The sequence below is a fragment of the Sphaerisporangium rhizosphaerae genome (assembly GCF_042665155.1).
Classification (GTDB): Bacteria; Actinomycetota; Actinomycetes; order Streptosporangiales; family Streptosporangiaceae; genus Sphaerisporangium; species Sphaerisporangium rhizosphaerae.
Genome location: NZ_JBHTCG010000023.1, coordinates 1 through 56,583, shown reverse-complemented (window position 1 = coordinate 56,583; position 56,583 = coordinate 1). Strand labels below are relative to the sequence as shown.

The window sequence follows — 56,583 nt, the reverse complement described above, 5'->3', positions numbered from 1 at the left end:
CGTCGAGCCCGGCGTCGCCTGGGCCGGCGTGGCGCAGTTCATCGGCGTAGAAGCGCTGGCGCGGCTCGCGCACCGAGTAGACCAGGCGGAAGGGCGTCCGGCTCCCCGCCTGCCGGCGCGCGCGGATCATCGCCATCAGCGGCACGATGCCCGACCCGCCCGCGACCAGCAGCACCGGCTCCACGCCGGTGGGGCGCCACACGAACCAGCCGCCCACCGGTCCGCGTATCTCCACCTCGTCGCCCACCTCCAGGACCTCGGCGAGGTAGGGCGAGACCTCACCGCCGGGGACGTTCTGCACGGTCAGCTCGACGAGGTCGCCGTCGGAGGCGGAGGCCACCGAGTAGCTGCGCTGGGTGCTGTAGCCGTCATCGGCGGTCAGCCGCACGTCCACGTGCTGGCCGGGCAGATGGCCGGGCCAGCCGGGGATCTTGAAGACCAGCGTGCGCGCGGCGTCGGTCTCGGCGCGGGAGCCGACCAGCCGCGCGGCCCGCCACGTCAGCCGGCGGGTGTTCAATCGCCCTGGTAGCGCTGCTCGCGCCACGGGTCGCCGTAGTTGTGGTAGCCGGCGGTCTCCCAGAAGCCGGGCCAGTCGTCGTTGAGCAGCCGGATGCCGCGCACCCACTTGGCCGACTTCCACAGGTACAGGTGCGGGACCAGCAGCCGGGCGGGGCCGCCGTGCGCGGGCGCGAGCTCCTCCCCGTCGTATTGGTAGGTGATCCATGCCTGGCCGTCGAGCAGGTCCTCCACCGGCAGGTTGGTGGTGTAGCCGCCGTAGGAGTGGACCAGCGCGTACTCGGCGGTGGTCTCGACGTCCTCCATCAGCACGTCGAGCGACACGCCCTTCCACGCGGTGCCGAGCTTGGACCACTTGGTGACGCAGTGCAGGTCGACGGTGGGCGTCTCGGCCGGCAGGCCGAGCAGTTGCTCCCAGCTCCAGCGGTGGGAGTGCCCCGCCTCGGTGTCGATCGTGAACTCCCAGCGGTCCAGTGGGATGCGCGGGGTGGGCCCGGCCGACAGCACCGGGAAGTCGTGCGTGAGGTACTGGCCGGGCGGGAGCTTGACGCCCTCGTCCCTGGGCCGGCCGCGGAAGCCGCGCGAGATGATGCCCATCGGTCTCTTTCCTTCGTGCCGCCGACGGTCGTTGCGGAGATCGTGCCAGAGAAGGTGGTTCGACCCGATTACGCGATGATTGAAGTCGAGTGAACCGATTCGTACGGCTCTAACTCACAATAGCGGTCTTCCCTCGGCGGGCCGGAGCGGACTCGCGGGCGAAATCGGCGTCGGCCCGCGCCCACACGCCACCCCTGGTCGCGGGCCAGGACGGCGCCCTCGCGCACCGGCCGGGGCGGCGACGGGCGTCCAGCGGCGTCGGCATCAGTCGTGTGCGGTGATGAGAGGTCGGTTTGTGAGTTGATGCCCCTTCCGGCGTTGGGTTTGGAAGAGGCGGGCTGGTCAGCGGGGTGGCTGCTGGGCTAGGGGCGGGGCTGGGCGAACAAGCCGGGCTCGGTCTCGATGAGGATGCCGCGGCTGACCAGGCGTTTGAGCTTGGAGCGGATGTTCTCGGTGTTCTTGGACACGATGGGCAGGTCCAGGGCCTGCGGCCCCGGCGGTCATGGAGAACCTCTTCGCGAGCAGCACCCTGGCCACCTGAGGTTGGCCTGGGTGACCACTGCGCGCGGCTCTCACCGGGGCTGTTCGGCTGCGTGGATCTCCTGGAAGACCTGCCGGGCGATCTGATAGCTGTCGAAGGCCCGGGCGGCGCCGGCGTACGCCTCGATGTGGATGAACGCCTCGACGATCTCTTGTGGAGTGACTCCGTTGCCGAGTGCGATGCGGAGCTGTCCGCGCAGCGGTTCGAGCGTGCCCAGGGTGGCGGCGATCGTCACGGAGATGAGGGCGCGGGTGCGGGTGTCGAGAACGTCGGTACGTGGCCATGCGTCCCCGAAGGTGTGCAGTGTGGCCAGGCGTGTGAAGTCCGCCGCGTTGGCCGGCTCGCCTGGGCCGGGTTCCAGGAACGGCTCCAGCCGCCTGCCGAGCAGCCGCGCGGCCGTGTCGAGTGCGGCCGCGTAGCCGGGTTCCTGCTGGTCGTCGGTCATGGTGGTTCCTCGATCGCTTGTCGTTTGTGAGGGTCGGAATGCGCAAATCAGTGCTGGGGGCGGACGTTGAGCTCGCCGTACTGCCCGCCACGCACCCGCGCGGGGTCGAACAGGGCCGTAAGGAAGGCGAGGTCGTCCGCGCTCAGCGGCACGGCCGTCGCGGCGGCGTTCTGGCGTGCGTACGCCGCCCGCTTCGTGCCGGGTATGGGCGCGATGTCGTACGGCTGGGCAAGCAGCCAGGCCAGGGCGATCTGCCCAGGGGCGTGTCCCTGCTCGTCGGCGAACGCCTTCAGCCCCTCGACGAGGCGGAGGTTCTCCGCGAAGTTCTCTTCCTGGAACTTGGGCAGAGTGGAGCGGAAGTCATCGCCGGAAAACGAGGTGCCGCTGGTGAAGCGGCCGGCGAGCGCGGCTCGCCCCAGGGGGCTGTACGGGACGAAGGTGATGCCCAGCTCACGGCAGGTGGGAAGCACCTCCCGCTCCACCTCGCGGGCCCAGAGCGAGTACTCACTCTGGAGAGCCGAGATCGGCGCCACCGCGGCCGCCCGGTGAAGTATGTCCGGCCCGACCGCGCTGAGCCCGATGGCGCGCACCTTGCCCGCGGTCACCAGGTCGGCCATGGCGCCGACCGTGTCCTCGATCGGCACGGTGGGGTCGAGGCGGTGGATGTAGTAGAGGTCGATGTGGTCGACGCCGAGGCGGCGCAGGCTGGCGTCGCAGGCGGCGGCCACATACTCGGGGCGTCCGTCCAAGGCCACCCCGCCCTCCGGGGCGAGCCGGGCGCCGAACTTCGTCGCCAGGACGACCTCGTCGCGCACACCGCGTACGGCGCGGCCCAGCAGCTCCTCGTTGTGCCCGAAGCCCTTCTGGGGCTGGCCGGTGGCCGCACTGGCCGCGCCGTAGATGTCGGAGGTGTCGAAGAAGTCGATGCCGGCGTCGATGGCGGCGTGGATCGTGGCGACGGACTCCTCCTCGTCGGCGTCGCCGTAGAACTGGGACATTCCCATGCAGCCCAGGCCGATCGGCCGGATGGAGATGTCGGTGTGTCCGAGGGTGATGCGGGCTTCCTGCACGACGGTCCTCCTAGACGGCGATGGTCTTGTACTCGATGTATTGGGCGAGGCCCGCGGCGCCGAACTCGCGGCCGATGCCGCTGCTCTTGTAGCCGCCGAAGGCGCCGTCGAAGGTCGGGGTGGCTCCGTTGACGGTCATCCATCCGGTTCGGATCCTGCGGGCGACCTCGACGCCGTGGTCCCGGTCGGCGGTCCACACGCCGCCGCCGAGGCCGTACTCGGAGTCGTTGGCGATGCGGACGGCGTCGTCCTCATCGTCGAACGGGATGACGACCAGGACGGGACCGAAGATCTCCTCGCGGGCGATCCGCATGCTGCTGTCGACGTCGGCGAACAACGTCGGACGGACGTAGTACCCGCCCTCCAGGCCCTCGGGCGTCTCCGGGCCGCCGGTGACCATCCGGGCGCCTTCGGCGACGCCGAGTTCGATGTAGGAGCGCACCCGCTGCAGTTGGTCAGCGCGGACCATGGGCCCGATGAAGGTCTCCGGGTCCGCGGGATCGCCGACGCGGATCCCCTCCACCATGGCGGTGAGCGCGCCGACGACCTCCTCATAGCGGCTGCGCGGGGCGAGGATCCGGGTGTGGGCCACGCAGTTCTCGGCGTTGTTGCCCAGCGACAGGGCCCTAAGGCCTGCCACGACCGCCGTCAGGTCGGCGTCCTCAAGGATGATCGAGGCGGACTTGCCGCCCAGCTCCAGGCTGACCCTCTTGAGCTGCTCCCCGGCGACGGAGGCGATGCGCCGGCCGGCCGCGGTGGAGCCGGTGAAGGCGATCTTGTCGACGCCGGGGTGGGCGACCAGGTACTCGCTCGTCTCGCGACCCGCGGGCAGGATGCTCACCACACCCTCGGGGAGGCCTGCCTCGTCGAAGACCTCGGCGAGGGCCAGGGCGTCCAACGCCGTCTCGGGCGAGGCCTTCAGAATCACCGTGCAGCCGGCGAGCAGCGCGGGCACTAGCTTGACCAGGGCCGACTGGTGGGGCGCGTTCCACGGGATCACCGCGGCCACCACGCCCACGGGTTCGCGGCGCAGCCGTGTCGTGGCCTCGCCCACGGCGCCCACCTGCTCCTCCCAGCCGAGGGCCGCGGCGGCGCGCAGATACGCGTCCGTCTGCTCGGGAACAGCTGACTGGTGCGTCCAGCGGGTGAACCACAGCGGCGAGCCGTTCTCGGAGGTGACCAGGGCCGCGAACTCCTCGGCGCGTGCGGCGTACAGCTTGGAGAACCGCTCCACGACGGCGCTCCGCTCCTGCGGGCTCATCCGAGGCCAGGGCCCCTCCTCGAACGCCCGCCGCGCGGCGGCGACCGCCCTGTCGACGTCGGCGGAGACGGCGTGCGGCGCGGTCCCGACCAGCGACCGGTCGTGTGGCGAGCGCACCTCCAGAGCGTCGCCTCCGGCCGGGGCGACCCACTGTCCCCCGATGTACAGCCTGTCATAAGTGATCACGAGACTTCCCTCCCAGATAGGTGTCCAATGGACCCTTAAGACTGTAGCGGTCCACTGGACACCTAATCAAGTGTCCGGTGGACCGCTACTCTGGAGCTGCCATGATCCGCGGCGCGAGGAGGTTCGATGGACGACGTGGAGGTGCCGGCCTTCCAGCGGGCCAGACGGCCCGAGCACCGAGAACTGCGCCGGCAGGAGATCCTGGACGCCGCGGAGGCGCTGCTGGCCGAGATGCCGGCGGAGGAGATCAGCCTCCGGGAACTCGGACGCCGGCTGGGCGTGTCCAAGACGCATGTGGTGCGTTATTTCGAGAGCCGCGAGGGCGTCTTCCTCGGGCTGCTCAACAGGCTGCTGCTGTCCTGGCTCGACGCACTGGCGGACGAGTGGCCGGAGCCGCCCTGCGAGCCCGACCGGGTGATGCGGGCCTGGGCCGACTCCCTCGCCGCCCGGCCGGTCCTGTGCCAACTGTGGAGCCTGCTGCCGAGCGTCCTGGAGCGGAACGTCTCCGCCGACACCGTACGCATCTACAAACTCGTCGACCTGGAACGCCGCACCAGGCTGGCGCAGCTGGTCAGGGACCGGGTGCCGGCCCTCACCGCGGACGACGCGCTCACGTTGACGCGATACGCCGTCGTCTCACTGGTGGGCCTGTGGCCGTTCAGCAACCCGACCCCGACCGTCGTCGAGGCCACGGCCGACCCCCGGCTCGCGGGCTCCCGGGTGGACTTCGCCACCATGTACGGAGAGATCCTTCAGACCACGCTCGCCGGCCTGCTCACCCGTGCATGAAGCGGGTGCCGGAGTGGTCCTTGGGGCCCGTGGCCATCTGCTTCAGGCACCCTTGGGGAAGGCGTGCTTCTTACCGCCGATCACGGCTACGCAGGCGGCGACCAGGAGCGCCAACGACGCCCAAGTGATCGAAGCGGTGCCCAGATCCGCAATCAGAGAGCACATTCATGGTGAAAGTTTCACCGGCCGCTTCGTGTGCGGTCCGGCTTGTCGGCCTGCACTATCGGAACGGTTGACCACCTGTATGGGGCTCGTTAACATCCGGTTGTTTTTGGGGATTACCGAAACTTTCGTAATACGGGAGCAAATTTCCGTCATCCGCGCCGTTCCGCCCCCTCAGGGAGATCCCAGAATGAGAAGGCACGCCGCAGCTCCCCCTCATACGAAAAGGCGCGGACCATGGAGGCCGCTCCGGATTCTGCTGTCGCTGGCCGTCATCGCCACCGGGGCCGCCGTGTCGGCGCCCGCGGCCGCGACGGCGACGGCCGCGACGGCCCGGCACGAGCCCGCCGACCCCGGCTCCTACATCGCCTTCACCGGCGGAGCCGGGCGCTTCCCCCTCGTCGCGTCGGGCAAGGCGGCGCCCATCGTCGTCAGCGGGAGCGATCACGCCGGCGTGACCCGCGTCGTCGGCGACCTGCGGGCCGACATCGAGCGGGTCACCGGCGTCAGGCCCGCCGTCTCCACGGACCAGGCGCCCCGGGGCGACGTGGTGCTCGTCGGCACCATCGGCAGGAGTCCGCTCATCGACGGGCTGGTCTCCAAGGGCAAGCTCGACGTGAGCGGCATCGCCGGCAAGTGGGAGACCTCCCTGGAGCAGGTCGTCGCCGACCCGCTGCCGGGCGTGCGCCGCGCCTTCGTCATCGCCGGCAGCGACCAGCGCGGCACCATCTACGGCGCCTACGACGTCTCCAGGCGCATCGGCGTCTCCCCGTGGTACTGGTGGGACGACGTGCCGGCCCGCCACCACGACGCGCTGTACGTCCTGCCCGGCCGGCACAGCCAGGGCACGCCGAAGGTCAAGTACCGCGGCTTCTTCATCAACGACGAGAACCCCGCGCTCGGCACCTGGGCGCCCCGCCACTTCGGCCCCGGCCTGGCCGCGGGCTACCCGGGCGGCTTCAACAGCAAGTTCTTCGCCAAGGTCTTCGAGGTCATGCTGCGGCTGAAGGCCAACTACCTGTGGCCGGCGGTCTGGGGACGGGCCTTCGCCGAGGACGACCCGGACAACCACAAGACGGCCACCGCCTACGGCGTCGTGATGGGTACCTCGCACGAGGCGCCGATGATGCGCGGCATCGAGGAGTGGAACCGGCACGCCGTCGCCGCCCAGCGCGACAGCGCGGGCAACATCACCGTGCCCGGCCACGACCCCTACGGCGGCACCGGCGAGTGGAGTTTCCGCCGCAACGGCGAGGCCATCAAGAAGTACTGGGCCGACGGCATCCGCCGCATGAAGGAGCAGGACTTCGAGGGCGTCGTCACCCTCGGCATGCGCGGCAACGGCGACGTCGGCCTGCCCGACGGCGACGGCATCGAGCTGATGCAGAGCATTCTGGCCGCCCAGCGCGAGATCCTGGCCAAGGAGAGCGGTGAGCCCGTGACGTCCATCCCGCAGGTGCAGACCCTCTACAAGGAGGTCCAGCGCTACTGGGACCAGGGGCTTCGCCCGCCGGACGACGTCACCGTCGTCTTCTGCGACGACAACTGGGGCAACATGCGCAAGCTGCCCGACCAGGCGCTCCCCAGGCGCAGCGGCGGCTACGGCATGTACTACCACTTCGACTACGTCGGCGGCGGCCGCAACTACAAGTGGGCCGACACCGTCAACCTTGCCAACACCTGGGAGCAGCTCAACCTCGCCTACACCTACGGCGTGGACCGGCTGTGGGTGGTCAACGTCGGCGACATGAAGAACGAGGAGCAGCCGCTGCAGCTCTTCCTCGACTACGCCTGGGACCCCTCCGGCCTGACGCTGGACCGGCTGGACGACTGGGAGCGGGGGTACGCCGCGCAGAACTTCGGGCCCGAGCAGGCGCGGGCCATCGCCGAGGTGCTGAGCGCGTACGGCCGCCTGCAGTCACGGCGCAAGCCCGAGCTGCTGAACCGCCGCATCGGCCTCGACCCCGCCAAGGACCCGGCCACCGACTCCTCGGCCATCGTCTACGACGACAAGGACACCCCCTTCAGCCTGACGGCCTACCAGGAGATGGACCGGGTCACCGCCGAGTGGCAGGCCCTGGCCGCCAAGGCGGAGAAGATACGCGAGGCCCTGCCCGCCGGGTACGACGACGCCTACTACCAGCTCGTCTACTACCAGGTGAGGGCGACGGCCAATCTGTACGCGCTGCGCAGGGCGCAGTTCACCGGCATCCTGTACGCCAGGCAGGGGCGCGCCGCCACCAACGACCTCGCCGACCTGGCCCAGGCCAGGTTCGACGAGGACCAGGCGATGTCGCAGTACTACAACAAGACCCTGGCCGGTGGGAAGTGGGACGGCTTCCAGCTCCAGCCGAAGATCGGCTACGGCGACATCGAGAGGTACGGACCGAACGCTCCCTGGCAGCAGCCCGAGAAGGACAACGTCGCCCTGCCGGACGCCTTCTACCCGCACCTGCAGCGCATCGAGGTGCCGGCGGCGGCCGACCTCGGCGTCGCGGTCGACGGCTCGGACAAGTGGTGGCCGGCCGAGCGGGCCCCGGCCGTCCTGCCGGCGTTCAGCCCGTACCAGTCCTCGCCGCAGCAGTACATCGAGGTGTTCAACCGCGGCACGACCCCCTTCGGCTACACCGTCAAGCCGTCGGTGCCGTGGGTGAGCGTCACGCCGAGGTCGGGAGAGGTCGGCGAGCAGGTGCGCGTGACCGTGCGCGTCGACTGGTCACGGGCGCCCAAGGGCAGGACCGAGGTGCCCATCACCGTCACGGGCGCGGGCGAGAGCGTGGTGGTCACGGCGGTCGTGGACAACCCCGCGACGCCGCCCTCGCGGGTCAGGGGCTTCGTCGAGGCCGGCGGGTACGTCGCGGCCGAGGCGGCCGACCACACCAGGGCGGTCGGCGCGCCCGGCGTCACCTGGAAGCGCATCCCGGGCATCGGCAAGACCGGAGACGGTGTGACGCCCTGGCCGGTCACCGCGGCGAGCCGCACGCCAGGGGGGGACGGCCCGCGTCTGGAGTACACGATGACCGTGTTCACCACCGGCCCGGTCACGGTCTCGGCGTACCTGTCGCCGAGGAACAACGTCCTGCCGACCGACGGGCTGAAGTACGCCGTGTCGTTCGACGACCAGGCGCCGCAGACCGTGAACGTCACCAAGGCGACCGGCGCGAACGACACGACGATGAACCGGCAGTGGGAGCGCAACACCTCCGACAACGCCAACGTGACCGCGACCACCCACACGATCAGCACGCCAGGAGTGCATGTCCTGAAGTTCTGGATGGTCGACCCGACCGTGGTGGTGCAGCGGCTGGTGGTGAACACCGGCGGCGTCCTGCCCAGCTACCTCGGCCCGCCTGAGAGCAAGGTGGTCCAGGCACGAACGGCACACTGAAGTCAGGGCCGCCGGCACGCCGGCGGCCCGGTCAGGCCGCCACCGCGCGCACCGGCAAGCCGATGTGCCTCGCAGGCCCGCTCGGCGTCACTCGCCGCCCCTCGCCGCCCCTGACCGGCCTCGCACCCGGCGAGACCGTCACCGTGTCGGCCCGCGACCGAAGAACGGAGACCGGCAACATGACGGAGATCACGGGCAACTCCCCGGACGGCGCGCACCTGCCTTGCACGGCGCGCGCACCGCGGCACCCGCCCCCGGCCTCCGCGGCGCAAGCCCACAGGCAGGGCGCCGGAGGTGAGGCCGCGGCCGTGCCGGTCGAGGAAGAGCGGGACGGTGCGAGCGTGGCCCTGGCCCGTGCGGCCCGCGGGCGGGGCGGGTTCGGGCGTCTGGCCCGTGCAGTGCCGGTCACCGCGCTCGCACCGGTCGTCGCGGCGGCCCTCGCGGTCTCCGCCGTCGTCGCCCCTGGCACCGCCGTAGCCGTCGCAGGCCCGGGGCTGCGGTGGGAGGCGTGCGCCGGAGTGAGCGCGCCGGACCTGCGGTGCGCCCGGGTCACCGTCCCCCTCGACCACCGCCGCCCGTCCGGCCCCAAAATCTCCATCGTGATCTCCCGGCTGCCCGCCACCGACCCGGAGCGGCGCCGGGGGGTGCTGCTCACCACCGGCGGCGGGCCGGGAGGGCCGGGCGTTCCGCTGCCCGCGAGCCTCGCCCCCGCGTTGCCCGCCGACGTCCGCGCCCGCTACGACCTGGTCGGATTCGACATGAGGTTCGTCGAGCGCAGCACACCCATCGGCTGCGGGCGGCCCGAGGAGGAGCCGGGCGGGTTCTGGGTGCGGCCCGCGACACCCGGACGCTTCCTCGCCGAGGCGGCCGAGGCCCGGCGGTACGCCGAGGACTGCGTGCGCGTCTCCGGCTGGGCCCTGCCGCACGCCACCACCGCGAACGCCGCCCGCGACATGGACCTCATCCGTGCGGCCCTCGGCGAGGAGAAGATCTCCTACCTGGGCGGCTCCTACGCGGGGCTGCTCGGCGCCGTCTACGGCACGCTGTTCCCGCACCGCGTTGACCGGTTCGTCCTGGACAGCCCGGTGAACGCCGACACGATCTGGCGGCCGTTCGAGCTGAGCCGCACCCCGGCGTTCGAGGAGGGCACGGTGGCCTTCGCCGCCTGGGTCGCCGCGCGGCACGCCGAATACGGCCTGGGGGAGACCACCGCGAAGGCGCACGCCACGCTCACCGGCATCCTCGACCGGGCCACCCGGGCGCCCATCGTCATCGCCGGCCACGCCTGGACCGGCGGCGAGCTGGGCGCCCTGCTGGTGGCCGGGATCTACGACGAGCGGGCCTTCGGCATGGTCGCCGCGGCCTTCGCCGCCGTCGCCGCCGGACGGGAGCCGTTCGTCCCGTTCCCCATCCGTCCCGCGCCACCGGAGGGCGTGCGCGGTGTGCCCGCCGACCACCACACGGCCACCAACACCGCCTACCGCTGCGCCGACGCCCCCTGGCCGCGCGACCCGCGCGTTTACCTGCGCGACATCGCCGCTTATCGGGCGCGTCACCCGCTGTTCGGGCCGGGCAACGCCGATATCAACCCCTGCGCGTTCTGGCCGCCCGCCAAGGACGAGCCGGTGCGACTCGACCGCGACCGCGCGCCGGCCGCCCTGGTCGTGGCGGCCCTGCGGGACGTGGCGGTGCCGGCGTCGGTGAGCAGGGCCGTCGCCGCGCGCATCCGCGGATCACGCCTGGTCACGATCGACGCCCAGACCCACGCCCCGTTCCCCCATTACGGCGACCAGTGCCTCAACGCCACGGTCGCCCGTTACCTCGTCACCGGTGAGCTGCCGGCCGCCGACACCGCCTGCTGATGCCGGCGCCCCGCCTCAACGACACCCACCTGTACCGTCGCGCGGTCCGACCGGCGCACGTTCCGATGGACCGGCCGCTACCGGCGGGCGGTTCCGGAGGGGACACCTCGAAGGGTGAGGCGGGCGACGCGGCCCTGCTCGCCTGACGCCCAGCAGGCCAGGTCGGGGGCGCAGGCCACGGTGTCGTAGGAGCCGCCGTCGAAGTTCTGCCAGCGGTCGCCGGCGGAGAAGGTGACGTCGCTGCCGGTGGGCCCGACCGCGATGGCGGCCCAGGGAAGGTGCGGCAGCCAGGCGACGCCCGAGCGGTAGCCCTGCGGCGGAGCGGACGCCTCGCGCCACGTCGCTCCTCCGTCGCCGGTCATGGCGGCGGCGTCGGGGGAGGGCAGTCCCGGCTGGAAGTCGCCGCCGACCGCGATGCCGTGCCGGGGGTCGCGGAAGGCGAGCGCGAACACTCCGCGCGCCGGGTCGCCCGCAGGGATGGGGGTGTCGGCCACCGTCCAGGTGAGGCCGCGGTCGCGGGAGTGGAACACGCGCGAGCGTGCGCCTCCGCCGGTGGCGAGCCACACGTCGCGGCCTCCGGCGGTCACCAGGCACTGTCCGCTCGCCGCGAAGCCGGCCTCGCCGGGCAGCGCCTCGGGCATGCCGGCGGAGGGCAGAACGCGCCAGCTGCGGCCGCCGTCGTCGGTGGACAGGATGCGGAACCTGCCGTCGACCGGGTCGCTCATCGCCAGGCCGTGCCTGTGGTCGAAGAAGGCCATGCAGTCGTAGAAGGCGCGCGGCTCGTCGTTGCGGAAGGTCTCGGCCCAGGTGCGCCCGCCGTCCTCGGTGCGGTAGACGCGCGAGGCGTCGCCCTCGCCGATCGACAGCACCACGGCGGTGCGCGCGTCGAACGCTTCGATGTCGCGGAACTGCAGGTCGGCGGTGCCGGGCGGGGCGACCGGGCTCCATTCGCGCCCGCCGTCGGTGGTGCGCAGCACGGTGCCGAGGCTGCCGGACACCCACGCGACGCGGCCGCTGACCGGCGACAACCCGCGCAGGCGCCCCTCGGTTCCGGTGGGCCGCGGGTCCCAGGCGAGGCTCACCCGTCCCGCCGCCGCGTCGCCCGTCCCGGGAACCCCCGCGGTGGCGGGCGCGCGCGAGGCGGACACCGCTCCGCCGGCGGCGGGAGCGGCGGAGGGCGCGGAGGCCGAGGGCACGGCGCCGTCGTCCGAAGGGGCGCCGGACACCGCCTGCGCGGAGGCGGGCATCGCCATGACGACCGCCGACACGGCTGTGATCATCCCGAGCACGGATCGAAGCATCATGCCCGGCAAAGTAGCCCAGAATGATCTATTTCGTCCATGTTCGCAGGACGGCGCGACCGCCCCCGCGCACCGCGCCGGCTTGCTGAGCCCGGACCGAGGCTTTGGGCTATACGGGATGACCGCCCAGATTCGCTTCATCTAGCGTGGGTCTCAGGTAAGACGTCGTCTCGACATCTTCCCGGGAACCGACACGGCGCTCCGTCAGCCCGAGCAACCCGCCGGGCGCAAACGCAGGACACGGAGTGATCTCTCATGCTCAAGCATGCTCTGGCCGCCGGCGCCGTGGTGGCCACCACCCTCATCGGCCCGGCCGCGATGCCCGTCCAGCAGGCGAGCGCGGCCACCACCACGCAGGTCTGGCAGGCCACCGTCACGCCGGGAGCGGCGTCCGGCTTAACCGACGACTGCCGGCGCCGGTGGTGCCGCGGCGACTCGCACAGGCGCGGCTCCAGCTCCAGCAGTTCGAGCAGCTCCAGCTCCAGTTCCAGCGGTTCCAGCGGTGGCAGGGGCGGCGGTTCGAGCGGGTCCAGCAGCTCCAGTTCCAGCAGCTCGAGCTCCAGCAGCGGCTCGGGCGGCGGCAGAGGCGGCGGGTCCGGCTCCAGCAGTTCGAGCAGTTCGAGCTCGAGCAGCTCCAGCGGCTCCGGCGGCGGCTGGGACGACGACGGCCGCTGGGGCGGCGGCGGGTCCAGCAGCAGCTCCAGCAGCAGTAGCAGCAGTTCGAGCAGCGGCTGACGGCGTGCCGCGAACCGGGTAGGGCCGTGCCGCGAGGCGCCCGAGGGCGCGCGGCACGGCCCGCTCCGGTGAACGGGTGCGTGGCATGGCCTGGGGTGGGCCGGACGTGACATCGGGCGTGCCACCTGTGACCTGAGGACCGCGGCCGCCGCGGCGGCGTGACGCCGCAGGGCGCCGGCGTGGGGTCAGGCGGGATCCCAGGTGACCGGCAGGCGGTGCACGCCGTAGATGAGCATGTCGGTGCGCAGCGGCACCTCCTCGGGAGGGACGGCCAGGCGCAGCCCGGGGAACCGGTCGAACAGCGCGCGCAGGCCGACCCGCATCTCCACGCGGGCGAGCTGCTGTCCGAGGCACTGGTGGACGCCGTGGCCGAACGCCACATGCCCCGCCGTCACCCGGCGCAGGTCCAGGGTGTCCGGGTCGGGGAAGTGCGCGGGGTCGCGGTTGGCCGCCGGCACCGAGACGGTGACCGACTGGCCGGCCTTGACCAGCCGTCCCCCCAGCTCGACGTCCTCCAGCGCGGTCCGCACCGTGACCGGGATGATGCTCAGATAGCGCAGCAGCTCCTCCACGGCCTGGTCGCCCAGGCCCGGGTCGGCGCGCAGGGCCGCGAGCCGGTCGGGGTGGCTCATCAGCGCCCAGGCGCCGAGCGCGATCATGTTGGCGGTCGTCTCGAACCCGGCGCCCATCAGGGTGCCGCCGATGTTCGCCAGCTCCTCGTCGGTCAGGTCGCCGCTCGCGGCCAGGCCGCCCAGCAGGTCGTCGGTCGGATCGGCGCGCTTGGCCCGCACCAGGTCGCCCATGAACTCCTGGATCGCCGTGTAGGCGGCCGCCTTTCGCTCGGGCGTGGCGTCCAGGCTGAGCAGCAGGGTCATGTCGCGCTGGAAGCGGCCTCGCTCGGCGACCGGGACGCCGAGCAGCTCGCAGATGACCAGGCCGGGGATGGGCAGCGCGAACGCCTCCACCAGGTCGACCGGGGGGCCGTGGCGTTCCATCGCCTCCAGGTGCTCGGCGGTGATCGCCTCGATGCGCCCGGTGAGGCCGCGCATCCGCCGCACGGTGAACTGGCCGGTGAGCAGGTGGCGGTAGCGGGTGTGCTCGGGCGGGTCCATCGCGGTGAACTGTCCCGGGGGCGCCGACGGGGGCCTTTGGCCGACACCGGCCCCCGGCAGCGGGATGTGCGTCAGCTCGGAGCGATGGCTGAAGCGCGGGTCGGCCAGGACGGCGCGCACCAGGGCGTGGCCGGTCACCAGCCAGCCGACGTGGCCGTCGGGATAGGCCATCGGGCTGATGGGGTGCTCGGCGCGCAGCCGGGCGAGCTCTTCGGGCGGGTCGAACGGGCGACCGGCGCGCCGGGCCATCGGGAGCGGGGCCGGGGGAGGGGTCGGGGACATCGCGATCCTTTCGCGGGCGCTTGCCGGCCTTCGGGACGGAGGCCGGACCTCCTGCCGGTTTCCATGTAACACCATCAAATATAAAGATACAACTGATGTAAAAATAGTAGAGATGTAAGAGTCACGTGTAGGCTGATCCGCATGGAGGAGACGCGGCGCGAGCGCAAGAAGCGCATGACCCGGCAGCTGATCGCCGAGACGGCGCTCAGGCTCTTCGCCGAACAGGGCTACGAGCAGACCACCGTCGCGCAGATCACCTCCGCGGCGGACGTGGCCACCAAGACGTTCTTCAACTACTTCCCGAGCAAGGAGGACGTGCTGTTCGCCCACACCGAGCGGCACTCCCGCGTCCTGCTCGACACCCTGGCGGCCCGGCGGGAGGGCGAGAGCATCCCCGACCTGCTGGCGCGCGTCTACGAGGAGACCATCGCCCGGTACGTGGCCGAGGACCCCCCGATGGAGCGCGAGCGCGAGCTGTCGCAGGCGTACGCCCACATGATCATGACGGTGCCCGCACTCCAGGCCAAGGCGCTGCATCTGATGCTCGACCTGCAGCGCCGCATTGCCGAGGAGCTGCTGAAGGCCTTCCCCGGCGAGCTCGACCCGGTGAGCGCCGGGGCGGTGGTCGGCGCCATGATGGGCGCCGTCCAGGGCGCCGGCCTCGCGGGCGCCGCGATCGGCCGTTCACAGGCGGAGGTGCTGGACGCGCTACGGCGCGGCATCGAGGTCGCCATGGCCGGCGTGCGCTCGTTCGGCTGAGCGCACTCGCCGCGTCCCCGCACCCGCCGCGTCCCCGCGACGCCGCGGGGCGTTCGTCGCGTGTCCGGGCGTTCCGCGTCGGCGAAATGCTCACCACGTGCCGCGACGGGCGGTGAGCATAAGGTAACGGCGGCGTCGATTGACCGGGCGGTCAATCAGGACGATGGTCGAGGTCCACGACACCTTTGAGGACGAAAGGCACCGAGATGGATCTGTCCAGAGCATGGCCGGACCTCGTGGCGTTCCTCGCTGGCGCGGCCGCGGTCCTGGCGCCCTTCTTCTGGGCGGGCGGCGCCTCCAACGCCGCCCAGCCCCTGCTCGTGCTCGGCGCGCTGCTGCTGGTCTCGGCGCTGTGGGCGCTGCTCGGAGCCGGCGGCGCGAGCTCCTGGGTGACCGCCGCGTTCGGCGCCCTGCTCGTGGTGTCCCCGTGGGCGTTCGGCTTCGACGGCTCGGCCGCCGCGGCCTGGACGGCATGGATCGCGGGCGCCGCGACGGTTATCGTCACACTGTGGACGGCCAGCCAGATCCGCGGCCGCGCCCGGGTGAACGCGTGATCATACCCTCCGTGTGGTCCCGCACCGCCCGCCGGCGGTCCGGGGCCCCCGGAGGGGAGCCCGACGCGCGCACGCGCATCCTCGACGCGGCCGAGGGGCTGTTCGCCGCCGGCGGCTACGAGGCCACCGCCACCGCCGAGATCGCCAAGCGGGCCGCCGTGCCCAAGGGTCTGGTCTTCCACTACTTCCCGCGCAAGATCGACGTGCTGGTGGCGCTGGTCGACGAGCGCACCGGCATCGAAGAGCTCGGCGACCGGCCCGCCGAGGACGTCCCCGGCGACCCGGCCCGCGCGCTGGCCGGGTTGGCCCGCCGGGTGCCGCTGCGCGCCTCGCCGGCGATGCGGCGCATCCTGTTCCGCGAGGCCGACACCCACACCTCGGTGCGCGAGCGGCTCAGGCACCTCAACGCCGAGATCATCCGCCGCGCCGGCTTCGCGCTGGAGCTGACCCTGCCGGGCGGCCGCGGCGACGCCGCCCGGCTGGAGGCCGCGGCGGCGACGTTCGCCGCCGTGCTGCTCTACCAGGAGAACCTCTGCCTGCTGACCGGCCACCACATCGATCCCGACATGGTGGCCGATCTGATCGTCAGAGCCCTCACCTGACGCCTCCGTGAGCCCTGGGGGACGGCCGGCGGTCAGCGGGCCGGGGAAGCGCCGGAGGCGGGGGAGGCGGCGGGCGCGGAGGCGGGCGAGGCGGCGGGAACGGGCGGCAGGTGGTGCAGCGCCCGGACCAAGGGGGCCAGCTCGGGAAGGGCGCCGGCCTCCGCGAGGGCCCTGGCGAGGACGGCGTCGTGCGCCGGGCGCGCCTCGCCCAGCAGCGCCACCCCCGCCGAGGTCAGCTCGGTGTAGATGCCGCGGCGGTCGTCCTGGCACAGCACGCGCGTCAGCAGTCCGCGGTCCTCCAGCCGGTTGACCAGCCGTGTGGTCGCGCTGCTGGACAGCGCCGCCGCCCGGGCGAGCTGCTGCATGCGCATGTGCCAGCCGTCCTGCCGCGACAGGGCGTCGAGCACGGTGTACTCGACCACCGACAGCCCGTGGCCTGCCTGCAGCTCACGTTCGAGGGCGGCCTCGATCAGGCCGTGCAGCGCCGCGAGCGTGCGCCAGCCCTGTGCGCGGACCTCCACGGCGTCGTCGGCGATTCCCATGACCGGTCCCTCCTCAGGCGCGCCGCCCGGCGGCACGGGACGACGCGCGCATCGTACCAAGCACACGGCGAATAGCGGCGTGTGCAAGTTCTCAGGGACGCGCGCGGGACGGCCCGTGCCAGGGCCGTGCGACGGGTGTCGAGGCGCGTGGCCGCCACACGAGAGCCGATCTTCGTGTATCCATGTATCGATCCTTTGTTCGCACACGGGGTCGCCAGGCAGGTGGGTGAGACAGCCGGGGGAGGGACGATCCGCTTCCCCGCGATCGACGCGATCGCCGCCGCGGGCCTCCGGCCGGAGAGCCCCGCGGTCCGGCCGGGGGAGTGGGATGACCGACAGAGCCGTCACGGGCGGGCCGCGCGCGCCCGGGCTGAGCGCCGCCGCCGTGAGCGACCGCTTCCGCCTGTTCAACTTCACCCGGCGCGACGACCACCTGGTCTACCTGTGGGTGCTGCGAGCGATGGACGGCCTGAGGGCCGTCCACCAGATGCAGGCCCACCCCGACGACGTCGCCCGCGTGCTCGCCGAGCTGGGCCGCGTGCACGACCAGGTGCCGGCCGCCGAGGAGAACCTCCGCGCCCGCCTGGACGCCCTGGCCGACGACGGCGTCGTCCACCGCCTGGAGGACGCCTCACGGGCGGGCAGCCTGGTCCGTTATCGCAACCGCCAGTCGGTGTACCAGTTCAGCGAGCTCGGCTACCAGGCGTTCGCCGCCGTCGAGGAGGTGCTCGCGGCCCGGCCGCAGGACGCCAACCTCTCCCGCCTGGTGTTCTCCGACATCCTGGACGACCTGCGGGCGCTGGCCGCGGCCAACCGCGCCGGCCACGGCGAGCAGATCTGGCGCCGGCTGTCGCGCCTGGACGGCGTCATGGAGGACATGGCACGCCGCTCCGCGCGCTTCCACCTCACACTCGGCGAGATCACCCGCTCCACCGACGCCTCTCCCGAGACCTTCCTGCGCCACAAGAACACCCTGCTCACGCACATGACCGACTTCATGGCCGAGCTCGACCGCTACCTGCCCCGGCTCGACCGGGCCGTACGCGACGTCGAGCGCACGGGCGTGGCCGCCATGCTGGCCCGGGCCGCCGCGGCCGACGAGCGTCCCTTCCTCCACCAGGACGAGCGCCTTTCCGACTGGCGCCGGCGCTGGGCGGTCCTGCGCGCCTGGTTCGCCGCCGACGGCGACGAGGCCTCCCGCGCCGCCGAGCTGCGCGCCGCCACCAGGACGGGCGTGTCCGGCGTCATCGCCCTGCTGCGCCAGATCGCCGAGGCGCAGCGCGGCGGGGTCAACCGGTCGACCCAGCTACGCCACCTGGCCGAATGGGTGTTCAACGCCCCCGACGAGGGCGCCGCCCACGCCCTGACGGCCGCCGCCTTCAACACGCGCACGGCCCGCCACCTGGGCGGCGTCCACGAGGACGCCGACGACATCTCGGTCCGCTCCACCTGGTGGGACGCGCCCGGGGTCGAGATCTCGGTGCCGCTGTTCCGCAAGGGGAAGGCTCCCGCGCCGGGCGTCCCGCAGCCGGCGCGCGGAAGGGCCGGCATCCGCGGCGAGCTGCGCCGCCGCCAGGCCTCCCACCGCGCCGCCGAGCGCGAGGCCGCCGGCGGGCTCATCGAGGCGGGCGTGCACGACCGCGTCCTGGACGAGGCCGAGACGCGGGTCGTCCTGCGCCTGCTCACCCGCGCGCTGGAGGCCCGCACCATCGTCGCCGGCCGGCTGCGCGACGCCTCCGGCGGCAACGAGGTGCTCACCGTCCGCCTGGTCCCCGCGGCGCGGGGCAGCTCGGTGCGCACCCCGCACGGCGTCCTGCACCTCCCGGGCCTGCGGCTCGAACTGGCGCCCGCCGCGCACGCGAGGGGAGCGCTGCGATGAGCGCCCGCGGCGCCGCGGCCGGGGTCGCGCCCGGCGACCTCGGGTCCTACCAGCACGCCGTGCGGCTCGTCCTCACCAACGACCTGATCACCGCCTCCCGTCCGCGCCCCGGCGAGCTGGAGCAGGTCCTGCCGTGGGCCGACCAGCTCACCCGCGACCTGCGCGAGCTGCTCGGTTACACCGTGGTCGCGACCACCCGCCAGGTGCGCGTGGTGCGCCGCCTGGACGCCCTGGACGACACCCAGCGCCACCTGTTCGCCAAGAAGGGCAAGCCGTTCGACCGCCGCCGCCTGGCCTACCTGTGCCTGGTGCTCGCCCTGTTCCAGCGGTCGCGCGTCGAGATCAGCCTGGCCGACCTGGTGCGGGCCTTCGCCCCGGCCGCCGGAGCCATCGAGGGGCTCGGCTTCGACCCGACGCTCGGCGCGCACAAGGCCGCGGTGGTCGACTGCCTCGACTGGCTGGTCGAGCGGGGCGCCCTGCGCATCTCGGACGGCTCGCTGGACTCCTGGGCGCACGACACAGAACGGGGCGACGCCCTGTTCGACATCGACCACGACGTCTGCGCGGTGCTGTTCAAGCCCGCTCGCCCGGTGCAGCACCTCACCAGCGCCGCCGGCCTGCTGGAGGGCGCGGACGGCGGCGCGCGTCCCGGCGAGGCGGCCCGCCGGGCCCGCCGCGCCCTGGTCGAGCACCCGGTCGTCTACTTCGGCGAGCTGGAGCCGGAGGTCGCCGAGGAACTGCGCCGCCCCGCCCTGGCCGCCGATCTCGCCCGGCTCACCGGGCTGGTCGTGGAGCGCCGCGCCGAGGGCGTCATGCTGGCCGACCCCGGCGGCCGCTTCACCGACAAGCCCTTCCCCGGCAGGGGAGGGGCGGTGAACAGGGCGGCCGGGCTGCTGCTGGCCAAGATGGCCGACCTGCTGGAGGATCCCGCCGAGCGGGCGGCGCTGCACTTCGCCGAGCCGCCCGCGCGGGCCGCCGACCAGCGCGAGCTGCTCGCGCGCGTCGACGCCGCGCTGCCACGCGCCGGGGTGGTCGACGCGCTGGCCTGGACGCCGCCCGCCGTCGCCCGCGCGCCCGCCGCGACCGGCGCACCGCCGGCCCCGGTGGCGCTGGTCGAGCGGGCCAGGCTGGCGGGCATGATCCACGAGCTGTACGACGAGCTGGGCGCGGCGTCGTTCTCGGCCGCCTGGCAGCACGACCCCGAGGGGCTGCTGGAGGCCGCGGTGACGCTGCTGGCCGAACTGCGCCTGGTGCGGCGCCATCCCGGCGGGGTGCTGCTGCTCCCGGCGTTCGCCCGCTACCGCAACATCACACTGGCGCTGCCCGACAAGCGCGCCGAGCAGGGCCGGCTCGACCTGGAACCGCCGACGTCTCCCGTGGAGGAACCCTCTTCATGACACCCGCTCTCGGCCGATTCAAACCGTCCCGCGCCGGTGTGATCAACATCTGGGACTACATCGACGAGGAGTTCGTCTTCGCCGACGGGCGTCTGGTGCTGCGCGGGCACAACGGGTCGGGCAAGACCAAGGCCCTTGAGGTGCTGTTCCCCTTCATCCTGGACGGGGTGAGCGACGCCCGGCGCCTGGACCCGTTCAGCGGCGAGAACCGCACGATGAAGTCCAACCTGCTCTACCGCGGCCAGGAGGCCGAGTACGGCTACGTGTGGATGGAGTTCACCCGCGACGACGGCGCGGGGGACGGGGGCGCGCAGGCCGTGACGCTGGTCATCGGCCTGCGCGCCCACCGCCACCGCGACGGCGTCGCCTCCTCGTTCTTCGTGACCGGCAGGCGGGTCGGCGTCGACTTCGGGCTGCTGTCGGCCGACTCCCGGCCGCTCACCGAGAAGCAGCTCAGGGCGTCCCTGGAGCCGGGGGCGCGCTACCGGACGGCCACCGAGTACCGCGCGGCCGTGGACGCCCGCCTCTTCGGGCTCGGCAGAGAACGCTACGCCCAGCTTCTGGACCTGCTGCTGGCGCTGCGCCGCCCGCTGCTGGCCAAGGACCTCGACCCGGTGAAGGTCTCCGACACCCTCAGCGCCGGCCTCAGCCCCATCGACCCTGCGCTGGTCGAGCAGGCCGCCCGCGACTTCGAGAACCTCGCCGCCGTGCAGCGCCTGTTCGACGACCTGACCCTCGCCGACGGGGCGGTCAAGGAGTTCCTGGACCACTACACCGCCTACCTGCGCGCCCACATCCGCCACCAGCTCGACCGCGTCGGCGAGCGCGTCGAGGGCGCGGCCGGCGTCGCCGCCCGGGTCGCCCAGGCCGAGCCCGAGCTGCGCCGCGCCCGCGCCGCACGGCAGGAGGCCGCCGCCGGTCGCGAAGCCGCGCAGGCCGAGCTCGACCGCTACGACGGCCGGCTGTCGGCGCTCAAGCAGCACGATGCCTACCAGGCCAGGGGAGAGCTCGACGGGCTGCGCCGGCAGGTCGCGGGCGAGAGCGCGGGCATCGACGCCGAGCGGCGGCGCCTGGACCAGGCCCGCGAGCACGTCGCCCGGCTCGGCGCCGAGGCCGCGAAGGTCGCCGGGCGGCTCGCCGGCGCGCGGGCCGAGGCCGACCGCCACCTGAACGAGCTGGCCGAGGCCGCCGGACGGGCCGGGGTCGCGGGCGGCGCCGAGATCGCCGAGGCGGCGCCCGAGGAGGGCCTGGCCATGGCCAGGGCCCGCGCCGCCGCACGGCGCGGCGACGTGGAGACCGTGCGCGGCCACCTGGCCGCCCTGGAGGCCGCCGAGGCCCGGCGCGGTCGCGCCGAGCGGTCGGTCCAGGACGCCGACCAGGCCGTGACCGTTGAGCAGCGGGCTCTGGCGTCGGCTCAGGAGGCGCTGGAGGAGGCCCGCACGACGGCCTCCGCCGCCCTGTCCCACTGGGCGGCACAATGGATCACCGCCAACCCCGCCCCCGCCGAGCCCGCCGCCGCCCCCGCAACCGCCCCCGACGCCCCCGCAACCGCCCCCGACGCCTCCGCCACGCTTGACGGTGCCGCGCCCGCCGCCTCTGCCTCCGCAGGCTCTGTCACGCCTGCTGGTGCCGCGCCCGCCGCCTCCGCCGCGCCTGACCTCGGCGGCTTCGCCGCGTTCGGGGCGTCCGCGTTGCCGGGAGGGTGGGCCGTGGCGACCCCGGCGGACCTCGCCGTGCTGGAACAGACGCTGGCCGCGGCCGGCGAACCGGGCGCGCCCCGGCTGCCCGAGGCGTTCGGCGAGCTGACCGAGGAGCGCCGCGCCGAGGTGATCGAGGCCAGGGCGCGGGTGCGGGCCGAGCACGCCCGCGTGAGTGCCCTGCTGGGCGACCTGCGCGCCGAACGCGACGCCGTCGCGGCCGAACGCGACGACGCCCCGCCCGGCGAGGCGGGGCACTCCGGCGGCCGCGGAGGCGAAGGCGGAGAAGGCCAGGCACGTCCCGCCGGCCGGGGCCGATCAGGAGATCGGCAGGCGACCGCCGGGGAGGGATGGGCGACCGCCGGTGAGCGGCGAGCGATCGCTGCGGACGAGCCATGGGCCGCTGGGGACGAGCCGCGGGCCGCCGTAGATGGGTCGGCGTCCGCCGGGGAGGGGCGGGCGGGGGCGCCGTTGTGGCGGCTGGTGCGGTTCGCCGACGGGGTGGACGAGCGGGCCGCCGCCGGCGTCGAGGGCGCGCTGGAGGGCGCCGGGCTGCTCACCGCGTGGATCCACCCCGACCCCGCGCTGACCATGGCCGAGCTGGCCGCCGGCGCGTCGGGCCGCTATCTGGTGGCCCTCCCCGAGGAGCGCCGCCCCGGCGGCCGCACGCTCGCGGCCGTCCTGATCGCCGAAGACCAGGACATGGTGCCCCCCGAGGTCGTCGAGACCGTCCTGCGCTCGATCGCCCTCGGCGACGACCTGGCCGGCGCCTTCCCGGTGGTCAGCACCGACGCCCGGTACGGCCTCGGGCCGCACCTCGGCGGCCGGCCGAAGGCGGCGGCCGAGTACATCGGGGCCACGGCCCGCGCGGCGCGCCGCGCGTCCCGCCTGGCCGGCTACGACGGGCTCATCGCCGAGCGTGCCGCCGCCCTGGCGGGCCTGGAGGAGGAGTCCGAGCGCCTCGCCGCGCTCGTGGCCGGCTTCGGCCGTGCCAGGAAGGAGCTGCCCGGCACCGCGCCGGTCGTCGCGGCGGCGCGCGGCCTCGCCGACCGGGCCACCCGCCTGGCCGTGGCCCGCGCGCGGCTGGAGCAGGCCGGCGGGGAGCTCGTCGGGATGGTCGCCGAGGTCGGCGCGGCCGGCCGCAGGCTCCGCAAGGCCGCCGCCGAGCTGTCCATGCCGCGCGACCCGCGCGAGGTGGACGCCGTCGCGCAGGCCCTGGACGACCTCACCCGCGCGGCCGAGGGGCTGCGCGCCGAGCGCGACAAGGCCGCCACCGCGCAGGGAGACCTCGCCGAGCGCGAGCGGACGGCCGAGCGGCTGGGCGGTGAGCACGCCGAGGCCGCCGCGGCGCTCGCCGCCCGCGAGGCCGCCCACGCGGTGCTGGCCGAGCGGCTGGAGACGCTCGAGCGCACTTTCGACGCCGACCTGCGCGACGTGCTCGGCCGCATCGCCGAGACCGAAGGGCTGATCGAACGGGCGCGCGCGGCCCGCGACGAACGCGACCGCGCCGCCACCAGGGAGCGCGAGGCCGAGGTCCTGGCGGGGGCCGAGCTGGAACACGCCCGCGAGTCGCTGACCGGCGCCTTCGAGGCGCTGGCCGGGCAGGTCGCCGAGCTGGTCCCCTACACCCAGGCCGACCTGCGCCCGCTCGCCGGCGTCGCCGACACCACCCCGTGGCCGAGGGAGAACGACCCCCGGGGGCCCGAGCAGGCCGCCAAGTCCGTCGCCGACCTCATGCTCGAAGATCCCGCGCCCGGCCCGCTGGGATGCGTCCGCGCCACCCTGCCCCCCGACGCCCTGACGATCATCGACGCGTTCGAGGCGGCGACCGGGGGAGGGCGCGCCGTCACCGAGGCCACCCTGAAGAACACCCTCGACCGCGTCTCCAACGGGCTTCGCGACTTCCAGGCGGCGCTGGAGCGGTGCCAGGAGGACTACCGGCTCGACTGGGAGCCCGGCGCGGTGCTGACCGTCCACGTGATCGACGCCGACGGGCGGGTTCCGGTGGCGGCCTTCGCCCGCGGGGTCGCCGAGCGCGCCGCCGAGCAGGGCGTCCTGCTGGAGGACCGCGAGCGCACCGTCCTGGAGGACGAGCTGCTCGCGGGGCTGGCCCGGCAGATCCACGCCCGCGTCGCCGCAGCCAGGGAACTGGTGCGCGGCATGAACGCCGACACCCGGTCCAAGCCGATGTCCTCGGGCACGACCATCGGCATCCGCTGGGTGCAGTCCGACCGCATCGACGACGCGCAGCGCGCGGTGGCGGGGCTGCTGGTGCGCGACGCCGACGCCCTGGGACGGCAGGGGCTGGCGACGCTGCGCGGGCACCTGCGGCGGATGATCAGGGACCACCGGGGCCGCCACTCGCGGGCCACCTACAAGGAGGCGCTCGCCGCGGCGCTGGACTACCGCTCCTGGTACACCTTCGAGCTGCTGATGGCCCGGCGCGGCGAGCCGGAGGTGCGGCTGACCCGGGCCAGGCACTCGCAGATGTCCGGCGGGGAGAAGTCCGCCTCGATCCACCTGCCCCTGTTCGCCGCCGCCAACGCGTTGTACTCCTCGGGGCGGGCCTCGTGCCCGCGGGTGATCGCGCTGGACGAGGCGTTCGCCGGCATCGACGACAACTACAAGCCCGAGCTGCTCGGCCTGACCGTGCGCTTCGGCCTGGACCTGCTCATGACCGGCCACGACCTGTGGTGCACCTACCCGACCGTCCCGATGATCGCCCACTACGACCTGATGCACGACAGCGAGCTGCGCACGGTCTCGACGATCCTCGCGCTGTGGGACGGCGCCCAGGTGTTCGACGCCGACGCGGGATACGCCGGCAACGACGAGCTGGTGGAGGAGCTGCTCGGCTTCACCCCCCGCCGCCACGTGCCCCCCGGGTCCGCCCAGGAGGCCCTGTACGCCGACGAGGATGACGAGGAGGAGTGGGGCTCAGCGGTTCCGGCCGAGGTAAACGGACCGAATCCGGAAAAACGGACTCCTTAAATTAATTCCACAAAGATGTGTCAACCCCACCAGAGCGGGCACGCGAACCCTCGGCAGAGACCGCATAACGCCACTCACTCTCATGGGATAGCTATGGTCATCCAGGACACCCTCATACCGGCCGTTTCGTGGCTGCGCCGTGCCGCCTGCCGCGGTGAGGACCCCGAGCTGTTCTTCCCGATCTCGGCGAAGGGTCCCGGTTATGCCCAGCACGAACGGGCGAAGGCCGTGTGCCGCCGCTGCCCGGTGCGGAACGCGTGCCTGGACTACGCGGTGCGGACCGGCCAGGAACACGGCATCTGGGGAGGGACCGACCCCGACGAGCGCCGGGCCAGCCTCGCCAGGAGCCGCGACAGGTTCGTGCGCACCGGTTAGCGGCGTGCCCGGACGACCGGGCCGGGCCCGGCCGTCGCGTCATGCCGGGGCCGGCCGCGGGTGCGGCCGCACCCGCGGGGCGAGGTCATTTCAGCGCGCCCGCGGTGAGGCCGGCCTGGATCTGGCGCTGGAAGACCGTGTAGACGATCAACATCGGCAGGATCGCCATGCTGAGCGCGGCGAACAGCGCCGACCAGTCGGCGTCGTACCCCGCCGAGGTGGAGATGTCGGCGATGCCCTGAGTGAGCACCCACTTGTCCTTGGCCTGGCCGCTGAGCAGCACCAGGGGGATCTGGTACTGGTTCCACTGCCCGAGGACGTTGAAGATCGTGATGCTGACGATGCCCGGCCGGGCCATGGGCAGCATGATCTGGAAGAACACCCTGCTGTGGGAGGCGCCGTCCACGAACGCCGCCTCGGCGACCGCCTCGGGCAGCGTGCGGAAGAACGCCGACAGGAAGAAGACGGTGAAGGGCAGCGAGTAGGCGATGTACACCAGCACCAGCCCGCCGTGGGTGTCCAGGCCGATGAACCGGCCGATCACCGGCACGGCGCCCATGTTCTGCACCACGAAGAACAGCGGGGTCAGCGCCAGGTAGACGGGGAAGGCCAGCCCCGAGACGAACAGCAGGTAGATCGCCCGGTTGCCGCGGAACCGGTAGCGCGCCAGCACGTAGGCCGCCATCGACCCCAGCAGCATGGTGCCGAACGTGCCGAACCCGACGACGATGACGCTGTTGATCATGTAACGGCCGATGTGGGCGGTGTCCCACGCGCGGGCCCAGTTGTCCCAGCGCAGCGCCGCGGGCAGTGACCACGCGCTGCCGAAGATCTCGTCCTCGCTCTTGACCGAGGCCAGGAACGTCCACAGGATCGGCACCGCCACCAGGACCGTCCACACGATCAGCGCCAGGTGGGACAGCCCTGACAGCGGCCCGAGGCGGGCCCTGCGCCGCTCCCGCGACGCGCTCCGGCCGAGCGTCACCTTGCCTGCCTGCGAAACCATGTCGCCAGGCCTCCCTCTAGAACTCGATGCGCTCGCGCCGCGACAGGCGCAGGGTCAGTGCCGCGAAGGCGACCGTGAAGAAGAACAGCACCACGCCCAGGGCCGAGGCGTAGCCGAACCTGAAGTACTGGAAGGCGTTGCGGTAGATCTCGGCGGCCATCACGGTCGTGGAGTGGTCGGGGCCGCCGTGCTCGGCGGTCATCACCCACACGATGGCGAAGACGTCCAGCGCGGCGATGCCGAGGTAGACCAGCCCCACCTGGACGGTGTCCCACAGCAGCGGCAAGGTGACCTGGAAGAACAGCTGGGCGCGGCCGGCGCCGTCGATGCGCGCGGCCTCGTACATCTCACGGGGGATGGAGGCCATGCCCGCGGAGAACAGCACCACGTAGAACCCGACCGCCTGCCAGACCAGCACGCCGAGTATCGACCAGAACGCCACGTCCGGGTTGGACAGGAAACCGACCGGGTCCAGCCCGAGCGCCATCAGGGGGGCGTTCAGCATGCCGCTCCTGTCCGGCCGGAACACCTGCTGGAACAGCACCGCGACGATCGCGACCGCCAGCACCTGGGGGAAGAAGAACACCACGCGGTAGAAGCGGGCGCCGAACACTCCGCCGTGCCCGCCGCCGGACTCCCCGCCCGCGTTGAGCAGGAAGGCGAAGAACAGGGCGATGACGATGGTCAGCAGCGGCAGCAGCACCAGCAGCAGCGCGTTGTGGCCGACGGCGGTCCAGAACACCGAGTCGGCGAACAGCCGGCGGAAGTTCTCCAGCCCGATGAACCTTGGGCTGGCGCTCACCCCGCGCCAGTCGGTCATCGCGATGTAGAACGCCTGCGCGTAGGGCGCGATCACGTAGGTCACGTACAGCGCCACCGGGAGCACCAGGAAGCCCGCGATGAACCGCGCCCGGAGGAGTCCGGCCCTGCGGATCACGGCGAACCGTCCGGGCGCCGGTTGGAGGCCGAGCTGGACATGGGACATCTGCTTTCTGTCGATGACGGCGGGCGGCGGCCCCGCCCGCGGGGCGGCCTGGCGTGCCCGGCGGACGCGCGGGACGGGGGAGGGGCCGCGGCCCCTCCCGCCCATGATCTCAGCGGGTGAACTTCTTCACCGAGGAGTCGCCCTTGATCTCGTCGGCCTTCTTCTGGCACCGGTCGGCCCACTCGCCGACCTTCAGCCGGCCCGCCATGAGCTGGCCGGTGGCGGCGGCCACCTCGTCGTGCAGCGGCTGGTACCACTGGCGGAAGCGGAAGTAGGTGGTGTTGGCGCCGGCGTTCTGCAGCGCCGTCGCCGCGGCTTCCAGACCCGGCGTCAGCTTGCGGCCCTGTGAGGCGCCCTTCACCACGGTCAGCGTGCTGAGCAACTCGCTGAACCTGCCGGCCCCCTCTTTGGACAGCATGGCACGCATGTACTCCATGCCCGCGCGGGGGTTGGCCGACCTGGCGGCCACGAAGTACTCCTCGCCCGGCCGGGAGTGCACCGTGCCGTAGGGCAGGGCGTCGGAGCCGGAGAAGGACGGGAGCGGGAACATCGCGTAGTGGAAGTCCGCCGGCGTGGAGTCCTTCTGCTCGTTCTCCAGCCACGACCCGCAGGGCAGCATGGCCACCTGGTACTTGTTGTGCGCGGTCTGGGTCTGGATGTGGTCCAGGCCCTCGGTGCCCTGCAGCAGGTACTTGGCGCCGATCTCGGCGAAGGCGCCCGCGGCCTTGGCGACCGGCTCGGCCTTCCACGCCCCGTCGGCCAGGTTGTCGATGTTCTTCAGCACCTCGACGCCGCCGATCTTGGCGGCGAGGGTGAGGATGGTCTCGTAGATGTAGAACGGGTGCTTGCCGGCGTAGGTGAACGGCGCGCACTTGCCGGACTTCTTGATCTGCTCGCAGAGCGCGGTGAACTCCTCCCAGGTCTTGGGCACCTGCCAGCCGTTGTCGTCGAACAGCTTCTTGGAGTACCAGATGCCCCACACCGTGTTGGCGTACTCGAGCACGCAGTACTTGCCGTCGTAGGTGCCGAGCTCGATGGCCGAGGGCAAAATGGTGTCGCGCACCTTGACGTTCGGATCGTCCCAGCTCGGGGCGTCGAGCAGGGGGGAGAGGTCCTGCAACTGCCCGTCCTGGGCCAGGGCGCCGAAGTCCATCGAGTTGTCGCCGGAGTTGTTGACGAACTCCGGCGGGTTGCCGCCGGCGAACCGCGGCTGCAGGGTCTTGGCGATCTCCTTGGTCGCGGTGTGCTTGATCTCGACCTTGGGGTGCTTGGTCTTGAACAGCGGCTCGTGGATGGTCCTGGCGTAGGCGTCGCCGTACCCGCCGTCGAAGATCACCACCTCGAACGGCTTGTCCTCGGCGAGGCCGAGCGGGTTGGCGGCGCTCGTGGGCCCGGTGGCCTGCGGCGCCGAGCTGGAGGGGCCGCCGCCGCCCGCCGGGGTCGCGCACGCCGACAGCGTGCCGGCGGCCGGGATCAGCAGTCCCGCGAGGGCGGCGCTGCGCAGCAGCTCGCGCCGGGTGACAGGGTTTTGCGCCATCAGTCCTCCTGGGGGGCGGGAGTCCCGGACCGCCGTCCCGGGGCCCGTGAGGCGGGCCCCGGCACGCCGGGCGGTTCTCTGGTCGAACCTGGTCGGGTCGTGTGCGGGTGGAAGGTCGCCTGGGCTGCCCGGACCGCGCGGCCCGCGCGGCCCGGGCGCGGTCATCCGCCGCGGCGGATGCGTCCGGCGTAGCGGGCTTCCAGTGCCCGGTTGTGCTCGTCGCCGCCGAGGACGTTGGCCGAGCGGTAGATCGGCGGCGCCTCGCCGGCCTCCAGCAGTTCCCTGACCACCTCGGCGACGACCATCTGCGCGAGCAGGGCCGAGGTGATCGTCGACACCGCTCCGAAGGTGCCGCCGCCCGGGAGCGGGATGACGGCGTCTCCGTACGGGGCGCCGTTGTCCAGCACCACGTCGGCGAGGTCGAGCAGTTTGAGCCCGGTGGGGTGGCGGGACTTCATCTCGGAGCTGTGCCGCACCGAGGTCAGGGCGACGAGCTTGTGCCCGCGCTCCTTGACGATCGAGGCCAGTTCCACCACCGAGCCGTTCACCCCTGAGCTGGAGATCATGACGAAGGCGTCCTGCGGCCGCACCGGCGCCAGCTCGTAGATGCGCCGGGCGATCGAGGGGTCGCGTTCGAGCTCCGGCGAGCCGAGCAGGCCGGGCGGCTCCCCGCCGTACAGCACCAGGTCGCGCAGGGCCAGCCGGTTGGTGGGCACGAGCCCGCCGGCCCGCCCGGCGATCTCCATCGCGATCGCCTCGGAGTGGCCCGAGCCGAACGCCTGGATCACCCCGTCGCCGCGCAGGCAGGCGCACAGCAGCGTCGCGGCGTCGCGCACGGCCCGCTCTTGGCCGGCGGCGACCTCGCGCACCAGCGTCTCGACCTTCTGGACGTAGGCGGCGGCACTGATGTCCAATTCTCTCAGCTCCTCTCCACGCGGTGGCCTTCGACGGCCCTGATCGTCAGCTCGAACGCCTGGTCGGCGCGTTCGAAGGTGCGCTGGGCGACCGCGACGTACACCACGTCGAGGACGAGCAGCTGCGAGTGGACGGCGGCCAGGCCGCCGGGGCGGAACGTCGTCGCCCGGCTGGCGGTGGTCAGCACCAGGTCGGCGGCCTCGGCCAGCGGCGAGCGGGCGAAGGAGGTCACCGCCACGGTGGTCGCGCCGTGCTTGGCGGCCTCGGCGAGGGCCTCCAGCACCTCGCGGGTGCGGCCCCGGTGGGAGATGCCGATGGCGACGTCGCCCCGGCCGAGCAGCGCCGCGTCGGCGAGCGCGTCGTGCGGGTCGGTGAAGCTCCAGCAGGGCACCCGGATGCGGCGCAGGCGGCCCTCCAGCATGCCGGCGACGGCGCCGCTGGCCGACACGCCGAACAGCAGCACCCGGCCGGCGGCCAGCACGGCGTCGGCGACCTTGCCGACCACGGCCAGGTCGAGCTGGGCCGCGGTCTCCTGGATGAGGCGGGTGTCGGCCGCGGCCACCACCTCCACCACCGACTCAAGGGCGTCGGCGGGCCCGATCTCCCGGCCGACCCCCGCGCCCCAGTGCGCCTGGGCGGCGCGGCCGGTCTCGGTCGCGAGCGCCACCCGCAGCCCGGCGTACCCGGCGAAGCCGAACAGGCGGCAGAACCGGGTCACGGTCGCCGGGGAGCTGCCGCTGCGGCCGGCCAGCGCGGTGATCGTCGAGCGCGCCGCCAGGGCGGGATCCTCCATGATCGCCTCACCGACACGCCGGAGGGCCTCGGGCAGTCCAGGCAGTTCCGTCTGGATCCGGCCCAGCGCACCTCCGGTCACGGGCGTTCCTTTCACCGATGAGTGATCGGATGAAAATAATTGCCCACGACAGGCGTGATTAGCAAGGACGGTTTCATCACAAGTTCGGCTCGCCCCTCTTGCGCCCCGCCGCGCGGGGGTTCCAGGGGCGAGCCGGGAGGGGCTACGCGGCGAGCATCACGTACAGGCCGAGGGCGATGGCGGCGGCGACGACGAGCAGGCACAGGCCCGCGGCGGCGCGGCCCGCGGGGCGGCCGGTGGACAGCCCGGCCAGGGCCAGGGAGAAGACCGCGGCCAGGCCGGCCCCCGCGACCAGCGAGGCGACCATGACCTTCCAGAGGGCGTCCAGGTCGATGTAGTCGTTCACGCGGCCCTTCCCTCCATCGCCGGGGCGGGGGTGAGCCGCCCGGTCCAGTCGGCGTTGACGTTGCCGGCGTGCACCGCGGTGCGGCGCGAGGCCAGGTACAGCGCCCCGGACAGCACCAGGGCGACGGCCAGGACGGCGGCCACCCCGAGCGTGCCGCCGATGCGGGTGGCGCCGGTCCAGGCGAGCGCGCCCACGGCCGCCGCCGCGGGCAGCGTGACCAGCCATGCCAGCAGCATCCTGGCCGCCACCCCCCAGCGCACCTCCGACAGGCGCTTGCCGAGGCCCGACCCGATCACCGAGCCGGTGCAGACGTGCGTGGTCGACAGCGGGAAGCCGAAGTGGGACGAGGCGAAGATCACCGCGGCCGAGGAGGTCTCGGCGGCGAAGCCCTGCGGGGTCTCGATCTCGGTCAGGCCCTTGCCCAGGGTGCGGATGACCCGCCACCCGCCCAGGTAGGTGCCCAGGGCGATCGCGCTCGCGCTGCAGATGATCACCCACAGCGGGGGACCGGCCTCCTTGGAGACCACGCCCCCGGCGATCAGCGCCAGCGTGATGATGCCCATGGTCTTCTGGGCGTCGTTGGTGCCGTGCGCGAGCGACACCAGTGAGGCCGACCCGATCTGCCCGTACCGGAACCCGCGGGACCGCGTGCCGTCGGGGACGTTCCTGGTCAGGGTGTAGACCAGATAGGTGCCGAGGGTGGCGACCAGGATCGCCGCGACCGGGGCCAGCAACGCGGGGACCAGCACCTTGGACACCACCGCCGCGCCCTTGACCGCCGAGGCGCCGGCCGCGATGAGCGTGGCCCCGACCACGCCGCCGATCAGCGCGTGCGACGAGCTCGACGGGATGCCGAAGTACCACGTCACCAGGTTCCAGGCCAGGCCGCCGACCAGCCCGGCGAACACGACGGTGAGGGTGATGGCGCCGCTGTCCACGATGCCGGTCGCGATGGTGGCCGCGACCTGGAGGGACAGGAACGCGCCCGCGAAGTTGAGCGCCGCGGACAGGGCGACCGCGACCTTGGGGCGCAGCGCCCCGGTGGCGATGGAGGTCGCCATGGCGTTGGCGGTGTCGTGGAAGCCGTTGGTGAAGTCGAAGGACAGGGCCGTGACGACGACGAGTGCCAGGAGCACCGTGTTCGCATCCATGCGGCTGATATGACGCCACGGGCGGCCTCTAATCCTCCGGCGGGCGGGACGGCCGAGAATTCATCTCCAGGTCGGCCGCTCGTCACCGCCGGCGCCGCGCCCGTGGCGGCGATCACGTCCGCGCCGTCGCCCGTGCGGCCGGGCCGTCGCGCGCACCCTCGCGCGTGCCCGTTCGGTCAGTGGCCGTCGCCGAGGCGGCGGCACTGGGCGGCGTCGGCGTCCAGGATGGTGCCGAGCAGGCCGGGGAACAGCTCGTCGAGGTCCTCGCGGCGGAGCCGGTTCATCTTCGCCGTGCCCTGGTAGATCTGACAGATCACCCCGGCCTCGCGCAGGACGCGGAAGTGGTGGGTGGAGGTGGACTTGGTGACCACCAGGTCGATGGCCGAGCACGGCGCCTCGCCGTCGCGGCCGAGCGTGGCCAGGTAGCGCACGATCTGCAGGCGCATGGGGTCGGAGAGCGCGTGCAGCACCGCCTCCAGCCGGATCTCCCCGCACTGAGGATGCTCCAGCTCTCTGGCGGACGTCGACGTCACGGTGTTCCCTCCCTCGATCAGTCACTCATTGTACGACGGTCGCCGTAGTTTGACACTTACCGTAGTACGCCATGTATCGTACAAGCTGCCGCCCGGCACACGGGACGGAACTCCGGCCCTGACCTCAAGGAGCGAAGACGTGAGCGCGTTGTTCGAGCCGTTGCCCCTGCGGAACCTCACCATCCCCAACCGGGTCTGGATGGCACCGATGTGCCAGTACAGCGCGGCCTCCGACGGTCCTGACCAGGGGGCGCCCACCGACTGGCACCTCGCCCACCAGGCGGCCAGGGCCGTCGGCGGGGCCGGTCTGATCATCACCGAGGCCACCGCCGTGACGCCGGAGGGCCGCATCAGCCCCTACGACCTGGGCCTGTGGAACGACCGCCAGCAGCACGAGTTCACCCGCATCACGAGCTTCCTGCGCGAGCACGGCGCCGTGCCCGGCATCCAGCTCGCCCACGCGGGGCGCAAGGCGTCCACCGACCGGCCCTGGCGCGGGGGCCGCCCGGTCGGGCCGCAGGACGGGGGCTGGCGGCCGGCCGCGCCCAGCCCGATCCCGTTCGCCGGCGGGTACCCCGAGCCCGCCGAACTGAGCGTCGCGGAGATCGGGCGCGTCGTCGAGGCCTTCGCGCAGGCCGCGCGCCGGGCGCTCGCCGCCGGGTTCCAGGTGGTCGAGGTGCACGGCGCCCACGGGTACCTGATCAACGAGTTCCTCTCGCCGCACAGCAACCACCGAACCGACGCCTACGGCGGCTCCCACGGCAACCGCGTCCGCCTCGCCCTGGAGGTCGTCGACGCCGTGCGCGCCGTCTGGCCCGACGACCTGCCCGTCCTGTTCCGCGTCTCGGCGACCGACTGGCTCACCGAGAACGCCGAGGACCCTCGTCAGGGCTGGACCGCCGAAGACACCGTGCTGCTGGCCAAGGAGCTGCTGGCCCACGGCGTCGACCTGCTGGACACCTCCTCCGGCGGCAACGCGGCGGACGCCCGTATCCCGCTCGGCCCCGGCTACCAGGTGCCGCTCGCCGCCCGGGTGAAGGCCGAGACCGACCTCCCCGCCGCCGCGGTCGGCCTGATCACCGAGCCGCGGCAGGCCGAGGAGATCGTCGCCTCGGGACAGGCCGACGCCGTCCTGCTCGGCCGCGAGCTGCTGCGCGACCCGTACTGGCCGAACCGCGCCGCCCGCGAGCTCGGCGCCGGACCGCGCTGGCCGCACCAGTACGACCGGGCCGTGTGACCGATCGAGTCCTCGACCAGTGCGAGGATCGACCTGGCGGGCCGTACCAGGGCGAAGGGACCAGGCCCGCGCGGCGTCGATCGGCTGGAGACCATGAGCGAGCACGACATCGAGGGCATCGGGGCGACGGGCGGAACCGGCGAGACCGCTGAGACCGGGGAGACCGGCGAAATCGACGAAGCGGTCAGGCGCGTCCTCGGCCTGCTGTACCAGGAGGACACCCTGCGCGTGCTGTCCGCCCTGGTCCTGCACGGGTCGGCGGACGGCTGCGGCCTCGCCCCGGACGCCGCGCGCCGGGCGCTGGAGCGGCTGGAGCGCGGCGGGCTGGCCGTGCGCGAGGGCGCGGGCTGGCGGGTGCGGCGCGAGCGGTTCCGTGAACTGCTGCACGCCGGCGCCAGGCCGCCCGCCGCGCCGGTCTCGGCCGAGGAGCGCGTCGTGCGCACCTTCCTGGTCGAGGGGCGCCTGCGGGCGATCCCGACGCGGCGCGAGAAGCGCCTGGCGGTGCTCAACTACATCGCCCGCGCGTTCGAGCCCGGCGTCCGCTACGCCGAGAAGGACGTGAACGTGGTGCTGCGCGCCTTCCACGACGACTACGCCGCCCTGCGGCGCTACCTCATCGACGAGGGCCTGCTCGGCAGGGAGAACAACGTGTACTGGCGCACCGGCGGCATCGTGGACGTCTGACGCCCGGCCCGCCCGCGGGGCCGGGCCGGCCGCCCCGGCGTCGGAAGCCGTTCAGGGGCGGGCGCCGGCGGGCTCGGCGTCCGGGCCGGTGGACGGCAGGTCCTCCTGCGCGCGGACGTGGACGCGGCGGGCGAGCAGCGTCGCCGCGAAACCGAGCACCAGCGCCACCAGCACGCCGAGGTTGGCGAAGGCCCAGGAGCCGGAGGTCCCGCCGAGCCCGAGCGGGCCGAGCAGGTAGCCCTGCCAGCCGAGCCAGCTCGCCGAGGTGTTGGTGACCAGGCCCCACCCGATGGCCGTGGCGACGACGACCACCGCCACCGGCGTCAGGGGCACGTCCCCGTAGCGGCCCGCCGGGCGGTACAGGTCGGCCTCGTCGTAGTCGCGGCGGCGCAGCGCCACGTCGGCCAGCATGACCCCGCACCAGGCGGCGATCGGCACGCCGAGCGTCGTCAGGAACCCGATGAACTGCCCGAGGAACGTGCCGCCGAAGAACACGATGTACACGGTGCCCGCGACCATCAGCACGCCGTCGATCAGGGCGGCGACGTAGCGCGGCGCGCGCAGGCCGGCGGCGAGCAGCGCGAGCCCCGAGGAGTAGATGTCCAGCACCGCGCCGCCGACCAGGCCGAGGACGGCCACCGCGGCGAAGGGGATGAGGAACCAGGTGGGTAGCACGGTCGTCAGCGCGCCGATCGGGTCGGCGGCGATCGCCTCGTTGAGCCCCTTGGACGACCCGGCCAGCAGCAGGCCGAAGATCAGCAACACCACCGGGGCCAGCGACGCCCCGAAGGTCGTCCAGCCCACCACGCCCGCGCCGGAGGACCGGCGGGGCAGGTAGCGGGAGTAGTCGGCCGCCGCGTTGACCCAGCCGAGCCCGAAGCCGGTCATCATGAAGACCAGCGCCCCGATGAACGCCTGCGGCGGCCCGGCGGGGATGGCGGCGACCGCGTCCCAGTGGATGTGGCCGGCGACCAGGAAGATGTAGACCACGGTCAGCGCGCCGGTGACCACGGTGATGACCGTCTGCATGCGCATGATCACGTCGAAGCCCATGACGCCGCCCGCGATGATCAGCAGGGTCACCACGACGAGCGCGGCGAGCTTGGTCGGGGTGCCGCCTCCCCAGCCGAGCCGGTCGAACACCGTCGCGGTGGCCAGGGTCGCCAGGGCGGTGAGCACCGTCTCCCAGCCGACGGTCAGCAGCCACGAGATCGCCGAGGGCAGCCGGTTGCCCCGCACGCCGAAGGCGGCCCTGCTCAGCACCATCGTGGGCGCCGAGCCCCGCTTGCCCGCCAGCGCCACGAACCCGCACAGCAGGAACGAGAACAGGATGCCGGCCAGCCCGGCCGCGACCGCCTGCCAGAAGGAGACGCCGAAGCCCAGCGCGAAGGAGCCGTAGCTGAGCCCGAGGATGGACACGTTGGCCCCGAACCAGGGCCAGAACAGCTGCCGGGGGCGTCCCTTGCGCTCGGCGTCACCGATGACGTCGAGCCCGTGGACCTCCACCTTGAGCCCGCCGCCGCCCGCGCGGCCGTACGGCTGATCTATGGGTTCGTCCTGCGTGCCGGCCATATTTCCCCACCTGCCTCAGTTGCCGGGGAATGTATGGTCCCCGTCGCTCCACCGTCAAGAGCAACCGCGGCCCGGGGCCGGATCATCCTGCGGCGGGCGCCCCGGCGGCGAGCAGAGACGCCAGGTGGGCGGCGTTGCGCTGGGCGTTGTCGGCGCAGCAGTTGTTCATCAGCACGTGGACGGTGCGGGCGCGGGAGGCCAGGCCGGCGATGTCGACGGCCCACTTCTCCAGCTCCTGCTCGGAGTACAGGTAGCCGAACCGCTCCTCGATGACCTTGCTGGCCCACTTGTCGGAGTGGCCGTGGAAGCGGACGACGGCCAGGTCGGCGGTCGCCGTGAGCACGGGCGGGACCGAGGAGGGGTGCCCCTGCGGCATGTCGACCGCCACGTAGGGGATGCCGTGCTCGGCCAGGAAGCCGATGGTCTCGTCGCGGCGCTCGGGGGCCATCCAGCCGGCGTTGCGGAACTCCACGCTGGCGCGCATGGGCCGGCAGCGTTCCACGCAGTGCAGCACGTAGCGCAGGCCGCGCTCGCCGGGGACCAGCCACGGCGGGAACTGCAGCAGGATGGCCCCGAGCTTGCCGGCCTCGTGCAGCGGCGTCAGCGCGCCGAGGAAGCGGCCCCAGACCTCCTCGGCGATGTCGGGGCCCACGTCGCGCAGGTAGACGGTGTCCTTGGCGGTGCCGAGCCGTTCGCGCAGGTCCTTGTACAGCGACCGCGTCCGGGTCGGGTGGCCGGTCAGCAGGGAGAAGGCCTTGACGTCGAAGGTGAAGCCGGGCGGGGTGCGGTCGCGCCAGGCCTCGGCGGTACGCAGGGACGGGGGGTTGTAGTAGGTGGCGTCCACCTCGACCAGCGGGAACCGTGAGGCGTAGTAGGCCAGCCGCGCCGCGGGGGTGGTGGCGTCTTTGGGGTACCAGCCGGAGGTGAGCAGGCTCCGGTCGGTCCACGAGGCCGTGCCCACCAGGACGCCGGGACGTAGATCGTCATCGGGCATCCCGCCTCTCTACCACCACCGCCCGCGCCAAACACCGCCCAGGTGGGGCGGTGCCCGGCGGGCGCGGTCAGCCGTCCTGGGCGTGCGGGCGCTCGGGGGTGGTCGAGTCGAGCGGGACCGCCGAGCCGCGCACCAGGTCGAGCTGGACGGTCTGCCGGGGCAGCACCGCGTCCAGCAGCCAGTTCCCGGCGATGCGGGTGCGCCCGCCGGGCACGGCCAGCAGGTGGTATCCCCGCGTCACCGCCTTGGCGGCCAGGCCGGACAGCGGCACGCCGAGCGGATTGGCGGCCGCCTTGGCCCCGCCCAGGTCCACCACGAACCCTAGATCGCCGTGCCGGTAGGGACGGCGCTCCTTGCGGCCGTAGGAGGCGGCGATGTTGTCGGCGGCGCGCGTCCCCTGGCGGGTGGCGTGCTGGGCGGTCATCGCCGTGTACTCGCCCGGACGGGTGAGGTCGGGCACCGCCGCCGCGTCGCCGCAGGCGAAGATCTCCGGACGCCCCGGGACCGACAGATACTCGTCCACGAGCAGCCGGCCGCGCTCGGTCGGCAGGCCGAGCGACTCGACCAGCGGGTCGGGGCGGACGCCGACGCACCAGATGAGCGAATGGGTGGGCACGAACTCCCCGTCGGACAGTTTGACCCCGTCGGCGGTGGCCTCCGACACGGTGATGCCGGGCCGGATGTCGAGGCCGCGCCCGATGAGCGTGCGGTGCGCCGTGCGCGACAGGCGCTCGTCGAGCTCGGGCAGGATGCGGGGGGCCTTGTCGACCAGCAGCCAGCGGTCGGGCTGCTCGCCCAGCCCCGGCCGGCGGCGCTTGGCGTCCCGGGTGAGCAACTGGCCCTGCGCCGCGACCTCGGTGCCGGTGTAGCCGGCGCCCACCACGACGAACGTGCAGCGCGCCTCGCGCTCCTTGGGGTCGTCGCTCGCGTCGGCCAGTTCGATCTGGCGGATCAGGTGGTCGCGCAGGTACAGCGCCTCGGCGACGCTGCGGAAGCCGTGGGCGTGCTCGGCCACCCCGGGGATGGGCAGCAGCTTGTTCACGCTGCCGACCGCGAGGAGCAGCCGGTCGTAGCGCAGCTCGCGCCGGTTGCCCTCGGCGTCGGTGCACTCGACGCGGCGCGCGTCGGCGTCCACCCGGTCCACGGCGGCCAGCAGGTGCCGGACGCCGGGCAGGTTGCCCGACAGGGGGATGGCCACCTTGCGGGGGTCCAGGACGCCGGCCGCCACCTCCGGCAGCAGGGGGAGGTAGAGGAAGTAGTCGGTGGGGTTGACCAGGACGATCTCGATCGCGCCTTTGGCGAGGCGGGCGAGGCGGCGTGCGGCGGTGAAACCCGCGAACCCCGCGCCGGCGATGACGACGCGCTGCCGGTCGGCCATGGGCGGTCCTTTCCGCTCGAAGGGATGGGACGTCCGCTTCAGGTACCCGCCCGCCGGACCGGGAACCGCCCGGACGTGAATCCTGGGTGTCCCGGCGCGCCGGGACGGAGGACGGCCGTCCCGGTGGAATACACCCGGCCTTCGGGGGATTGGACAGGTGCACCGCTGATCGGCCGATCAGCCGGCCCGCTACGCGCGCACGCGCCGCCGAGGAGTCCCGCACATGGCAGTACCCGCCGCACCCGCCGCACCCACCGTCAAGCTGGTCAACGGCGCCTCGATCCCCGCGATCGGGCTGGGCACCTACCCGATGACCGACGGCGAGGCCGAGGTGGTCGTCGCCGACGCCGTCCAGGCCGGCTACCGGCTGTTCGACACCGCCTACGCCTACGGCAACGAAGTGGGGGTGGGGCGGGGCCTGCGCGCCTCCGGAGTGCCGCGCGAGGAGCTGTTCGTCACCACCAAGCTGAACGGGGAGTGGCACGGCTACCAGGCGGCGCAGGAGGCGTTCCAGGCGAGCGCCGATCGGCTGGGCGTGGACTACGTCGACCTCTACCTGATCCACTGGCCCCTGCCCCGGCAGGACCGGTTCGTCGAGGCGTGGAAGGGCCTGGTCAAGCTGCTCCAGGACGGCCGGGTGCGCGCCATCGGCGTCTCCAACTTCAAGCCCGCGCACATCGACCGCATCGTGGCCGAGACCGGGGTGGTGCCCGACGTCAACCAGATCCAGCTCAATCCGGACCTCACCCGGGACGCCGCCCGCGCCTACCACGCCGCCCACGGCATCGCCACGCAGTCGTGGAGCCCGCTGGGCGGCAGCGGCACCGGGCCGCTGTCGGAGAAGGTCGTCACCGGCCTGGCCGAGCGGTACGGCAAGACGCCGGCCCAGATCGTGCTCCGCTGGCACCTGGACCTCGGCCTGATCACGGTGCCGAAGTCCGCGACCCCCGAGCGGGTCAGGGCGAACATCGACGTGTTCGACTTCTCCCTCACCGCCGAGGAGGTGGCGGCGATCAGCGCCCTGGACAAGGGCGAGGCCGCCGCCGTGGACTCCGACGTGGTCGGCCACTGATCCGCTCATCGGACTGGTTTCGCTCGGCGGCCGGGGACGTGATAGCCGGCGATCTTGGGGTACATGGGTGATCGTGAGAGTCTCTACAACACGTCTTTACCTACTTATAAAGTAGGTCACCGTGATCCACCGGCCGTACGCCGCACGTCCCATGGAGCCCCGAGAGCGACAGGACGGAAGACGATGATCAGCAAGAGGGTCGCCGCCGGCGCCATCGCGTCGGGTCTCATGCTCGCCGCCGCCGCGTGCGGGGGCACCGGCGCGCAACAGGGGTCCGGCGGCGCCGGCGGCTCCGGCGCGGCGGGCGGCACGTTCACCTACTGGACCAGCGGCTGGCAGCCGGCCCAGATCGCCGAGGTCGACGCGGCCTTCGACAAGGCCCACCCCGGCATGCACGCCAAAGGCGAGTACATCGCCAGCTCCGACCAGTACCTGCCCAAGGTCATCGCCGCGCTGAAGAACGGCACCCAGCCCACGGTGCTGCTCACGCAGAACCCCTCCGACCTGCCGATCCTCAACCAGAGCGGCAAGCTGATCCCGCTGGACGGCAAGCTCACCGCCGAGACCGACGCGCTGTACCCCGGCATCAAGGAGTCCCTGTTCCACAAGGGCCACCAGCTCGGCATGGCGCTGGCCGGAGTGGGCGACATCGTGCTGTTCTACAACAAGAAGGCCTTCGCCGACGCCGGCATCGCCAAGCCGCCCGCCACCTGGACCGAGCTGGCCGCCGACGCCGAGAAGCTCTCCGACCCCGCCAAGAACAAGTACGGCTTCTACGTGCCGCTCGGCGAGGCCGAATGGATCTCCTTCGCCTGGGCGCCGATGCTCTACGCCGAAGGCGGGTCCTTCCTCAACGCCGACGGCACCGCCACCGCCTTCAACAGCCCCGCCGGCGTCAAGGCCCTGACCACCTGGGTGGACCTGCTGAAGAAACGCGCGGCGCCCAGCACCAGCTACGCGCAGGCCGGCAGCTTCGACGGCGCCCCCGCGTTCGCCAGCGGAACCGTCGCCATGATCGTCAACGGCCAGTGGGCGGTGCCCACGTTCGAGAAGGCCGGCATCGACTTCGGCGTGGCGCCGATGCCCGCCGGCGCGTCCGGCACGGCCACGAGCCTCGGCATCGGCGTGGCGGCGCTGCTGAAGACCGACCCGGCGGCGGAGAAGGCCGGCCTCGCGTTCCTCAAGTTCCTCGCCACCCCCGAGCGGGGCGCCCACCTGGCGGTCAAGAGCGGCGGCCTGCCCTCGGACCCGGCCCAGCTCGAACAGCCGGAGCTCAAGAAGCACATCGACGGTGACCCGACCTACCCGGTGTTCGCCGAGGCCGAGAAGACCGGCAAGGTCCGCCCGATCACCCCGGCCTACAACGCGATCTCCCAGAGCCTGTGGACCGAGATCAACGCGGCGCTCAAGGGGCGCCAGACCCCGGCGCAGGCGCTGGCCAAGGCGGCGCGGGAGGGTGACGCGGCCCTGAAGAAACTCGGCTGATGCGGCGCTCGCGCCGCACCTGGGCGCTCGGGTACGCGTTCGTGGCGCCCACGGTGCTGCTGACCGTGCTGTTCTCGCTGGTGCCGCTGGCCATGCTGCTGTGGCGCAGCCTGTACAGCGGCGGGGTGTTCGACGTCGAGCCGCGGTTCGTCGGCCTGGACAACTACGCGGACATGCTCGGCGAGGGCGGCGCCCGGGCGCTCGGCGTCACCGGCCTCTACACCGCCGGGTTCGTCGTGCTGACGATGGGCGCCGGGCTGGTGCTGGCCCTGCTGCTCAACTCGCGGGCGCCCGGTGTGGCGCGGCTGCGGGCGCCGTTCGTCATCCCGCTCGTCGTCCCGGTGGTCGCGACCGCGCTGATCTGGGCGAACATGTTCGCGCCGCAGTTCGGGCTGATCAACCGGCTGCTGAGCGCGGTGCGCCTGCCGCAGGCGGACTTCCTGTCCTCCCCGGGGCTCGCGCTGGCCGCCGTGCTGACCTTCGGCGCCTGGCAGTTCTTCGGGCAGAACGTCATCCTCTACGTCGCGGCCCTGAAGTCGGTGCCCCGGGACGTGCTGGACGCGGCCAGCGTGGACGGCGCCGGGGCCTGGCGGCGTTTCGCCCACGTCCAGTGGCCGATCATGCGGCGCCACACCCTGCTGATCTGGGTGGTCACCACGCTCACCGGCCTGCAGACCTTCACCCAGATCTACGTGCTGACCCAGGGCGGCCCGGACGGCGCCACCCAGACCGCGCTCTACTACGTCTACAACGAGGGGTTCGTCCAGTTCGACACCGGGCGCGCGAACGCCATGGGGGTCGCGCTGTTCCTCATCTCGCTGCTGGTCACCGTGACGCAGATCTGGCTGCTCGGGCGGGTCGACCGTGCCCGCTAGCCTGGTCGCCCGCCGTTCGGTGGTGTACGCGCTGCTCGGCCTGGCCGTGCTCATCGTGGCCTTCCCGCTGGTGTGGATGGCGGTGAGCGCGCTGAAGACCGACGCCGAGATCATCAACCCGGCCGCGCCGCTGTGGCCGCGCGACCCGCAGTGGTCCAACATCGGCCGCGCGCTGTCGCAGGCTCCGTTCGGCCGGTGGTACCTCAACACCGCGATCTTCGGCGTGGCCGCCACCGCGGGGCAGCTCGCCAGCGGGCTGCTGGCCGGCTACGCCTTCGCCATGCTGGACTTCCCGGGCAGGCGCCCGCTGTTCCTGCTCGCGCTCAGCGGGCTGATGGTGCCCTTCAGCGCCATCATCGTGCCGATGTCGCAGCTCCTGGGCGACCTCGGCTGGCTGAACACCTACCAGGGCCTCATCGTGCCGAACATCGCCTCGGCGCTGGGCGCGTTCCTGTTCCGGCAGTTCTTCCTCGGCACGCCCCGAGAGCTCGGGGAGGCGGCCCGCATCGACGGCGCCTCGGAGCTGCGCGTGTTCCTCAGCGTGTACGCCCCGCTGGCCCGGCCGGTCGTCGCGGCGCTGGCCATCATCCTGTTCCTGCAGAACTGGAACAACTTCCTGTTCCCGCTGATCGTGGTGAACACCACCGACATGGCCGTGCTGTCGCAGGGGCTGTCGGTGTTCCAGAGCCAGTTCACCACCCAGTACAACCTGATCATGGCGGCGTCGCTCATCGCGATCGTCCCGGTCCTGGTGGTGGCGGTCGCCGCCCAGCGCCACATCATCGAGGGCATCACCCTCGGCGCCCTCGACTGAGGGCGCCGAGGGGCGCTCCGCTCCGCGCGGCATGGCCGCCGCCGGGCGGGACGGTCGCGCTCCCGGTGAGGGCGTCAGGCGTCGCCGAGAAGGGCGGCGACCGTGTCGCGCAGGGGTGTGGTGGGCCGCCCGATGAGCCGGCGCAGCTCGCCCGTGGCGTCGCCGATCTCTCCCTTGGCGATGGCGACGTCGAAGCCGGCGTAGGCGGCGGCGAGCTCGGGCGCGAGCCCCGCCTCGGCCAGCAGCCGCTCGTAGTCCTCGACCGGCAGGTCCTGGTAGGAGACCGGCCTGCCGGCGACCGCGGAGACCTCGGCGGCGAGCTCGGGCAGGCTCCATGCGAGGTCCCCGGACAGCTCGTAGACCGTGTTCTCGTGGTTCTCGTGCCCCTCGCCGGTCAGCACGGCCACCGCGGCGGCGGCGTAGTCGTCGCGGGTGGCGCTCGCGACGCGGCCCTCGCCGGCGCTGCCGAAGATCGAGCCGGTCGCGGCGCCCTGCGCGATCGCCGCGGCGTGGTTCTCGCTGTACCAGCCGTTGCGCAGGAAGGTGAAGGGAAGGCCGGAGGCGCGGATGTGCTCCTCGGTGGCCTTGTGCTCGGGCGCGATCGAGACGGTCGCGGTGTCGGCGTGCAGCAGGCTGGTGTAGGCGATGCGGGCGACCCCGGCCTCGACGGCGGCGTCCACGACGGCGACGTGCTGCGGCAGACGGCCGCCCACCAGGTCCGAGGAGATGAGCAGCACGACGTCCCCGGCCCCGAAGGCGCCCTTCAGCGTCTCGGGACGGTCGTAGTCGGCCTCGCGGACCAGCACGCCGCGGGCGGCGAGGTCGGCGGCCTTCTCGGGGCTGCGCACGGCCGCCACGATCTGGCCGGCGGGGACGCGTTCCAGCAGTCCTTCCACGACGCGGCGGCCGAGCTGCCCGGTCGCGGCGGTGACGACGATCATCTGTGCTCCTTCGTTGGCGACATCTCGCGGGAAGGTTAGTACTAACTTTCAGAAAGTGCTAGTCAAAAGTTAGTACGGTGCGACACGCAGCGCGGTGACGGCGTAGGCTGCGACCATGAACGAGCAGGGCACCGCGCAGGCCGAGGAGCACGGGCGGCTCATCTTCGACGTGTTCGCCCGCGGATGCCCCTCGCGCGAGACGATGGAGCACATCACCGGCCGCTGGGGCATCCTGGCCATGCTCGCGCTCAGCGAGGGCTCCTACCGCTTCAACGCGCTGCGCCGCAGGGTCGACGGGGTCAGTGAGAAGATGCTGGCGCAGACCCTGCAGGCCCTCGAACGCGACGGCCTGATCCACCGCGAGGCGCAGCACACCATCCCGCCCCGCGTGGAGTACAGCCTCACCCCGCTCGGCCAGGAGGCCGCCCGCCGTCTGCTCGGCCTGTACGAGTGGCTGGGGGGCCAGATGCCCAAGATCATGGAGGCCCGCGACCACTACGACGAGGCCAGGAGCCGCGCCTGACCCGTCCGCGCGCCCTGCCCTCCCGCCCTCCCGCCCTCCCGGCGCGACCGGCGGGCGCCCATGGTGGCATAGAGGTGAGGCCAGGCGGGTGACGCCAGGGTCCACAGGGGAGCGGAAGGAGCCGATATGACGGGGCGCATCGGGGCGGAGCGGCAGGAGTGCGCGGTCACCGTGCTCGGCGGGCCCACGACGGTCATCGACATCGGCGGCCTGCGACTGGTCGCCGACCCCACGTTCGACGACCCGGGGCCGCACGCGTACCTGACCAAGCTCACCGGTCCCGCCGCCTCCGAGGACGAGGTCGGCCCCGTGGACGCGGTGCTGGTCAGCCACGACCTGCACCCGGACAACCTCGACGACCGCGGGCGCGCGTTCGCGCTGGCCGCGCCGGTGCTGCTGACCGGGCCGGCGACCGCCCGGCGGCTCGGGCCGCCGGCCATCGGGCTCGCCCCCTGGACCACCTACGAGCTCCCGCGCGCCGACGGCGGCGGGCACCTGGAGATCCACGCCCTGCCCGCCGTGCACGGCCCGCAGGACGGGGCGCGTGACGAGGACGGCCACGTGAACTGCGAGGTCACCGGCTTCCTGCTGGCCGGCCAAGATCTGCCGACCGTGTACGTCAGCGGTGACAACGCCTCGCTCGGCGTGGTCGCCGAGATCGCCCGGCGGGTGGGGCCGGTCGACGCGGCCGTGCTGTTCATCGGCGGGGCACGGGTGCCGCGGAAGGAACGCGGCCGGCCTCTCACGCTCACCAGCGAGCTTGCCGGCGCGGCCGCGGCCGTGCTGGGAGCGCCGATCGTCATCCCCGCGCACTACGACGGATGGGCGCACTTCAGCGAGGGCCGCGCCGACATCGACCGGGCCTTCGACGACGCTGGGCTGACCACCCTCCTGCGCGGCGGCGAGCACGGCGAATGGATCCCCCTGACCCCCTGACACGGCGCCCTGTCCCCGATCCACGACTCCATGACGGCACCGCCGTGCGAGGCCCGTTCTGTGGTGCGTTCGGGGGACATTCGCGACTGCTTTGTCGTGACGGTTCCGCGTGCCACCCCATGACGCAGACCGGCGGCATCGAGATGTGGCTGTGCGGCGATCCATAACGCGGTGGTAGGGGGGAACTGGCGTATCCCCGGGTGGAGGGCGGCGCGCGTACGTTGGCGGGAGCCTCACCCGAGGACTCCGCAGGTCGCGGGCCGCCGTGCCGGTGATCCCTTCGGCGTGCCTCGCGGTGGCCGTCCCCACCTTGAGGAGACCCGATCACGTGTCACGAATCCTTCGCACCGTCTCGGCTCTGCTGCTCGGCCTGGCCTTCCTCGTCACCGTGTCGCCCGCCCCGGCGGCCTCCGCACAGGCCGGCGCCGCCGTCCGCGTGCTGCGGTACGACGCGACCCGCGCCGCCGAGTTCCGCACCGTCATGGACCAGGCCGCGCAGGTGTGGAACGCCAGTGTGACCAACGTCCGCCTGGTCGCCGGCACCCCCGCCGACTTCGTCGTGCTCGCCGACAACGGCTGGCCGCGCACGCAGATGGCCGGCCTCGGCCGCGGCACGATCTGGATGGGCCGCGAGGCGACCGCGGAGGGGTACTACCCGCTGCGCATCGCCACCCACGAGATGGGGCACATCCTCGGCCTGCCCGACCGCCGCACCGGCCGCTGCAGCGACCTGATGTCCGGCTCCAGCGCCCCGGTGAGCTGCACCAACGCCAACCCGAGCGCCGCGGAGCGCACGGAGGTGAACGCGAACTTCGCCGGCTTCGCCAACCTGGACGGGTTCGACAGGCTGTACGTCGACCGCCCGGACGCCGCCCTGGCTCCGGCGCGGTAGCGGGCCGTCGCGCGCCCGCCTGGAGAGCCGGCGAGTGGTTCCCGGCGGTACGTCGGCCCGCTCGGCCGAGCCGGTCGGTTCAGTGGCGAGGCGGACCGGTCGGCCGAGCCGGTCGGTTCCGGTGGCGAGGCGGACCGGTCGGCTTCGACGGTGCGCCGGTCCGGCCGTTCCACCGAGACCACGGCGGCCGGTCGCCGGGGGAGAGCGCGGCGTGGGTTCGGGGCGTGTGGTTACGTTTGGGCATGACGATGTCGCGGGCGCTGTTCGCCGGGTTGTGCACGCTCGACCTGGTGCAGTCGGTCGAACGGATGCCCTCGCCCAACGAGAAGATCACGGCGCTGGCCCAGGTCGTCGCCGCGGGGGGACCGGCGACCAACGCGGCCGTCGCGTTCTCCCATCTCGGCGGCGAGGCGACGCTGCTCAGCGCGGTGGGCGCGCATCCGCTGGTCACCGGCATCGACGCCGACCTCGCCGAGTACGGCGTGCGCCGCGTGGACGCGACCCCGGCGGCGACCGAGCCGCCGGCCGTTTCCACCATCATGGTGACCCGGGGAAGCGGGGACCGGGCGGTGGTCTCGGTGAACGCCGCCCACCAGCGCGCCGAGCCGCCCTCCGATCTCGCTTCGCTGGTGGCGGCGAGTCAGGCGGTGCACCTGGACGGCCACCACCCGCGCCTGGCCCTCGCCGCGGCGCGGGCCGCGCGCGAGCAGGGCCGCCTCACCGTCCTCGACGCCGGGAGCTGGAAGCCCGGCACGGCCGAACTGCTGCCCTACATCGACGTCGCCGTGGCGTCCGCCGACTTCCACCCGCCCGGCACCCGGACGCCCGAGGAGGCGCTCGCCCACCTGCACGCGGCCGGCGTGCCGTGGACGGCGGTCACCCGCGGCCCGGCCCCGGTGCTGTGGCGAGGCCCGAGGCGGGACGACGGTCCCGACGTGGTGCCAACCGTGTCCCCCCGAACGCCTACGGCGGGACGCGCCACCGCCGAGGCGCCGCCTTTCCCGGGGGACGACCAGGTGGACTCACCTCCGAAAAGCCGCGAGGACCCGTCGATGCCGGGGGAGACGCGGGTCTCGGCGCCTGGCGACTTGGGAGTCTCGGCGCCGGGTGGGACGGAGGTCTCGGCGCCCGGTGAGGCGGGGATGCGGCCTGTTCCGCGGGTCGACGTCGCGGACACTCTCGGCGCGGGGGACGTTCTGCACGGGGCCCTGACCTTCGCGCTGTGCCGGGCGATGCCGGCGGACGGCGGGCCGGCGGGCTTCGCCGGGCGACTCGACGCCGGCGCCTTCATCGCGGCCCTCGACTTCGCCATAGCGATCGCCTCCCGGGCATGCCGCTCTTTCGGCACCCGATCTTGGACGCGCCCTTGATCCCCACGTGCCACGGGCCTGTCAGCGCGCCAGGCCCGTGCACCCCGCTGACCTCCTGCCCGGCCTCCCCGTGGCTGCTGCGGTCGCCGCCGGAGGGGGGAGCCGGGGAGCGGAGCGGCGCCCGAAGGTAAAGGTCCGGCCTGTTCGGGGATCAGGTCGCCCAATGACCCGGCCGGTGAGGGCGCCGTAGGAGAAGGTGTCAGCGTGATACGACGTGCCGGCCTGCTCATCATGCCCGGGCTCGTCCTGGTGTCGGGCTGCGGCACCGGGGTGACGCTGGCCGGGGTGCAGTTCGACGACCTCAGGGAGCAGGGGGTGTCCCCCGACCTGGTGTACCTGGTCGACCTGCCGGGATACGAGCCGGCGAGGCAGTCCGTGAGCGTCTACAACGACGAGGGCTTCCAGACCTACTACATCTCCGGCGAAGGCCGGCAGGTGTGGTTCGGCGTCGACCGCGGTTCCTTCAGTGACGAGATCTGCCGCCACTGGCCCGTCCACACCGACGACCCACCCACCGACGACCCCGACACCAGGCCGTCCGCCGCCACCCCCGCCCCCGCCTCGTCCACACCGTCCGCCGCCTCGTCCACACCGGCCGCCGCCCCCGTCTCGCCCACGCCGACCGCCGGCGACCTGCCCGACGCCGACCTGGCCGGCGTGCGGGTCTCCTGCGACCGGGACGAGGTGGGGTGGTACCGCACCGACGGCGATCGCCACGAGTACGCCGTCGCCGAGGACGGCCACGTGCTGCGCCTGGCCGGGCTGCGCGCCGATGTCAGCCGGCTGGCCTTGAAGGAGGCCATCGCCACCGCCCGCCACGCCGGCTGGTCCACCGGCCCGAAGCCCCCGGGCTAGCGCAACTCCGTCGTGCGGACCCGTGTTGACCTGCGCGGATTCCCTGCCGGTCGGGTCTACGCTGGAGGGATGGGTACCGAGAAGGTCCACCTCACCAAGGAGAAGGAGACCCTCCTCGCCACCCTGTACGGCCGGGCCGTGCACAGCCGCACACCGGACCCGGTCCTGCGCGATCCGCTGGCAGAGCGGGCCGTCGATCGCATCGACTACGACTTCGGCAAGCTGAGGATGCGCTCCACGGACGCGCTGGGCGTGGCCATCCGGGGCAAGACCTTCGACACCCTCACCGCCGGCCGCCTCGCCGTCGATCCGCGGGCGACGGTGGTCCACCTGGCCTGCGGCCTGGACACCCGCGTCCACCGCCTCGACCCGCCGGAGGCCGTCCGGTGGTTCGACGTCGACTACCCCGACATCATCGCCCTGCGCGAACGCCTCTTCCCACCCCGCGAGGGCACCGCGACGACCGGTTACACCATGATCGGCCTGCCCGCGACCGACCCGGGATGGCTGCCGCGCGTGCCCGCCGACCGCCCGGTTCTGGTCGTGGCCGAGGGCCTGATGATGTACCTCACCACCGAGGAGGTCCACGGCCTCCTGCGCCGGATCACCGGCCGGTTCCCCGCCGGCGAGATCGTCTTCGACGCGCTCAGCCACCTCGCCGTGAGGTTCAGCCGCTTCCAGCCCGCCATCCGCGCGACCGGCGCCACCCTGCGCTGGGGCCTGGACGACCCCGCCGAACTCACCGCCGCCGTCCCGGGCCTCCACCTCGCCGAGGAGCTGTTCTTCTCCGACGTCCCGGAGGTGGCCCGTTTCCCCGCGGGGTACCGGGCCGCCCTGGCCGTCATGAACCGCTTCTACTTCCTCAGGAAGGTCGGCCGCATCCTGCGCTACAGCTTCTGAAGGCCGGCGACACGTCGGAACGATGCGCCTGACACATGCGTTCGGTATAGTGAACGCATGGTTCATTATGTGGGCGCGTGGTCGGCCGCGCTTGCGGCGCGTCTCTCCGGGCGGGCGACATGAACGGGGAGCGGCGTCCGGACGGCGGCGGGGCGGCGGTGGCCGTGGGGGAGCAGATCCGGCGGCGGCGCGCGCAGCGCGGCATGTCGGCGGCCGAGCTGGCCCGCCGTGCCGGGCTCAGCAAGGCGACGCTGTCGGGGCTGGAGGCGGGAACCGGCAACCCGACGATCGACACCCTGGACGCCGTCGCCGTCGCCCTGCACATCCCGCTGACCGACCTGCTGGCCCGGGACACCGACTCCGGCCCGGTCCACGTCCCGGCCACCGTCGCCGGCCAGGACGAGCCCACCCGGGAACTGCTGCGCCGGGTCGGCAGCGGGCACAGTCTCGAACTGTGGCGCCTGCGCATGCCGCCGCGCACCGGCCTCGCCGGGGTGCCGCACGCGCCCGGCACCGTCGAGCACCTGCTGATCGCCTCCGGCGCGGTCGCCGCCGGTCCGGGCGACGACGTCCGCGAACTCACCCCCGGCGACCTTCTCGCCTTCGCCGGCGACCGCCCGCACTCCTACCGCACCGGAGAACAGGCCGCCGACATCATCGTCGTCATCGCCTCACCGGTGGTCGGCTGACCCGCACCCTGGAGGATCGTTCACCCATGTCTTGGCTCGCGTTGCTTCCCTTGCTCGGATTCTGGACCCTCGCGGTCATCAGCCCCGGGCCCGATTTCCTGATCACTTTGCGGTACTCGGCCGGCCGGTCGCGGGGGAGCGGCCTGCGCGTGGCCGCGGGTGTGGTCACCGGCATCGCCGTGTGGGCGCTCGCCGCACTCTTCGGGCTGACGGTCGTCGTCGAACGATTCGAGTGGCTGTACACGGCGACGCGCGTCGCGGGTGCGCTGTTCCTCGTCGCGCTCGGGGTGCTGACCATCCGCGCGGCCCGCCGCCCGGCCGCGCGTGCCGTCGGGACCGACCTGACGAACCAGGGCGACCCGGGCGGGCGGACCGGGACGGCCACAGGGGAGATGGCGGCTTCGGAGGGGGAGGCGTCCGGCGACCGGTCGGCGGGCGCGGCCGACGGCGTGACGCCGCCGGTGGAGGCGGGTGGGACGCAGAGCCGGTGGCGCGAGTGGCGGGTCGGGCTGCTGACCAATCTGGCCAACCCCAAGGCCCTCGCCTTCTTCGGCGCGCTTTTCGCGAGCCTGCTGCCGCACGGCGCCTCCATGGCGGTCAGGGCGGGGACACTGGCCACCATGCTCGTCATCGCCTTCACCTGGTTCGGGTGCGTGGCCCTGCTGTCGGCCACCCCGGTGATCGCCAGGAGTTACCGGCGCGCGCGCAGGAAGCTCGACATCGTCACCGGAGCGCTGTTCATCGGCATGGGCTCGCTGCTCATTCCCCGCGGCTGACCAAGGCGTCGCCCGGCCGACGGGAGAGCCGTGAACGGGGGAACGAGTCAGCGGACGCCGCGGGGGCGGAACTGGATGCTGATGCGCGGGCCGGTGGGACGGCTGGTCTTGGGGATGGCGTGCTCCCAGGTGCGCTGGCAGCTGCCGCCCATCACGATGAGGTCGCCGTGGCCGAGGTCGTGGCGCAGCGTCGGCCCTCCACCACCGTGCGGGCGCAGCAGCAGGCTGCGCGGGACGCCCACGGAGATGATCGCGACCATGGTGTCCTCGGTGCCGCCACGCCCGATGCGGTCGCCGTGCCAGGCGACGCTGTCGCGGCCGTCCCGGTAGAAGCACAGCCCGGCCGTGCGGAACGGCTCGCCGAGCTCCTCGCCGTAGTGGGCGTCGAGTGCGCGCCTGGCATCCTCCAGCAGAGGATCGGGCAGCGGCTCGCCCTCCTCGTAGAACTTCAGCAGGCGGGGTACGTCGACGACCCGGTCGTACATGTGGCGCCGCTCGGCCTTCCAGGGCACGACCCGGGCCAGCCGCTCGAACAACGCGTCGGCGCCGGAGACCCAGGCCGGGCGGACGTCGACCCACGCGCCGTGGGCCAGACGGGTGCGCCGGACCGCCGGCCCCAGCGGGCCGAGGCCGGCCTCGTCACCCCAGTCGAGCAGCGAAGCCTGGAACGCGGTGTCCATACCCGCAGTATATGGGACTCTTTCGCACACGTATTCGATAGTCGATCATGCCGGGGGGCCGGAGAGGCGGCGGTCACATCGCGTGCGGCGGTCGTCCCTGGACCGGGGCGCGGTGGACGGCGCCCGGCCGGGGGGAGCCCGCACGGCCCGGAGCCGGCAGCACCACGGCGGTCAGCACGAGCCCGGCGTCGGAGACCCAGCGACCGGAGAAGACCGTGATGCGCAGGCCGCGCACCCGCGGCCCGCCGATCCGCAGCCATGCGGTGAACTCGCCGTTGGCCGGGTCGACGTTGATCAGGATGTCCTGGAAGTCGAGCCACCGCTTGGCCAGCGGGAACCACGCCTTGAACACCGACTCCTTCGCGCTGAAGAGCATGCGGTCCCACTGCACGCGGGGATGCCGGGCGGTGAGCTTGGCCAGGCTCTCACGCTCCTCGGGCAGGGAGATGGCCTCCAGCACGCCCGGCACGAGCGGCTCGTTGGGCTCGGCGTCGATGCCGATGGCCGTGACCTTGGAGGCGGCCGCGACGACGGCCCCGCGGTAGCCGGCGCAGTGGGTGATGCTGCCGACCACGCCCGTGGGCCACTGGGGCTCCCCGCGCAGCCCGGGCAGCACCGGGCCCGGACGCACGCCGAGTTTGCGCAGCGCGTCATGGGCGCACACCCGCGCCGTGCTGAACTCCTGCCGCCGACGGTCGTCGGCGTGCACGACCACCTGCTCCTCTTCGGGGAAGAGCATCGGGTCGGGTGGATCGGTGAACACGTCGACGGCCGCGACGAAGTCGGGCAGGATTGACTTGATCATGATCCCTCGAGGTGCGGCAGGGGGCTGAGGGCGAGCGGGCTCGCGCCGAAAGGTATGGGGAAGACCGGCCAAGGCGAGCCGCCGTCGCGCGAGCGTCCGCCGGTCCGCGGCCGGGATGGCGGGACGGCGGCGTTTCGTTCCCGAAAGGAAACGGCGAAATCGGAAACGCCGGCCCCCGGGGACCTTTCGTACCTCACTCGCATGGCGATCACGTTCCAAGCGTATCGACGCCGCCGTTCCACGAGGCGTCAACGCCAATCTTTCTCGGGACGGCCGGACGCCGGGCTAGGGCCGGGCACGGGGTACTAAGGGTGCGCGCGGGGACGCCCGGGGAAAAGACCGGCGTGGCGCCGGCCGGAGGTCGCGGCCGCTCGGCAACGCTCGCACGGCGGGATTTCTCGCGTATTCGCGGCCGGCGGGCACCGCCTGGCACGCTCTTATTCGGCCGCCGCCGCCGACAATAGCTGTTTGCGAGATGCGGCGGCGCGCATTCCGGCGTCCAATGCGCGAAAGGACGAGATTGCACACCGGGCGCACATTGCCGTCGCGGCACTTGTTTCCCGGTGACGCCGTCCGGCACCCGCGACGCCTCCTGGCCCCGCGCGGCGACCGGCGGCCCGGCCGCGACCGTCCTTGGACCACGACCGGCCTCGGACCACGACCGGTCTTCGGGTCTTGACCGCGGGACGCCTCTCGCGGGGAGCGCGAGTCGGCCGGTCCGCTCCGGCGTCCAGGCGGGTCAGCCTACCAGTTCGCCCGTCTCTCCCATGCGCTCCGCGGGCGCGAGCATGCCCCGCGCCTCCTCCAGCAACCTCACAGCCCGCTCCTCGAAGGTCGGTGTGCTGATCGACCTGAAGATGTCCAGCGCCCGCTCACACAGCGCGACGGCCCGTTCGCCGTCGTGGCGGGCGATCGCCACCTCGCCGAGCGCGAGCAGCGAACGGCCCTCGGCCAGCAGGTCGCCCGTGCTCACGGCCAGCCGCACCGACTCGTGCAGTGCGTCCTCCGCCGCCGCGGCCTCGCCCTGCCGCAGCCGGGCGACGCCGAGCCCGTTGAGAATGTAGGTCTCCCCGGAGGTGTCGCCGAGCTCGCGCACCATGGTCAGCGCCGTCTCGAAGACCTCGACGGCCTTGTCGGGCTCGTGCGATGCCAGATGGGCATGACCCATCCGGTGGAGCACCTGGGCCTCCACCCTCCTGCTGCCGCCCTGGCGGCTGAGGTCCAGCGCCTGATCCAGCAGCTCGCCGGCGCTCTCGCCCCCCGCGGAATCGCCGCTCTCCATCCGCACCTGGGCCATGTTGTGCAGCACGTACGCGGCGGCCACCTGGTCGCCGGTGCCGGTGAAGATCTCCAGCGCCTGCCGGGCGCGCGCCATCGCCTGCTCGAACCGGCCGCCCACGCGGTCCAGCAGGCTCATGACCTGCAGTACCAGAGCGGTGCCCGTGTCGTCGCCGACCTCGGCGAACAGGCGCAGCGCCTTCTCGTAGTCCAGCGACGCCTCCGCCAGGCGCCTCTCGGTGAGCTTCAGAGTGCCCTGGGAGTACAGCATCGCGGCCTGGCCTCGGACGTCGCCGGCCTGCAGGGTGGCCGCGAGGGCGATGGCGTGGGTCTCGCGCCAGTCGTCGAGGTACATCCGCGACTCGAACAGGGTGACCGCGCTGACCGCCAGGTCCCACGTCAGGTCGATGAAGCCCGCGTGCGCGGCCTGGCGGATGCCGGAGACCAGCAGCGTGCGCTCGGCTTCGTACCAGGCGAACGGATCGGCGACCAGCGCGCCGGTCAGCTTGTCCGGCAGGGCCCACCGTTCGGCGTCGCTGTGGATCTGGACGTAGTCGCCGCCGTAGGCGCGGCGGTGGGCGGCCTCGGCCAGGAACAGCAGGCCGCCGAGCGCCCGTCCCAGCGCGGCCTTGCGCTCGGCGGAGGTCTCCTCCGCCGCCAGGCACTCGCGGGCGTACACGCGCACCAGGTCGTGGAAGCGGTAGGCGCTGTAGGGGCCGTGCCCGCCGGTCGCCTCGATGAGCTGGGCGTCGGCCAGCTCGTCGAACAGTTCCTCGGCGTCGAAGAAAGGCACGTCCATCAGCGCCGCGCCGGTCCAGACGGAGAAGACCCCGCTGTCGAGGATCGCCAGCCGGCGGAACAGCCGCCTGGCCTGCTCGCCGACCGACTCGTAGGTCAGCGAGAGGCTCGCGCGGATGCCCATGTCGCCGTGGTTGAGCTCGTCGAGCCGGCGTGTCTCGTCCGCCAGGCGGCCCACGAGCTGCTCGATGCGCCAGTGGGGACGGGCGGCCAGGCGGGCGCCGGCGATGCGCAGCGCCAGCGGCAGGTGCCCGCACAGCTCCGCCAGCGCCCTGGCCGACTCGATCTCCGACCGGACCCGCTCGGCGCCGGCGATGCGCTCGAGCATCTCGATGGACTGGTCGGTGTCGAAGACGCCGATGTCGACGTGGAGCGCCCCGGCCAGCCCGGCGAGGCGGCTGCGGCTGCTGATGATCACCGCGGAGGTGCGGGTGCCGGGCAGGAGCGGCAGGACCTGGCTCTCGCCGGACGCGTCGTCCAGCACCACCAGGGTCCTGCGGTCGGCCAGGAGCGCGCGGTACATCTCGGCGCGCTCCTCCAGGCTCTCGGGCATCGCGCTGCCGGGGACGCCGAGCGCGCGCAGGAACCGTTCGAGCACGTGCATCGGGCTGACCTGCCGGGAACCGCCGCCGTGCAGGTCGGCGAACAGCCGGCCGTCGGGGTAGCGGCCGGCCACGGTGTGCGCGGCGTGCACCGCGACGGTGGTCTTGCCGATGCCGCCCTTGCCGGCGACGATGATGATCGGCACGGCGAACCGGGTGGGGTCCTCCTCGGCGATCGCCAGTTCGCGTTCGATCGCGTCGATCTGCTTCCTGCGCCCGGTGAAGTCGGCGATCGCGCTCGGCAGCAGGAAGGGCACCGCGGTCACCGACGGCGCCCGCGGCGCCTCGGCGGAGATGACGGCGGCCTTGCCCGGCGGGTCCAGGCTCGAATCGGCGGTGAGGATGGCGTGTTCCAGGCGCTGGAGCTGCTCGTTGGGCTCGATGCCCAGCTCCTCGATCATGGTCTGGCGGGCCAGCCGGTAGACCTGCAGGGCCTCGGCCCGGCGGTCGGCGCGGTACAGGGCCAGCATGAGCTGGCCGCGCAGGCGCTCGCGGAGCGGGTAGCGGTCGACGAGCTGGGTGAGCTCGCCGATCAGCTGCTCGTGCCGGCCGAGGTCGAGCTCGAGCTGCAGGCAGTCCTCGTTGGTCGTCATCCGCTCTTCGGTCAGCCGGCTCGCCGCCGACTGCACCGGCCTGCTCTCGATGCCGTCGAGGGCCTCCTCGCTGCGCCACAGCGCCAGCGCCTCGCGGTAGGCCAGCACCGCCTGGTCGGCGTCGCCGGCGTCCCTGGCGCGCCGGGCCCGCAGGGTCAGCGCCTCGAAGCGCTGGGCGTCCAGGCGGCCTTCGTCGACGCGGATCATGTAACCGCGCGACTGGGTGGTGATGAGGTCCGCGCCTCCGTACGCGGCGAAGAGCCGGCGCAACGAGGAGATGCAGATCTGGACCTGCGAGCGCGCGGTGGGCGGCAGGGCGATGCCGTAGATGGCCTCGGCGAGCCGGTCGACCGTGACGACGCGGTTGGGGTCGAGCAGGAGGTTGGCCAGAGTGATGCGCTGCCGCGTCCCCCCCACGTCCAGCCGCTCGGTGCCCTCGACCACCTCCAGCGGCCCCAGGATTCGGAACTCCACCTGTGACTCCTTGCAAGAGAACCCGCGGGACCACCCGAAGTCTTCGCGCTCTCCCAGTATCGGACACACCGCTCAGGTGACGCGGCTTTTCGGGCTTGAGTGGATCGAATGCCCGGACATGCGGCGGAGCCTCGCGGCGCCGATCGCCCCCTCGCCGACCTTGACCACTTGTCTTCGCATGGTACAACTCGGTGCGCACGACAACTAGGGCATATTCCGGACGCCGAAAGGCCGCCTGTGCATCCGGTTATCGACCGGAGAATATCCTGGCCAGGGGTCGGCGGGGAGCACGGCGCACGGGGCGGGACGGCGCGGCGCCCGCCGCCGCCGACGGCCCGCGCGGCGTGCGACGGGGCCGGTGGCGGTAATAGGGTGAACGGCGGGAAACGCGTGGGGTATCCCCGCGCGCGCGGGCTGCGAGCCCCTTGGAAAAGCATCGCCGGGGTGTCCTCGATAACGCGGCTATCGGCGGCCCGGACGGTAGGGGTCGCACTGGGGTTTCAGCGGGGTCGGGCTCCGGTCTAGCATCGAATCAATCGAGCTTGCAAGGATTTTTAACCGCATGAAGAGGTGATGTCCCTGGTCGCTGGTTTCCTTCGCGGTAAGTCCCCACGCGGGCAAGGGCCATCGCGCGAGCGCCATTCGCACGATGGCCCTTGCTTTTCTCAGGCGAATATCGCCATCGGCTCACCATCGCCACGACGGCGGCCACTCTCCAGCCCGTGATCTTTGTCGGCATGGCCGTCCGCAGTCGTTTCTAACCGAGCTTGAGCACAGGACGCGAGAATTCGGATCTCGCGCCAAGATTCCCGAGGAGTGAAGATGTCCCGCCGCCTGTTCACCTCCGAGTCGGTCACCGAGGGTCACCCGGACAAGATCGCCGACCAGATCAGCGACGCCATCCTCGACGCCATGCTCAAGGGCGATCCGACGAGCCGGGTCGCGGTCGAGACGATGATCACGACTGGTC

At 72.9% G+C, this 56,583-nt stretch carries 49 protein-coding genes (1 of these 49 only partly in view); 26 read left to right on the top strand and 23 right to left on the bottom strand.

Features of this window, described 5'->3' with window-relative positions; all coding sequences use genetic code 11:
- The 5 genes from ACFQSB_RS27715 to ACFQSB_RS27695 form a co-directional block, all read right to left on the bottom strand.
- Positions 1 to 517, bottom strand: the 5' portion of a protein-coding gene (locus ACFQSB_RS27715) for a ferredoxin reductase (RefSeq protein WP_380829842.1). The gene continues 224 nt to the left of window position 1, outside the view; 517 of the gene's 741 nt are visible here — the first part of the coding sequence; its start codon is at positions 515 to 517; its stop codon lies off the left edge, out of view.
- Positions 514 to 1,113: a molybdopterin-dependent oxidoreductase gene (locus ACFQSB_RS27710; protein WP_380829841.1), complete on the bottom strand. Its 600-nt coding sequence runs from the start codon at positions 1,111 to 1,113 to the stop codon at positions 514 to 516. The genes ACFQSB_RS27715 and ACFQSB_RS27710 overlap by 4 nt, the downstream gene beginning before the upstream one ends.
- A gap of 572 nt (positions 1,114 to 1,685) precedes the next feature.
- Positions 1,686 to 2,099: a carboxymuconolactone decarboxylase family protein gene (locus ACFQSB_RS27705; protein WP_380829840.1), complete on the bottom strand. Its 414-nt coding sequence runs from the start codon at positions 2,097 to 2,099 to the stop codon at positions 1,686 to 1,688.
- Between the two features lie 47 nt (positions 2,100 to 2,146).
- Positions 2,147 to 3,169 (bottom strand): aldo/keto reductase, encoded by a 1,023-nt coding sequence (locus ACFQSB_RS27700; protein ID WP_380829839.1) that lies wholly within the window; start codon positions 3,167 to 3,169, stop codon positions 2,147 to 2,149.
- Positions 3,170 to 3,179: 10 nt separating this feature from the next.
- Complete coding sequence (locus ACFQSB_RS27695) at positions 3,180 to 4,616, bottom strand: aldehyde dehydrogenase (protein WP_380829838.1); 1,437 nt, start codon at positions 4,614 to 4,616, stop codon at positions 3,180 to 3,182.
- 126 nt (positions 4,617 to 4,742) lie between these two features.
- Here ACFQSB_RS27695 and ACFQSB_RS27690 point away from each other — a divergent pair, with 126 nt between their 5' ends.
- The 3 genes from ACFQSB_RS27690 to ACFQSB_RS27680 all read left to right on the top strand — a co-directional run bounded on the left by ACFQSB_RS27690 (position 4,743) and on the right by ACFQSB_RS27680 (position 10,817).
- The gene (locus ACFQSB_RS27690) at positions 4,743 to 5,405 is read left to right on the top strand and encodes a TetR/AcrR family transcriptional regulator (protein ID WP_380829837.1); all 663 of its coding nucleotides are present in this window, start codon (positions 4,743 to 4,745) and stop codon (positions 5,403 to 5,405) included.
- Between the two features lie 454 nt (positions 5,406 to 5,859).
- Positions 5,860 to 8,955 (top strand): glycosyl hydrolase 115 family protein, encoded by a 3,096-nt coding sequence (locus tag ACFQSB_RS27685; protein WP_380829835.1) that lies wholly within the window; start codon positions 5,860 to 5,862, stop codon positions 8,953 to 8,955.
- Positions 8,956 to 9,134: 179 nt separating this feature from the next.
- Positions 9,135 to 10,817 carry an alpha/beta fold hydrolase gene (locus tag ACFQSB_RS27680; RefSeq protein ID WP_380829834.1) on the top strand — a complete coding sequence of 561 codons (1,683 nt, stop codon included), beginning with the start codon at positions 9,135 to 9,137 and terminating at the stop codon, positions 10,815 to 10,817.
- 77 nt (positions 10,818 to 10,894) lie between these two features.
- Here ACFQSB_RS27680 and ACFQSB_RS27675 read toward each other — a convergent pair whose 3' ends face one another.
- Positions 10,895 to 12,121 (bottom strand): beta propeller repeat protein, encoded by a 1,227-nt coding sequence (locus ACFQSB_RS27675; protein WP_380829832.1) that lies wholly within the window; start codon positions 12,119 to 12,121, stop codon positions 10,895 to 10,897.
- Positions 12,122 to 12,540: 419 nt separating this feature from the next.
- On the opposite strand from ACFQSB_RS27675, the gene ACFQSB_RS27670 reads away from it, so the two are divergent.
- On the top strand, positions 12,541 to 12,831 hold the full coding sequence (locus tag ACFQSB_RS27670) for a hypothetical protein (protein WP_380829831.1): 291 nt from the start codon (positions 12,541 to 12,543) through the stop codon (positions 12,829 to 12,831).
- Positions 12,832 to 13,038: 207 nt separating this feature from the next.
- Here the strand turns inward: ACFQSB_RS27670 and ACFQSB_RS27665 are convergent, their stop codons facing one another.
- Positions 13,039 to 14,247 carry a cytochrome P450 gene (locus ACFQSB_RS27665; RefSeq protein WP_380829829.1) on the bottom strand — a complete coding sequence of 403 codons (1,209 nt, stop codon included), beginning with the start codon at positions 14,245 to 14,247 and terminating at the stop codon, positions 13,039 to 13,041.
- A 141-nt stretch (positions 14,248 to 14,388) separates the two neighbouring features.
- Between ACFQSB_RS27665 and ACFQSB_RS27660 the strand changes: the two genes are divergently transcribed.
- From ACFQSB_RS27660 to ACFQSB_RS27650, 3 genes are all read left to right on the top strand, one after another.
- Complete coding sequence (locus ACFQSB_RS27660; RefSeq protein WP_354928250.1) at positions 14,389 to 15,006, top strand: TetR family transcriptional regulator; 618 nt, start codon at positions 14,389 to 14,391, stop codon at positions 15,004 to 15,006.
- A 206-nt stretch (positions 15,007 to 15,212) separates the two neighbouring features.
- Complete coding sequence (locus ACFQSB_RS27655; protein ID WP_380829828.1) at positions 15,213 to 15,560, top strand: SPW repeat domain-containing protein; 348 nt, start codon at positions 15,213 to 15,215, stop codon at positions 15,558 to 15,560.
- Positions 15,557 to 16,162 (top strand): TetR/AcrR family transcriptional regulator, encoded by a 606-nt coding sequence (locus ACFQSB_RS27650; protein WP_354835539.1) that lies wholly within the window; start codon positions 15,557 to 15,559, stop codon positions 16,160 to 16,162. The genes ACFQSB_RS27655 and ACFQSB_RS27650 overlap by 4 nt, the downstream gene beginning before the upstream one ends.
- Positions 16,163 to 16,194: 32 nt before the next feature.
- Here the strand turns inward: ACFQSB_RS27650 and ACFQSB_RS27645 are convergent, their stop codons facing one another.
- The gene (locus ACFQSB_RS27645; RefSeq protein WP_380829827.1) at positions 16,195 to 16,704 is read right to left on the bottom strand and encodes a MarR family winged helix-turn-helix transcriptional regulator; all 510 of its coding nucleotides are present in this window, start codon (positions 16,702 to 16,704) and stop codon (positions 16,195 to 16,197) included.
- 328 nt (positions 16,705 to 17,032) lie between these two features.
- Between ACFQSB_RS27645 and ACFQSB_RS27640 the strand changes: the two genes are divergently transcribed.
- The 4 genes from ACFQSB_RS27640 (at position 17,033) to ACFQSB_RS27625 (ending at position 25,043) form a co-directional block, all read left to right on the top strand.
- A complete protein-coding gene (locus tag ACFQSB_RS27640) occupies positions 17,033 to 18,583 on the top strand; it encodes a TIGR02677 family protein (RefSeq protein WP_380829826.1) in 1,551 nt (516 codons plus the stop codon).
- On the top strand, positions 18,580 to 19,980 hold the full coding sequence (locus ACFQSB_RS27635; protein ID WP_380829825.1) for a DUF2398 family protein: 1,401 nt from the start codon (positions 18,580 to 18,582) through the stop codon (positions 19,978 to 19,980). Before ACFQSB_RS27640 ends, ACFQSB_RS27635 begins: the two co-directional genes overlap by 4 nt.
- Complete coding sequence (locus tag ACFQSB_RS27630) at positions 19,977 to 24,668, top strand: SbcC/MukB-like Walker B domain-containing protein (protein ID WP_380829824.1); 4,692 nt, start codon at positions 19,977 to 19,979, stop codon at positions 24,666 to 24,668. Before ACFQSB_RS27635 ends, ACFQSB_RS27630 begins: the two co-directional genes overlap by 4 nt.
- 93 nt (positions 24,669 to 24,761) lie before the next feature.
- Complete coding sequence (locus ACFQSB_RS27625) at positions 24,762 to 25,043, top strand: WhiB family transcriptional regulator (protein ID WP_354931067.1); 282 nt, start codon at positions 24,762 to 24,764, stop codon at positions 25,041 to 25,043.
- An 85-nt stretch (positions 25,044 to 25,128) separates the two neighbouring features.
- Here the strand turns inward: ACFQSB_RS27625 and ACFQSB_RS27620 are convergent, their stop codons facing one another.
- The 8 genes from ACFQSB_RS27620 to ACFQSB_RS27585 form a co-directional block, all read right to left on the bottom strand.
- Entirely contained in the window at positions 25,129 to 26,049 is a 921-nt protein-coding gene (locus tag ACFQSB_RS27620; RefSeq protein ID WP_354835527.1) for a carbohydrate ABC transporter permease, read from the bottom strand.
- 16 nt (positions 26,050 to 26,065) lie between these two features.
- Positions 26,066 to 27,034, bottom strand: coding sequence for a carbohydrate ABC transporter permease (locus ACFQSB_RS27615; RefSeq protein WP_354835525.1), 969 nt, complete (start codon positions 27,032 to 27,034; stop codon positions 26,066 to 26,068).
- A 109-nt stretch (positions 27,035 to 27,143) separates the two neighbouring features.
- On the bottom strand, positions 27,144 to 28,571 hold the full coding sequence (ngcE, locus tag ACFQSB_RS27610) for an N-acetylglucosamine/diacetylchitobiose ABC transporter substrate-binding protein (RefSeq protein ID WP_380829823.1): 1,428 nt from the start codon (positions 28,569 to 28,571) through the stop codon (positions 27,144 to 27,146).
- Between the two features lie 161 nt (positions 28,572 to 28,732).
- On the bottom strand, positions 28,733 to 29,485 hold the full coding sequence (locus ACFQSB_RS27605) for an SIS domain-containing protein (protein ID WP_354835521.1): 753 nt from the start codon (positions 29,483 to 29,485) through the stop codon (positions 28,733 to 28,735).
- Positions 29,486 to 29,490: 5 nt separating this feature from the next.
- Positions 29,491 to 30,360 (bottom strand): MurR/RpiR family transcriptional regulator, encoded by an 870-nt coding sequence (locus tag ACFQSB_RS27600; RefSeq protein WP_354835518.1) that lies wholly within the window; start codon positions 30,358 to 30,360, stop codon positions 29,491 to 29,493.
- Between the two features lie 142 nt (positions 30,361 to 30,502).
- On the bottom strand, positions 30,503 to 30,706 hold the full coding sequence (locus tag ACFQSB_RS27595) for a hypothetical protein (RefSeq protein WP_354835516.1): 204 nt from the start codon (positions 30,704 to 30,706) through the stop codon (positions 30,503 to 30,505).
- Complete coding sequence (locus ACFQSB_RS27590; protein ID WP_380829822.1) at positions 30,703 to 31,857, bottom strand: inorganic phosphate transporter; 1,155 nt, start codon at positions 31,855 to 31,857, stop codon at positions 30,703 to 30,705. The genes ACFQSB_RS27595 and ACFQSB_RS27590 overlap by 4 nt, the downstream gene beginning before the upstream one ends.
- A 176-nt stretch (positions 31,858 to 32,033) precedes the next feature.
- Positions 32,034 to 32,390, bottom strand: coding sequence for an ArsR/SmtB family transcription factor (locus ACFQSB_RS27585; RefSeq protein ID WP_354835512.1), 357 nt, complete (start codon positions 32,388 to 32,390; stop codon positions 32,034 to 32,036).
- Between the two features lie 139 nt (positions 32,391 to 32,529).
- Between ACFQSB_RS27585 and ACFQSB_RS27580 the strand changes: the two genes are divergently transcribed.
- Together ACFQSB_RS27580 and ACFQSB_RS27575 are read left to right on the top strand one after the other, a co-directional pair.
- Positions 32,530 to 33,627 (top strand): NADH:flavin oxidoreductase/NADH oxidase, encoded by a 1,098-nt coding sequence (locus tag ACFQSB_RS27580; RefSeq protein WP_380829821.1) that lies wholly within the window; start codon positions 32,530 to 32,532, stop codon positions 33,625 to 33,627.
- Positions 33,628 to 33,720: 93 nt separating this feature from the next.
- Positions 33,721 to 34,311, top strand: a complete 591-nt coding sequence (locus ACFQSB_RS27575) for a DUF2087 domain-containing protein (protein WP_380829819.1) — start codon at positions 33,721 to 33,723, stop codon at positions 34,309 to 34,311.
- Between the two features lie 51 nt (positions 34,312 to 34,362).
- On the opposite strand, the gene ACFQSB_RS27570 is transcribed toward ACFQSB_RS27575, so the two are convergent.
- The 3 genes from ACFQSB_RS27570 to ACFQSB_RS27560 all read right to left on the bottom strand — a co-directional run bounded on the left by ACFQSB_RS27570 (position 34,363) and on the right by ACFQSB_RS27560 (position 38,255).
- Positions 34,363 to 35,883, bottom strand: a complete 1,521-nt coding sequence (locus ACFQSB_RS27570) for a purine-cytosine permease family protein (protein ID WP_380829818.1) — start codon at positions 35,881 to 35,883, stop codon at positions 34,363 to 34,365.
- Positions 35,884 to 35,965: 82 nt separating this feature from the next.
- Positions 35,966 to 36,877, bottom strand: a complete 912-nt coding sequence (locus ACFQSB_RS27565) for a DUF72 domain-containing protein (protein WP_380829817.1) — start codon at positions 36,875 to 36,877, stop codon at positions 35,966 to 35,968.
- Between the two features lie 67 nt (positions 36,878 to 36,944).
- On the bottom strand, positions 36,945 to 38,255 hold the full coding sequence (locus ACFQSB_RS27560) for an NAD(P)/FAD-dependent oxidoreductase (RefSeq protein ID WP_380829816.1): 1,311 nt from the start codon (positions 38,253 to 38,255) through the stop codon (positions 36,945 to 36,947).
- A gap of 223 nt (positions 38,256 to 38,478) precedes the next feature.
- Here ACFQSB_RS27560 and ACFQSB_RS27555 point away from each other — a divergent pair, with 223 nt between their 5' ends.
- The 4 genes from ACFQSB_RS27555 (at position 38,479) to ACFQSB_RS27540 (ending at position 42,501) form a co-directional block, all read left to right on the top strand.
- Positions 38,479 to 39,327, top strand: coding sequence for an aldo/keto reductase (locus ACFQSB_RS27555; RefSeq protein WP_354931100.1), 849 nt, complete (start codon positions 38,479 to 38,481; stop codon positions 39,325 to 39,327).
- A 183-nt stretch (positions 39,328 to 39,510) separates the two neighbouring features.
- Entirely contained in the window at positions 39,511 to 40,812 is a 1,302-nt protein-coding gene (locus tag ACFQSB_RS27550) for an extracellular solute-binding protein (RefSeq protein WP_380829815.1), read from the top strand.
- Positions 40,812 to 41,687: a carbohydrate ABC transporter permease gene (locus ACFQSB_RS27545; RefSeq protein ID WP_380829814.1), complete on the top strand. Its 876-nt coding sequence runs from the start codon at positions 40,812 to 40,814 to the stop codon at positions 41,685 to 41,687. The genes ACFQSB_RS27550 and ACFQSB_RS27545 overlap by 1 nt, the downstream gene beginning before the upstream one ends.
- Positions 41,677 to 42,501: a carbohydrate ABC transporter permease gene (locus ACFQSB_RS27540; protein ID WP_380829813.1), complete on the top strand. Its 825-nt coding sequence runs from the start codon at positions 41,677 to 41,679 to the stop codon at positions 42,499 to 42,501. The genes ACFQSB_RS27545 and ACFQSB_RS27540 overlap by 11 nt, the downstream gene beginning before the upstream one ends.
- Positions 42,502 to 42,575: 74 nt before the next feature.
- Here the strand turns inward: ACFQSB_RS27540 and ACFQSB_RS27535 are convergent, their stop codons facing one another.
- On the bottom strand, positions 42,576 to 43,442 hold the full coding sequence (locus tag ACFQSB_RS27535) for an SDR family oxidoreductase (protein WP_380829812.1): 867 nt from the start codon (positions 43,440 to 43,442) through the stop codon (positions 42,576 to 42,578).
- A 115-nt stretch (positions 43,443 to 43,557) separates the two neighbouring features.
- On the opposite strand from ACFQSB_RS27535, the gene ACFQSB_RS27530 reads away from it, so the two are divergent.
- From ACFQSB_RS27530 to ACFQSB_RS27495, 8 genes are all read left to right on the top strand, one after another.
- Entirely contained in the window at positions 43,558 to 43,965 is a 408-nt protein-coding gene (locus tag ACFQSB_RS27530) for a winged helix-turn-helix transcriptional regulator (protein ID WP_380829811.1), read from the top strand.
- 126 nt (positions 43,966 to 44,091) lie between these two features.
- Entirely contained in the window at positions 44,092 to 44,901 is an 810-nt protein-coding gene (locus ACFQSB_RS27525; RefSeq protein WP_380829810.1) for an MBL fold metallo-hydrolase, read from the top strand.
- A gap of 328 nt (positions 44,902 to 45,229) precedes the next feature.
- On the top strand, positions 45,230 to 45,793 hold the full coding sequence (locus ACFQSB_RS27520) for a snapalysin family zinc-dependent metalloprotease (RefSeq protein WP_380829809.1): 564 nt from the start codon (positions 45,230 to 45,232) through the stop codon (positions 45,791 to 45,793).
- A gap of 242 nt (positions 45,794 to 46,035) precedes the next feature.
- Positions 46,036 to 47,163, top strand: coding sequence for a PfkB family carbohydrate kinase (locus ACFQSB_RS27515; RefSeq protein ID WP_380829808.1), 1,128 nt, complete (start codon positions 46,036 to 46,038; stop codon positions 47,161 to 47,163).
- A gap of 204 nt (positions 47,164 to 47,367) precedes the next feature.
- Positions 47,368 to 48,018: a hypothetical protein gene (locus ACFQSB_RS27510; protein WP_380829807.1), complete on the top strand. Its 651-nt coding sequence runs from the start codon at positions 47,368 to 47,370 to the stop codon at positions 48,016 to 48,018.
- Between the two features lie 69 nt (positions 48,019 to 48,087).
- Positions 48,088 to 48,918: a class I SAM-dependent methyltransferase gene (locus ACFQSB_RS27505; protein WP_380829806.1), complete on the top strand. Its 831-nt coding sequence runs from the start codon at positions 48,088 to 48,090 to the stop codon at positions 48,916 to 48,918.
- 119 nt (positions 48,919 to 49,037) lie between these two features.
- Positions 49,038 to 49,607: a helix-turn-helix domain-containing protein gene (locus tag ACFQSB_RS27500; protein ID WP_380829805.1), complete on the top strand. Its 570-nt coding sequence runs from the start codon at positions 49,038 to 49,040 to the stop codon at positions 49,605 to 49,607.
- A 26-nt stretch (positions 49,608 to 49,633) separates the two neighbouring features.
- A complete protein-coding gene (locus ACFQSB_RS27495) occupies positions 49,634 to 50,383 on the top strand; it encodes a LysE family translocator (protein WP_380829804.1) in 750 nt (249 codons plus the stop codon).
- A 47-nt stretch (positions 50,384 to 50,430) separates the two neighbouring features.
- On the opposite strand, the gene ACFQSB_RS27490 is transcribed toward ACFQSB_RS27495, so the two are convergent.
- The 3 genes from ACFQSB_RS27490 to ACFQSB_RS27480 all read right to left on the bottom strand — a co-directional run bounded on the left by ACFQSB_RS27490 (position 50,431) and on the right by ACFQSB_RS27480 (position 55,613).
- Positions 50,431 to 51,063, bottom strand: a complete 633-nt coding sequence (locus tag ACFQSB_RS27490) for an alpha-ketoglutarate-dependent dioxygenase AlkB (protein ID WP_354835474.1) — start codon at positions 51,061 to 51,063, stop codon at positions 50,431 to 50,433.
- A gap of 73 nt (positions 51,064 to 51,136) precedes the next feature.
- Positions 51,137 to 51,868, bottom strand: a complete 732-nt coding sequence (locus ACFQSB_RS27485) for a 4'-phosphopantetheinyl transferase family protein (RefSeq protein WP_354835472.1) — start codon at positions 51,866 to 51,868, stop codon at positions 51,137 to 51,139.
- 739 nt (positions 51,869 to 52,607) lie between these two features.
- Positions 52,608 to 55,613, bottom strand: coding sequence for an AfsR/SARP family transcriptional regulator (locus ACFQSB_RS27480; RefSeq protein ID WP_380829803.1), 3,006 nt, complete (start codon positions 55,611 to 55,613; stop codon positions 52,608 to 52,610).
- An 822-nt stretch (positions 55,614 to 56,435) separates the two neighbouring features.
- On the opposite strand from ACFQSB_RS27480, the gene ACFQSB_RS27475 reads away from it, so the two are divergent.
- Positions 56,436 to 56,583: S-adenosylmethionine synthetase N-terminal domain-containing protein (locus tag ACFQSB_RS27475; RefSeq protein WP_380826384.1), on the top strand; the 148-nt coding region annotated here is incomplete at its 3' end.

Bases quoted from the DNA above. Each gene is read 5' to 3' on its own strand.
- ACFQSB_RS27710 (WP_380829841.1), bottom strand. From the start codon at position 1,113: ATGGGCATCATCTCGCGCGGCTTCCGCGGCCGGCCCAGGGACGAGGGC.
- ACFQSB_RS27705 (WP_380829840.1), bottom strand. From the start codon at position 2,099: ATGACCGACGACCAGCAGGAACCCGGCTACGCGGCCGCACTCGACACG.
- ACFQSB_RS27690 (WP_380829837.1), top strand. From the start codon at position 4,743: ATGGACGACGTGGAGGTGCCGGCCTTCCAGCGGGCCAGACGGCCCGAG.
- ACFQSB_RS27680 (WP_380829834.1), top strand. From the start codon at position 9,135: ATGACGGAGATCACGGGCAACTCCCCGGACGGCGCGCACCTGCCTTGC.
- ACFQSB_RS27675 (WP_380829832.1), bottom strand. From the start codon at position 12,121: ATGATGCTTCGATCCGTGCTCGGGATGATCACAGCCGTGTCGGCGGTC.
- ACFQSB_RS27665 (WP_380829829.1), bottom strand. From the start codon at position 14,247: ATGTCCCCGACCCCTCCCCCGGCCCCGCTCCCGATGGCCCGGCGCGCC.
- ACFQSB_RS27660 (WP_354928250.1), top strand. From the start codon at position 14,389: ATGGAGGAGACGCGGCGCGAGCGCAAGAAGCGCATGACCCGGCAGCTG.
- ACFQSB_RS27655 (WP_380829828.1), top strand. From the start codon at position 15,213: ATGGATCTGTCCAGAGCATGGCCGGACCTCGTGGCGTTCCTCGCTGGC.
- ACFQSB_RS27645 (WP_380829827.1), bottom strand. From the start codon at position 16,704: ATGGGAATCGCCGACGACGCCGTGGAGGTCCGCGCACAGGGCTGGCGC.
- ACFQSB_RS27640 (WP_380829826.1), top strand. From the start codon at position 17,033: ATGACCGACAGAGCCGTCACGGGCGGGCCGCGCGCGCCCGGGCTGAGC.
- ACFQSB_RS27635 (WP_380829825.1), top strand. From the start codon at position 18,580: ATGAGCGCCCGCGGCGCCGCGGCCGGGGTCGCGCCCGGCGACCTCGGG.
- ACFQSB_RS27630 (WP_380829824.1), top strand. From the start codon at position 19,977: ATGACACCCGCTCTCGGCCGATTCAAACCGTCCCGCGCCGGTGTGATC.
- ACFQSB_RS27625 (WP_354931067.1), top strand. From the start codon at position 24,762: ATGGTCATCCAGGACACCCTCATACCGGCCGTTTCGTGGCTGCGCCGT.
- ACFQSB_RS27620 (WP_354835527.1), bottom strand. From the start codon at position 26,049: ATGGTTTCGCAGGCAGGCAAGGTGACGCTCGGCCGGAGCGCGTCGCGG.
- ACFQSB_RS27615 (WP_354835525.1), bottom strand. From the start codon at position 27,034: ATGTCCCATGTCCAGCTCGGCCTCCAACCGGCGCCCGGACGGTTCGCC.
- ngcE (WP_380829823.1), bottom strand. From the start codon at position 28,571: ATGGCGCAAAACCCTGTCACCCGGCGCGAGCTGCTGCGCAGCGCCGCC.
- ACFQSB_RS27590 (WP_380829822.1), bottom strand. From the start codon at position 31,857: ATGGATGCGAACACGGTGCTCCTGGCACTCGTCGTCGTCACGGCCCTG.
- ACFQSB_RS27575 (WP_380829819.1), top strand. From the start codon at position 33,721: ATGAGCGAGCACGACATCGAGGGCATCGGGGCGACGGGCGGAACCGGC.
- ACFQSB_RS27570 (WP_380829818.1), bottom strand. From the start codon at position 35,883: ATGGCCGGCACGCAGGACGAACCCATAGATCAGCCGTACGGCCGCGCG.
- ACFQSB_RS27565 (WP_380829817.1), bottom strand. From the start codon at position 36,877: ATGCCCGATGACGATCTACGTCCCGGCGTCCTGGTGGGCACGGCCTCG.
- ACFQSB_RS27560 (WP_380829816.1), bottom strand. From the start codon at position 38,255: ATGGCCGACCGGCAGCGCGTCGTCATCGCCGGCGCGGGGTTCGCGGGT.
- ACFQSB_RS27555 (WP_354931100.1), top strand. From the start codon at position 38,479: ATGGCAGTACCCGCCGCACCCGCCGCACCCACCGTCAAGCTGGTCAAC.
- ACFQSB_RS27550 (WP_380829815.1), top strand. From the start codon at position 39,511: ATGATCAGCAAGAGGGTCGCCGCCGGCGCCATCGCGTCGGGTCTCATG.
- ACFQSB_RS27545 (WP_380829814.1), top strand. From the start codon at position 40,812: ATGCGGCGCTCGCGCCGCACCTGGGCGCTCGGGTACGCGTTCGTGGCG.
- ACFQSB_RS27535 (WP_380829812.1), bottom strand. From the start codon at position 43,442: ATGATCGTCGTCACCGCCGCGACCGGGCAGCTCGGCCGCCGCGTCGTG.
- ACFQSB_RS27530 (WP_380829811.1), top strand. From the start codon at position 43,558: ATGAACGAGCAGGGCACCGCGCAGGCCGAGGAGCACGGGCGGCTCATC.
- ACFQSB_RS27525 (WP_380829810.1), top strand. From the start codon at position 44,092: ATGACGGGGCGCATCGGGGCGGAGCGGCAGGAGTGCGCGGTCACCGTG.
- ACFQSB_RS27515 (WP_380829808.1), top strand. From the start codon at position 46,036: ATGACGATGTCGCGGGCGCTGTTCGCCGGGTTGTGCACGCTCGACCTG.
- ACFQSB_RS27505 (WP_380829806.1), top strand. From the start codon at position 48,088: ATGGGTACCGAGAAGGTCCACCTCACCAAGGAGAAGGAGACCCTCCTC.
- ACFQSB_RS27500 (WP_380829805.1), top strand. From the start codon at position 49,038: ATGAACGGGGAGCGGCGTCCGGACGGCGGCGGGGCGGCGGTGGCCGTG.
- ACFQSB_RS27495 (WP_380829804.1), top strand. From the start codon at position 49,634: ATGTCTTGGCTCGCGTTGCTTCCCTTGCTCGGATTCTGGACCCTCGCG.
- ACFQSB_RS27490 (WP_354835474.1), bottom strand. From the start codon at position 51,063: ATGGACACCGCGTTCCAGGCTTCGCTGCTCGACTGGGGTGACGAGGCC.
- ACFQSB_RS27485 (WP_354835472.1), bottom strand. From the start codon at position 51,868: ATGATCAAGTCAATCCTGCCCGACTTCGTCGCGGCCGTCGACGTGTTC.